Annotated in this window: 57 protein-coding genes and 1 pseudogene (2 of these 58 running past the window's edge); 32 read left to right on the top strand and 26 right to left on the bottom strand. The window is 39.3% G+C overall.

Annotation, left to right across the window (positions count from 1 at the left end):
* Nucleotides 1–813, bottom strand: the 5' end (the start) of a protein-coding gene (gene putA, locus C9E88_RS09605) for a trifunctional transcriptional regulator/proline dehydrogenase/L-glutamate gamma-semialdehyde dehydrogenase (RefSeq protein ID WP_106984782.1). Its footprint begins 2,934 nt before the window's first position; 813 of the gene's 3,747 nt are visible here — the first part of the coding sequence; the start codon lies at nt 811–813; its stop codon lies beyond the left edge, outside the window.
* A gap of 122 nt (nt 814–935) precedes the next feature.
* On the opposite strand from putA, the gene C9E88_RS09600 reads away from it, so the two are divergent.
* Nucleotides 936–1,430, top strand: coding sequence for a winged helix-turn-helix transcriptional regulator (locus C9E88_RS09600; RefSeq protein WP_106984781.1), 495 nt, complete (start codon nt 936–938; stop codon nt 1,428–1,430).
* Nucleotides 1,431–1,487: 57 nt separating this feature from the next.
* Here C9E88_RS09600 and putP read toward each other — a convergent pair whose 3' ends face one another.
* Nucleotides 1,488–3,002 carry a sodium/proline symporter PutP gene (gene putP, locus C9E88_RS09595; protein ID WP_106984780.1) on the bottom strand — a complete coding sequence of 505 codons (1,515 nt, stop codon included), beginning with the start codon at nt 3,000–3,002 and terminating at the stop codon, nt 1,488–1,490.
* A 459-nt stretch (nt 3,003–3,461) separates the two neighbouring features.
* Between putP and aspA the strand changes: the two genes are divergently transcribed.
* The 5 genes from aspA to C9E88_RS09570 all read left to right on the top strand — a co-directional run bounded on the left by aspA (nt 3,462) and on the right by C9E88_RS09570 (nt 11,380).
* Nucleotides 3,462–4,904, top strand: coding sequence for an aspartate ammonia-lyase (gene aspA / locus C9E88_RS09590; RefSeq protein ID WP_106984779.1), 1,443 nt, complete (start codon nt 3,462–3,464; stop codon nt 4,902–4,904).
* A 327-nt stretch (nt 4,905–5,231) separates the two neighbouring features.
* A complete protein-coding gene (locus C9E88_RS09585; protein ID WP_106984778.1) occupies nt 5,232–5,603 on the top strand; it encodes a hypothetical protein in 372 nt (123 codons plus the stop codon).
* Between the two features lie 119 nt (nt 5,604–5,722).
* Nucleotides 5,723–9,184: a transcription-repair coupling factor gene (mfd, locus tag C9E88_RS09580; protein ID WP_106984777.1), complete on the top strand. Its 3,462-nt coding sequence runs from the start codon at nt 5,723–5,725 to the stop codon at nt 9,182–9,184.
* Nucleotides 9,185–9,417: 233 nt separating this feature from the next.
* Nucleotides 9,418–9,852: an HIT domain-containing protein gene (locus tag C9E88_RS09575; RefSeq protein WP_106984776.1), complete on the top strand. Its 435-nt coding sequence runs from the start codon at nt 9,418–9,420 to the stop codon at nt 9,850–9,852.
* 121 nt (nt 9,853–9,973) lie between these two features.
* A complete protein-coding gene (locus tag C9E88_RS09570; protein ID WP_106984840.1) occupies nt 9,974–11,380 on the top strand; it encodes an adenylate/guanylate cyclase domain-containing protein in 1,407 nt (468 codons plus the stop codon).
* 126 nt (nt 11,381–11,506) lie between these two features.
* On the opposite strand, the gene fdx is transcribed toward C9E88_RS09570, so the two are convergent.
* The 8 genes from fdx to C9E88_RS09530 all read right to left on the bottom strand — a co-directional run bounded on the left by fdx (nt 11,507) and on the right by C9E88_RS09530 (nt 17,681).
* Complete coding sequence (gene fdx, locus C9E88_RS09565; RefSeq protein WP_106984775.1) at nt 11,507–11,845, bottom strand: ISC system 2Fe-2S type ferredoxin; 339 nt, start codon at nt 11,843–11,845, stop codon at nt 11,507–11,509.
* Between the two features lie 16 nt (nt 11,846–11,861).
* Complete coding sequence (gene hscA / locus C9E88_RS09560; protein WP_106984774.1) at nt 11,862–13,721, bottom strand: Fe-S protein assembly chaperone HscA; 1,860 nt, start codon at nt 13,719–13,721, stop codon at nt 11,862–11,864.
* A 34-nt stretch (nt 13,722–13,755) separates the two neighbouring features.
* Nucleotides 13,756–14,271, bottom strand: a complete 516-nt coding sequence (gene hscB, locus C9E88_RS09555; protein ID WP_106984773.1) for a Fe-S protein assembly co-chaperone HscB — start codon at nt 14,269–14,271, stop codon at nt 13,756–13,758.
* Nucleotides 14,272–14,376: 105 nt separating this feature from the next.
* Nucleotides 14,377–14,697, bottom strand: a complete 321-nt coding sequence (gene iscA / locus C9E88_RS09550) for an iron-sulfur cluster assembly protein IscA (protein ID WP_106984772.1) — start codon at nt 14,695–14,697, stop codon at nt 14,377–14,379.
* A 37-nt stretch (nt 14,698–14,734) separates the two neighbouring features.
* Nucleotides 14,735–15,121 carry a Fe-S cluster assembly scaffold IscU gene (gene iscU, locus C9E88_RS09545; protein WP_005010233.1) on the bottom strand — a complete coding sequence of 129 codons (387 nt, stop codon included), beginning with the start codon at nt 15,119–15,121 and terminating at the stop codon, nt 14,735–14,737.
* Between the two features lie 106 nt (nt 15,122–15,227).
* Nucleotides 15,228–16,445, bottom strand: coding sequence for an IscS subfamily cysteine desulfurase (locus C9E88_RS09540; protein WP_106984771.1), 1,218 nt, complete (start codon nt 16,443–16,445; stop codon nt 15,228–15,230).
* 1 nt (nt 16,446) lies between these two features.
* Nucleotides 16,447–16,920: an Rrf2 family transcriptional regulator gene (locus C9E88_RS09535; RefSeq protein WP_106984839.1), complete on the bottom strand. Its 474-nt coding sequence runs from the start codon at nt 16,918–16,920 to the stop codon at nt 16,447–16,449.
* 113 nt (nt 16,921–17,033) lie between these two features.
* Nucleotides 17,034–17,681, bottom strand: a complete 648-nt coding sequence (locus C9E88_RS09530) for a hypothetical protein (protein WP_106984770.1) — start codon at nt 17,679–17,681, stop codon at nt 17,034–17,036.
* 190 nt (nt 17,682–17,871) lie between these two features.
* On the opposite strand from C9E88_RS09530, the gene C9E88_RS09525 reads away from it, so the two are divergent.
* The 5 genes from C9E88_RS09525 to C9E88_RS09505 all read left to right on the top strand — a co-directional run bounded on the left by C9E88_RS09525 (nt 17,872) and on the right by C9E88_RS09505 (nt 23,091).
* On the top strand, nt 17,872–18,342 hold the full coding sequence (locus C9E88_RS09525; protein ID WP_106984769.1) for a phasin family protein: 471 nt from the start codon (nt 17,872–17,874) through the stop codon (nt 18,340–18,342).
* 169 nt (nt 18,343–18,511) lie between these two features.
* Nucleotides 18,512–18,784, top strand: a complete 273-nt coding sequence (locus C9E88_RS09520) for an HU family DNA-binding protein (protein WP_106984768.1) — start codon at nt 18,512–18,514, stop codon at nt 18,782–18,784.
* A gap of 129 nt (nt 18,785–18,913) precedes the next feature.
* Nucleotides 18,914–20,776: a SurA N-terminal domain-containing protein gene (locus C9E88_RS09515; RefSeq protein WP_106984767.1), complete on the top strand. Its 1,863-nt coding sequence runs from the start codon at nt 18,914–18,916 to the stop codon at nt 20,774–20,776.
* 142 nt (nt 20,777–20,918) lie between these two features.
* A complete protein-coding gene (locus tag C9E88_RS09510; protein ID WP_106984766.1) occupies nt 20,919–22,004 on the top strand; it encodes a hypothetical protein in 1,086 nt (361 codons plus the stop codon).
* Nucleotides 22,005–22,155: 151 nt separating this feature from the next.
* Nucleotides 22,156–23,091, top strand: a complete 936-nt coding sequence (locus C9E88_RS09505) for an alpha/beta fold hydrolase (RefSeq protein WP_227865942.1) — start codon at nt 22,156–22,158, stop codon at nt 23,089–23,091.
* Nucleotides 23,092–23,199: 108 nt separating this feature from the next.
* Here the strand turns inward: C9E88_RS09505 and C9E88_RS09500 are convergent, their stop codons facing one another.
* On the bottom strand, nt 23,200–24,072 hold the full coding sequence (locus tag C9E88_RS09500) for a DUF2797 domain-containing protein (RefSeq protein ID WP_106984765.1): 873 nt from the start codon (nt 24,070–24,072) through the stop codon (nt 23,200–23,202).
* 34 nt (nt 24,073–24,106) lie between these two features.
* On the opposite strand from C9E88_RS09500, the gene C9E88_RS09495 reads away from it, so the two are divergent.
* Both C9E88_RS09495 and C9E88_RS09490 read left to right on the top strand, forming a co-directional pair.
* A complete protein-coding gene (locus C9E88_RS09495; protein ID WP_106984764.1) occupies nt 24,107–24,577 on the top strand; it encodes a DUF6231 family protein in 471 nt (156 codons plus the stop codon).
* A 103-nt stretch (nt 24,578–24,680) separates the two neighbouring features.
* Entirely contained in the window at nt 24,681–25,301 is a 621-nt protein-coding gene (locus C9E88_RS09490; protein WP_106984763.1) for a YidB family protein, read from the top strand.
* Between the two features lie 90 nt (nt 25,302–25,391).
* Here C9E88_RS09490 and C9E88_RS09485 read toward each other — a convergent pair whose 3' ends face one another.
* Genes C9E88_RS09485 through C9E88_RS09475 form a run of 3 tightly spaced genes read right to left on the bottom strand, consistent with a single transcriptional unit; the run spans nt 25,392 to nt 27,357 of the window.
* Nucleotides 25,392–26,009: an OB-fold-containig protein gene (locus tag C9E88_RS09485; RefSeq protein WP_106984762.1), complete on the bottom strand. Its 618-nt coding sequence runs from the start codon at nt 26,007–26,009 to the stop codon at nt 25,392–25,394.
* A gap of 17 nt (nt 26,010–26,026) precedes the next feature.
* Complete coding sequence (locus tag C9E88_RS09480) at nt 26,027–26,338, bottom strand: Rieske (2Fe-2S) protein (protein ID WP_171356301.1); 312 nt, start codon at nt 26,336–26,338, stop codon at nt 26,027–26,029.
* A gap of 14 nt (nt 26,339–26,352) precedes the next feature.
* Nucleotides 26,353–27,357, bottom strand: a complete 1,005-nt coding sequence (locus C9E88_RS09475; protein WP_106984760.1) for an adenosine kinase — start codon at nt 27,355–27,357, stop codon at nt 26,353–26,355.
* Between the two features lie 271 nt (nt 27,358–27,628).
* Here C9E88_RS09475 and C9E88_RS09470 point away from each other — a divergent pair, with 271 nt between their 5' ends.
* From C9E88_RS09470 to C9E88_RS09455, 4 genes are all read left to right on the top strand, one after another.
* Entirely contained in the window at nt 27,629–28,081 is a 453-nt protein-coding gene (locus C9E88_RS09470) for a GNAT family N-acetyltransferase (RefSeq protein WP_106984759.1), read from the top strand.
* A gap of 197 nt (nt 28,082–28,278) precedes the next feature.
* Nucleotides 28,279–29,058 (top strand): COG4705 family protein, encoded by a 780-nt coding sequence (locus C9E88_RS09465; RefSeq protein WP_106984758.1) that lies wholly within the window; start codon nt 28,279–28,281, stop codon nt 29,056–29,058.
* A gap of 196 nt (nt 29,059–29,254) precedes the next feature.
* A complete protein-coding gene (locus C9E88_RS09460) occupies nt 29,255–32,194 on the top strand; it encodes an insulinase family protein (protein WP_106984757.1) in 2,940 nt (979 codons plus the stop codon).
* Nucleotides 32,195–32,336: 142 nt separating this feature from the next.
* Complete coding sequence (locus C9E88_RS09455; RefSeq protein WP_410160828.1) at nt 32,337–33,398, top strand: phospholipase A; 1,062 nt, start codon at nt 32,337–32,339, stop codon at nt 33,396–33,398.
* 98 nt (nt 33,399–33,496) lie between these two features.
* Here C9E88_RS09455 and C9E88_RS09450 read toward each other — a convergent pair whose 3' ends face one another.
* Nucleotides 33,497–34,834, bottom strand: a complete 1,338-nt coding sequence (locus C9E88_RS09450; RefSeq protein ID WP_106984755.1) for a TrkH family potassium uptake protein — start codon at nt 34,832–34,834, stop codon at nt 33,497–33,499.
* Nucleotides 34,831–35,484 (bottom strand): potassium channel family protein, encoded by a 654-nt coding sequence (locus tag C9E88_RS09445; protein WP_106984754.1) that lies wholly within the window; start codon nt 35,482–35,484, stop codon nt 34,831–34,833. Before C9E88_RS09445 ends, C9E88_RS09450 begins: the two co-directional genes overlap by 4 nt.
* 176 nt (nt 35,485–35,660) lie before the next feature.
* Here C9E88_RS09445 and C9E88_RS09440 point away from each other — a divergent pair, with 176 nt between their 5' ends.
* Nucleotides 35,661–36,167, top strand: a complete 507-nt coding sequence (locus C9E88_RS09440) for a hypothetical protein (RefSeq protein ID WP_106984753.1) — start codon at nt 35,661–35,663, stop codon at nt 36,165–36,167.
* A gap of 199 nt (nt 36,168–36,366) precedes the next feature.
* Complete coding sequence (locus C9E88_RS09435) at nt 36,367–36,912, top strand: hypothetical protein (protein ID WP_106984752.1); 546 nt, start codon at nt 36,367–36,369, stop codon at nt 36,910–36,912.
* Nucleotides 36,913–37,019: 107 nt separating this feature from the next.
* Here C9E88_RS09435 and ilvA read toward each other — a convergent pair whose 3' ends face one another.
* Complete coding sequence (gene ilvA / locus C9E88_RS09430) at nt 37,020–38,558, bottom strand: threonine ammonia-lyase, biosynthetic (RefSeq protein ID WP_106984751.1); 1,539 nt, start codon at nt 38,556–38,558, stop codon at nt 37,020–37,022.
* Between the two features lie 107 nt (nt 38,559–38,665).
* Here ilvA and rpiA point away from each other — a divergent pair, with 107 nt between their 5' ends.
* The gene (rpiA, locus tag C9E88_RS09425) at nt 38,666–39,337 is read left to right on the top strand and encodes a ribose-5-phosphate isomerase RpiA (protein WP_106984750.1); all 672 of its coding nucleotides are present in this window, start codon (nt 38,666–38,668) and stop codon (nt 39,335–39,337) included.
* Between the two features lie 168 nt (nt 39,338–39,505).
* Nucleotides 39,506–40,183, top strand: a complete 678-nt coding sequence (locus C9E88_RS09420) for a YgjP family zinc-dependent metalloprotease (RefSeq protein WP_106984749.1) — start codon at nt 39,506–39,508, stop codon at nt 40,181–40,183.
* A 175-nt stretch (nt 40,184–40,358) separates the two neighbouring features.
* Here the strand turns inward: C9E88_RS09420 and C9E88_RS09415 are convergent, their stop codons facing one another.
* Both C9E88_RS09415 and C9E88_RS18000 read right to left on the bottom strand, forming a co-directional pair.
* Nucleotides 40,359–40,829, bottom strand: a complete 471-nt coding sequence (locus tag C9E88_RS09415; protein ID WP_106986778.1) for a transposase family protein — start codon at nt 40,827–40,829, stop codon at nt 40,359–40,361.
* A 75-nt stretch (nt 40,830–40,904) separates the two neighbouring features.
* Nucleotides 40,905–41,090: a helix-turn-helix domain-containing protein gene (locus C9E88_RS18000; protein ID WP_227865905.1), complete on the bottom strand. Its 186-nt coding sequence runs from the start codon at nt 41,088–41,090 to the stop codon at nt 40,905–40,907.
* A gap of 448 nt (nt 41,091–41,538) precedes the next feature.
* On the opposite strand from C9E88_RS18000, the gene C9E88_RS09405 reads away from it, so the two are divergent.
* The 7 genes from C9E88_RS09405 to C9E88_RS09375 all read left to right on the top strand — a co-directional run bounded on the left by C9E88_RS09405 (nt 41,539) and on the right by C9E88_RS09375 (nt 49,016).
* Entirely contained in the window at nt 41,539–42,876 is a 1,338-nt protein-coding gene (locus C9E88_RS09405; protein ID WP_227865777.1) for a glycosyltransferase family 2 protein, read from the top strand.
* Complete coding sequence (locus tag C9E88_RS09400) at nt 42,873–43,826, top strand: hypothetical protein (RefSeq protein ID WP_106984934.1); 954 nt, start codon at nt 42,873–42,875, stop codon at nt 43,824–43,826. The genes C9E88_RS09405 and C9E88_RS09400 overlap by 4 nt, the downstream gene beginning before the upstream one ends.
* Before the next feature lie 153 nt (nt 43,827–43,979).
* Entirely contained in the window at nt 43,980–45,032 is a 1,053-nt protein-coding gene (gene argC, locus C9E88_RS09395) for an N-acetyl-gamma-glutamyl-phosphate reductase (RefSeq protein ID WP_171406349.1), read from the top strand.
* Nucleotides 45,033–45,109: 77 nt separating this feature from the next.
* Nucleotides 45,110–45,862 carry a DUF6776 family protein gene (locus C9E88_RS09390; RefSeq protein ID WP_106984935.1) on the top strand — a complete coding sequence of 251 codons (753 nt, stop codon included), beginning with the start codon at nt 45,110–45,112 and terminating at the stop codon, nt 45,860–45,862.
* Between the two features lie 19 nt (nt 45,863–45,881).
* On the top strand, nt 45,882–46,298 hold the full coding sequence (clpS, locus tag C9E88_RS09385) for an ATP-dependent Clp protease adapter ClpS (protein WP_106984936.1): 417 nt from the start codon (nt 45,882–45,884) through the stop codon (nt 46,296–46,298).
* Between the two features lie 9 nt (nt 46,299–46,307).
* The gene (clpA, locus tag C9E88_RS09380) at nt 46,308–48,584 is read left to right on the top strand and encodes an ATP-dependent Clp protease ATP-binding subunit ClpA (RefSeq protein ID WP_106984937.1); all 2,277 of its coding nucleotides are present in this window, start codon (nt 46,308–46,310) and stop codon (nt 48,582–48,584) included.
* A 138-nt stretch (nt 48,585–48,722) separates the two neighbouring features.
* Entirely contained in the window at nt 48,723–49,016 is a 294-nt protein-coding gene (locus tag C9E88_RS09375) for a YnfA family protein (protein WP_425267157.1), read from the top strand.
* A 282-nt stretch (nt 49,017–49,298) separates the two neighbouring features.
* Here C9E88_RS09375 and C9E88_RS09370 read toward each other — a convergent pair whose 3' ends face one another.
* From C9E88_RS09370 to C9E88_RS09360, 3 genes and pseudogenes are all read right to left on the bottom strand, one after another.
* Nucleotides 49,299–49,766 (bottom strand): hypothetical protein, encoded by a 468-nt coding sequence (locus C9E88_RS09370; RefSeq protein ID WP_106984939.1) that lies wholly within the window; start codon nt 49,764–49,766, stop codon nt 49,299–49,301.
* 100 nt (nt 49,767–49,866) lie between these two features.
* On the bottom strand, nt 49,867–50,787 hold the full coding sequence (gene argF / locus C9E88_RS09365; protein ID WP_106984940.1) for an ornithine carbamoyltransferase: 921 nt from the start codon (nt 50,785–50,787) through the stop codon (nt 49,867–49,869).
* 117 nt (nt 50,788–50,904) lie between these two features.
* A pseudogene (locus C9E88_RS09360) lies at nt 50,905–51,549 on the bottom strand (TetR/AcrR family transcriptional regulator); the annotation flags it as partial.
* Between the two features lie 241 nt (nt 51,550–51,790).
* Between C9E88_RS09360 and prpB the strand changes: the two are divergent.
* Both prpB and prpC read left to right on the top strand, forming a co-directional pair.
* Nucleotides 51,791–52,675 carry a methylisocitrate lyase gene (prpB, locus tag C9E88_RS09355; RefSeq protein WP_106984941.1) on the top strand — a complete coding sequence of 295 codons (885 nt, stop codon included), beginning with the start codon at nt 51,791–51,793 and terminating at the stop codon, nt 52,673–52,675.
* A 2-nt stretch (nt 52,676–52,677) separates the two neighbouring features.
* Nucleotides 52,678–53,814 (top strand): bifunctional 2-methylcitrate synthase/citrate synthase, encoded by a 1,137-nt coding sequence (prpC, locus tag C9E88_RS09350; protein WP_106984942.1) that lies wholly within the window; start codon nt 52,678–52,680, stop codon nt 53,812–53,814.
* Nucleotides 53,815–53,895: 81 nt separating this feature from the next.
* Here prpC and C9E88_RS09345 read toward each other — a convergent pair whose 3' ends face one another.
* Nucleotides 53,896–54,387 carry a CinA family protein gene (locus C9E88_RS09345; RefSeq protein WP_106984943.1) on the bottom strand — a complete coding sequence of 164 codons (492 nt, stop codon included), beginning with the start codon at nt 54,385–54,387 and terminating at the stop codon, nt 53,896–53,898.
* A 205-nt stretch (nt 54,388–54,592) separates the two neighbouring features.
* Between C9E88_RS09345 and C9E88_RS09340 the strand changes: the two genes are divergently transcribed.
* Complete coding sequence (locus C9E88_RS09340) at nt 54,593–54,829, top strand: hypothetical protein (protein WP_106984944.1); 237 nt, start codon at nt 54,593–54,595, stop codon at nt 54,827–54,829.
* 281 nt (nt 54,830–55,110) lie between these two features.
* Nucleotides 55,111–55,224, top strand: coding sequence for a hypothetical protein (locus tag C9E88_RS17825; protein ID WP_227865776.1), 114 nt, complete (start codon nt 55,111–55,113; stop codon nt 55,222–55,224).
* A 139-nt stretch (nt 55,225–55,363) separates the two neighbouring features.
* Here C9E88_RS17825 and C9E88_RS09335 read toward each other — a convergent pair whose 3' ends face one another.
* The 3 genes from C9E88_RS09335 to C9E88_RS09325 form a co-directional block, all read right to left on the bottom strand.
* Entirely contained in the window at nt 55,364–55,885 is a 522-nt protein-coding gene (locus tag C9E88_RS09335) for a lytic transglycosylase domain-containing protein (RefSeq protein ID WP_106985029.1), read from the bottom strand.
* A gap of 293 nt (nt 55,886–56,178) precedes the next feature.
* Nucleotides 56,179–56,667 carry a GNAT family N-acetyltransferase gene (locus tag C9E88_RS09330; protein ID WP_106984946.1) on the bottom strand — a complete coding sequence of 163 codons (489 nt, stop codon included), beginning with the start codon at nt 56,665–56,667 and terminating at the stop codon, nt 56,179–56,181.
* An 88-nt stretch (nt 56,668–56,755) separates the two neighbouring features.
* Nucleotides 56,756–57,509: the 3' portion of an acyl-CoA dehydrogenase family protein gene (locus C9E88_RS09325; protein WP_106984947.1), read on the bottom strand. It continues 446 nt past the right edge of the window; 754 of the gene's 1,200 nt are visible here — the last part of the coding sequence; its start codon lies beyond the right edge, outside the window — the gene reads right to left on this strand; the stop codon is at nt 56,756–56,758.

The following is a 57,509-nucleotide window of genomic DNA, read 5'->3' as shown; positions in this document are numbered from 1 at the left end:
TGGGTGTAATGCTGAAAGCTTAATGGAGATACCTGGGCCGTCATACACATTTTTATCTGCTGATGCTTTGCCAATGGCGTGAATGGCATTGGTGTAATCATCATAGTAGCGTTCTGCATCATGATCGGTTAGGGCTGCTTCACCGAGCATGTCGTATGAATATCGGAAACCCTTATCTTCAAGTGTTTCTGCATTTTTTAAGGCTTCATTAATGGTTTCACCTGTAACAAATTGCTCACCCATCATGCGCATTGCAACGTCTACAGCTTTACGAATGACGCCACGGCCACTACGTGCCAAAAGGCTGGTCAGCATACCTGAGAGGCTATTGGCTTTTGGTGTTTCCATTAGCTTACCAGTAAGCATGAGCCCCCAAGCAGCAGCGTTCACAAACATCAAGTTACTTTGCCCAAGGTGATCTTTCCAGTTACCTTGGTTAATTTTATCTTTAATTAACAAGTCACGTGTTGCTTTGTCTGGAATACGCAAAAGTGCTTCTGCAAGGCACATGAGTGCAATACCTTCTTGCGAAGATAAGGAAAACTCTTGTAATAAGCCTTGTACAATGCCGGCTTTACCAGACTCGCCTTTGTGCTCACGTAAACTATGGGCCAAATCAAAAGCCAGTTGATAAATTCGATCTGAAAGTTCTTGATCAATTTGGCTATGTGCCAATAAATTTTCAACACATTCACTTTCTGAGCGACGCCAAGCGTCGTTGATTTCAAGCTCAAATTCCGATTTTGAAGTGAAGTGAGTAATATAACCAGTTTGAGAATGATCAGTACTGATAGGAGAAGTTGCGTCTAACATTTTAGTCAACATCCTGTGACATAGAAAATTAAATTGAGTATTGGACTGGATTTAATTTATGATCACAGAAAATATGCAGCACAACTCACTATATTTGGTGTCATTTTTAGGGAATTATTCAGATGACAAACCCAATTATGCTATTAGACCGTACAGACATCAGAATATTGGATATTCTGCAAAAAGATGGTCGAATATCAAATATTAAATTGGCTGAAGCAGTCAACCTTTCACCTACAGCCGCTTTGGCTCGTGTGCAAAAGCTCACCAAAGATGGTTATATCTTGGGCTATGAGGCAAAGCTTAATTCGGACATGCTTAACAAAAGTTTTGTGGTGTTTGTAGAAATTTTACTCGATAAAACCACGCCTAATGCTTTGGAAGAGTTTTCCGATGCCGTGATTCATTATTCAGAAATTGTCGAATGCCACATGATTAGCGGTGGTTTTGATTTCGTAGTGAAAATACGCTGTGCCAATATGGAAGAGTTTCGAAAAATATCAGGGCAGGTGCTTTGGCAACTTCCAGGAGTTAAAGAAACTCGAAGCTATCCTGTGATGGAAGTGATTAAAGAAACCAGCCAAATTAGTATCAAACAACCTGTTAAAAAATCTTAATTTCATAATTTACAGTGAACAAAAAAGGGGCCGAAGCCCCTAAATTTGTATCGGTTTTTATTTTCCAGCTTTTAACTCTTGCATTTCTTTTTCATACAAATCATTGGCTTGATCGAAACGAGCGGTAATGTCTTTCGATGGTGCTTTGCTGAGTAAACTAAATACAATGATACTGATAGTTGCCAAGATAAATCCTGGAATAATTTCGTAAATGCCTGTCGCGGCCATCGTGTTTTTCCACACAATTACCGTTACCGCACCTACAACCATACCTGCAATTGCACCGTTTATAGTCATACGTCGCCAGAACAAAGACAAAATAATAAGTGGACCAAAAGCTGCACCAAACCCAGCCCAAGCATAAGCGACTAAGCCTAAAACCTTACTATTTGGGTTAAGCGCAAGTAAAATTGCAAGAATTGCAATGGCAATGACCATTAGACGGCCGACCCAAACCAATTCATTTTGAGAGGCATTTTTGCGGATGAAGGCTTTATAAATATCTTCTGTTAGGGTGCTTGAGCACACTAAAAGTTGGCAACTTAATGTACTCATTACGGCAGCTAAAATGGCAGCCAAAATCACGCCTGCAACCCACGGGTTAAACAAGATTTTAGTTAATTCCATGAAAATAGTTTCAGGGTTTGCAGTGACCATTGCGGACAGCGCAGGATTTGCATGGAAGTAAGCAATCCCGATATAGCCTACTGCGACTGCACCACCTAAGCAAAGAATCATCCATGTCATACCAATGCGACGTGCCGCAGGAATAGATTTTACTGAGTCAGCCGCCATAAAGCGTACTAAAATATGCGGTTGGCCAAAGTAACCTAAGCCCCATGCCATAGAAGATAAAATAGCAACAGTACTTAAATCTGAAATTAAATTATTCGCATGTGGACGCACAGATTCTACAATTGCACCAACATGTGCTGCATTATCACCAATGGCTATGTAAGTCATAATTGGTGCAAGAAGTAATGCAAAAATCATTAGGCCTGCTTGGAAGGTATCGGTCCAACTAATGGCAAGAAATCCACCAATACAGACATAACTAATCGTTGCGATAGCACCAATCCAAAGAGCAGTGGTGTAGTTCCAGCCAAATAAGCTTTCAAATAGACGGGCGCCAGCAACCATGCCTGAAGCACAGTAAATTGCAAAAAAGATTAAAATAACAACGGCTGAAATAATCCGCAGTACTTTTTTTGAATCGCCAAAACGACTAGTGAAATAATCAGGTAGGGTGAGTGCATTATGCTGAACTTCGGTGTGTACGCGTAGACGACCTGCCACCAAAAGCCAGTTTAGCCAAGCCCCAATAATAAGACCAATCGCAATCCATGCCTCGGATAAACCAGATAAGTAAATTGCACCAGGTAAACCCATTAAGAGCCAGCCACTCATATCTGAAGCACCAGCTGAAAGTGCGGTAACGACACTACCTAGGCTTCGTCCACCTAAAATATAATCGTCAAAGTTGGTTGTAGCCTTATATGCATACAATCCAATGCCAATCATTGCCATGATATAAAACATAAACGTGATTAGCGTAGGGTTTAGTTGGCTCATAGCTATGCCATCCTTTGTCTGTTCAATTAACCATCTTTCCTAAGATGAATTTTTGCTCGATATCACCGAGGTGCTGATTCAAACACAATTTAAAATTTACGCTCTGTTACATTTCGGTGAGTTTTATTATAACTTTGTGAAACTTATTGTAATTTTGGTTACAAAGTGAATAAAGGTGAATTTTTTTATTTTGATGCGTCACTCGTGTTATTTTGGGTTTAAATCTGCCGATTTTTGTGAGCTGATTTTTTATCAATTGGCTATATTTTTGAAAATAAAGGCAAAGGTTTTAGAGGGATGAGAATTAATTTACATAACTTTACATAGATTACCTAAAACAAACAATTGTAATAATATGTTTCATAATGAAGTAAAACGTCTGTGGTTTAACTAAGCCATCCTTATAGTATGGAAATTGCACACTTTTAGTGCATTTCATAAAGAGTATTTATTGTGGCAATGGTTCAGGTAGTTAAAACAAGAATAGAGCACGATTTGTTGGGACAAAAAGAAGTTTCAGCAGAAAGCTACTATGGTATTCATACATTAAGAGCGCTGGAAAACTTCCAGATCTCTTCTAGCAAAGTCGGTGAAAATCTCCCTTTCATTCGTGCTTTGGCGCAAGTGAAAAAAGCATCCGCACAAACCAACTTTAAATTTTCCAAAATCAGTCATGAGCTGAGTGAAGCAATTCAATTCGCATGTGATCAATTGATTGAACAACCTGCGCAGTGGAGCGCGTCATTTCCACTAGATGTCTATCAAGGTGGCGCAGGCACTTCAATTAATATGAATTGCAACGAAGTCATTGCAAACATTGCCTTGGAAAAATGTGGTTTTAACAAAGGTGAATATGCACATATCCACCCGAATGATCATGTGAATAAATCGCAATCTACCAATGATGTCTATCCGACAGCTTTGCGTTTGGCTGTTTTTTATCAGTTAGAACAATTATTGGCAGTGTTACAGCAAATTGTTGCGAGTATTCAAGCCAAGGCAAAAGAGTTCCAATATGTGGTGAAAATGGGGCGTACACAATTGCAAGATGCTGTTCCAATGACTTTGGGGCAAGAATTTCGTGCTTTTGCGACTTTATTAAAAGAGGATATGAAGTTAATTAATAATACCCGTCAGTTATTGTTAGAAATTAACTTGGGTGCTACTGCCATTGGTACAGGGGTAAATACGCCTAAAGGTTATGCGCATGAAACAGTGCAAGCGCTTAAAAAGATTACTGGTTTGCCTCTGGTTGGGGCAGAAGATTATGTTGAAGCAACCAGTGACTGCGGTGTATTTATTATATTGTCGAGTACATTAAAGCGTTTGGCAGTTAAGCTTTCAAAAATTTGTAATGATTTACGCCTACTCAGTTCTGGACCACGTACAGGTCTTGCAGAAATTCGGTTGCCTGAGCTACAAGCCGGCTCGTCTATTATGCCTGCAAAAATTAATCCTGTGATTCCAGAAGTTGTGAATCAAATTGCTTTTAAAGTCATTGGCAATGATTTGGCTGTCACTATGGCTGCTGAAGCGGGTCAGTTGCAGTTAAATGTTATGGAGCCTGTGATTGCTGTATCTATGAATGAATCGATTGATTTGCTATGCCGTGCAATTGAAACCTTAGATACGAAGTGTATTCAAGGCATTCAAGCGAATGAGCAGGCTTGTTATGATGCGGTCATGCGCAGTGTGGGTATCGTTACTTTATTAGACCCTATTTTAGGGCATGCTAAATGTGATGAAATTGGTAAGCAATGTATTGCAGAAAATAAAACCATTCAGCAAGTGGTACTGGAGCGTAATTTACTTAGCCAAGCACAATTGGATGAAATTTTTGCATTTAGCAATTTAGTGTCCGAAGTGGAATCTGGCCTCATTGATTTAGCTGCAGTTTCTTAATACTGCTATATGCTAATATTCTGTAATAGAAACTGTATGGCATCGCTTTAGCTATTGAATAGCGTTCTTTCAAAAATCAAAAAATGATTTATGAAAGAGGTTTAAAATTTATCAGGCCATCACTTTAAATATGCATGAAGTGGTGGCTTTTGCATCCTTATTTTATACGCGTCTGCATCATTGGGTAAGTATAATTGTACTCGGCCATGTGTTTAATGAAAATTTGGTTATTTTCTCGGCTTTTACTGAAGAGATTGTCAGGATAAGGTCACGCGAATAGCTAAAACATTTTAGAATATCCAAAATGTCATTCTTGGACAAACCAATATGTTGAATAAACTCACTGCCTTGTTTAAAAGCTCTGAGCCTACGGCAGAGCAACTTTTTAAAGAACAGCATCAAATACAATACGATGAAACACAGGGATATATAGTTGCGGGCGTGGTGTTGAATGAAGTGCTATCAGCAAGATTAAATTACTTTTCTAATCGTCGCGTGAGTTCATTTAATGATTTGGCGGCCGTCTACAATGCAGGCATGATTATTAATGAAAAAATTGACTTAGAAATTGCCCGTCAGAATTTTAATACTGAGCTCGGGAACACTGCCAAAAACTTGCAGGAATTTAAACAATTAATACGAGTACTTAGTGAATACTATCGTAACTTTTTACGCGAGCATAATAAAAAGGGTCGCTAAGATAAAGCGGACTTATATTCAGTTGTAAAGGCATGTAAAGCAATGCGATAAAACACATCATGTTGAAATGCATCGTGTTAAAATAACAGCCATGTTGTTTAGACGCTAAAGCTATATACATGTTCCAACAAGAAATTACTCAACTTAATTTAAAACAGCTTAAAGCAGGCGAAAAGCGCTGGATTGGCAATTTGCAGGGCTCTGCGACGGGTCTGCTTTTTAAAGAAATCGCACAACAGAATAATAAGCAACTGTTTGTTATTGTTGCGCGTAATAATCAGCATTTGGGGCAGTTGGAAAGCGAGCTTGAATTCTATGGCATAAAACCAACGATTTTCCCAGATTGGGAAATTCTCCCTTATGATCGCTTGTCGCCACATCAAGATATTGTTTCAGAGCGTTTAGCAATATTGTCCAATATGCCAAATTCTGGGGTGCTATTAATTTCAGCATCCACCTTGGCGCAGCGAGTTGCACCAAGCTCTTGGGTTTTAGGCGAACATTTTGATATTCAAGTCGGTCAAAAATTTGACTTAGAAAAACAAAAAACACGCTTAGTTCAAGCAGGCTATCACTTGGTCGATACGGTTTATGATCATGGTGAGTTTGCTGTGCGTGGCAGTATTATGGATATTTATGCGTCTGGGCAAAACTCCCCAATTCGTATTGATTTATTTGATGATGAGGTCGATACACTCAAATTCTTTGATCCAGAAACTCAGCGCACCACAGAAACTTTAAAAAACTTTACTGTACTTCCTGCAAAAGAATTTCCATTAAAAGAAGGTCGTGCTGTATTTCGTGATCGTTATGCAGAACAATTTCCAACGGCTAATCCTAAGAAGAATGCAATCTATCAAGATGTGTTGGACGGGATCGCATCACCAGGGCTTGAGTTTTATTTTCCTTTATTTTTTAGTGCAGAAGCGATTCAGACACAATCTAGTCTAACATCGTACTTACCAAAGAATGGCATTGTCATTACAGATTCGCATTTGGATGATGGCTTAATCCAATTTTGGACTGAAGTACAACGTCGTTATGAAGATCGTCGACATAATGTAGATCAACCCATTTTAGCGCCAGAGCATCTCTTTTTATCGCCTAACCAAGTGTTTGAGCAACTCAACCATTTTGGTCGTGTCATTGCTTCGCAAGATGTGTTTGATGACAAAGCTGGTGTGGTCAATATTATTGCAGAAGCTCCCCCGCGTTTAGCTGTAGATCCAAAACGTGAAAAGCCTTTTATGGAAGTTAAAAATTATATTGACCATGCCAATCATCCTGTTTTATTGGTGGCAGAAAGTGCAGGCCGACGTGAAACTTTAAAGGATGCGCTACGTCCAAGTCTTGGCAATATTCCAACTGTAGAAGGCTTTGAAGATTTTGTGACATCGATGCATGCTGTCGCAATAACCAATGCACCTTTGGAACGCGGTTTATTACTGACAGATAAGCTCAGTGTGATTTCGGAAAATCAGCTTTATGAGCATCGCGTTGTACAACGCCGACGTAAACGCCAGCAAGAAGTTTCTGAAGAGTTTTTAATTCGTAGCTTAACTGAGCTGAATATTGGTGCGCCTGTTGTACATATTGATCATGGTGTTGGACGTTATGCAGGGCTGGTTACACTGAGTATTGATAATCAAGACCATGAATTTTTGCAGCTTGATTATGCCGATGCGGCCAAAGTGTATGTGCCCGTAATTAACTTGCATTTGATCAGCCGTTATAGTGGTGGTGACCCAGATTTGGCGCCATTACATAAGCTGGGAACGGATACGTGGAGCAAAGCAAAACGTAAAGCATTAGAGCAAATACATGATGTAGCTGCAGAGTTGCTCCATATTCAAGCACGTCGCCAAGCTAAGCCTGGTTTTGGATTTGAGTTGGATCACAGTATGTATATGCAGTTTGCCAGTGGTTTTGCTTATGAAGAAACACTCGATCAGGCCAATGCAATTGAGGCAACCTTACACGACATGCAACTGGCAAAACCTATGGATCGATTGGTCTGTGGTGACGTTGGTTTTGGTAAAACTGAAGTGGCGATGCGGGCAGCTTTTGTTGCGGTCCAAAATAATAAACAAGTTGCGGTACTAGTTCCGACTACATTGCTCGCTCAACAGCATTATGAGTCATTCAAAGACCGTTTTGCAGATTGGCCTGTGCGAATAGAAGTATTGTCGCGTTTTGGTTCATCCAAAACACATACTAAAACTATAGAAGACTTAGCCGAAGGCAAAGTTGATATTGTGATTGGTACGCATAAAATTTTGCAAGAAAATGTGCAATTCCAGCAATTGGGTCTCATGATTGTGGATGAAGAGCACCGTTTTGGGGTGCGCGATAAAGAGCGCATCAAAGCAATGCGGGCAGATGTAGACATGCTGACTCTGACTGCTACGCCAATTCCTAGAACGCTGAATATGGCATTTAGTGGTATGCGTGATTTATCCATTATTGCGACGCCGCCTGCTCGACGTTTAGCGGTAAAAACTTTTGTGCAAGACCATACAGATGATGCAATTAAAGAAGCGATTTTGCGTGAATTGCTACGCGGTGGTCAGGTGTATTTTCTGCATAATGAAGTGGATACGATTGAACGCTGTGCAGAGGCGATTCGTAATTTGGTTCCTGAAGCGCGTGTTGCAGTTGCACATGGTCAAATGCGTGAGCGTGAATTGGAGCAGGTCATGCAACAGTTCTATCATAAAGAATATAACGTATTAGTGTGCTCAACCATTATTGAGACAGGTATTGATGTTCCAAATGCCAATACGATTTTAATTGAACGTGCAGACAAGCTGGGTTTAGCCCAATTACACCAATTACGTGGCCGTGTAGGTCGTTCGCATCATCAAGCTTATGCTTATTTAATGGTGCCTTCGATTAAAGGCCTTAAGGGAGATGCTGAAAAGCGTTTAGATGCCATTAGTCGTGCCGCTAATTTAGGTGCGGGCTTTATGCTGGCCACTGAGGATTTGGAAATCCGTGGTGCAGGTGAATTATTGGGCGAACAGCAGAGTGGTTCAATGCAAGCCATAGGTTATAGCTTGTATATGGAAATGCTAGAAAAAGCGACCAAAGCCATTCAAAAAGGTAAGACCCCCAACTTTGATGCACCGTTATCACTTACTGCTGAAATTTCCCTACACATGCCAGCACTTATACCGGATGAATATTTAGGTGATGTCCATCAGCGCTTATTGTTTTATAAGCGTATTAGTAACACCGACTCTCGTGAAAAACTGGATAATATTCGTATGGAGTTGATTGATCGTTTTGGTCTTCCACCTCAGCCAGTCAAGCAACTATTTGCAGTACATCAAGTTCGTTTGAAAGCAGAGCAGTTAGGTATTACCAAAATTGATATTGGTGGACATGGCGGGCATATTGAGTTTGCGCCTGATACGCCTGTACAAGCGATGAGCATTATTCAAATGATGCAAAAGCATCCGACTTTCTTCCGTATGGAAGGTGGGCAACGCTTAAAAGTGATGGTGATGTTAGAGGAATTTGAAAAGCGCATCCAGTTTATAAACGATTTACTGGACAGTTTGTTGAAAGAGCTAAATTGATCACAGATACATTAAAATATTTATATGAATATTCTTCAAAAAATGCGAGTATGATATTTGTATGTACAAAGAAATACTTGATTTTTTGGAGAAATTTATTAAAGTTAAAAATGTGACTTGCTTCAAAGCAAATCAAAGTTATTTGTACTGAAACACATAGCCTGTAATTTTCACACCCAATAGGATGTGATAGTATTAGCCATCATTCTAATTTTTGCATCATTTATAAAGATATGTTTAGTTTACATCCACAACTTGCTCAAGATACGTTTTATGTAGGCGACTTTCCACTGTCAACATGTCGTTTGATGAATGATATGCAATTTCCGTGGTTAATTCTTATACCGCGTGTTCCAGGCATCACAGAATTATATGAGCTGAGCCAAGCAGACCAGGAACAATTCCTACGAGAATCAAGCTGGTTGTCTAGCCAGTTATCTCGCGTATTTCGCGCAGATAAAATGAACGTGGCCGCATTAGGTAATATGGTTCCACAACTACATTTCCATCATGTTGTACGTTACCAAAATGATGTGGCATGGCCTAAACCAGTTTGGGGCACACCAGCTGTACCTTACAGCAATGAAGTACTTGCTCACATGCGTCAAACCCTAATGTTGGCATTGCGTGGTCAAGGTGATATGCCATTTGATTGGCGTATGGATTGAACACCACATTTCTAAATTAAGGAAAATGTGGCTATCTATGTCCGCAAGGAGTAACTGAGTGGCATTGTTAGACGAATGGATTAATAAAGAACCAAGACAGTTCGAGTATCTACATCGCTTGATGGGATACTTGATGCTGTCATTGGTGACCATTGTCTATCATTACACTCAACCCGATACGCATTATCAAATTTACATTCCGTTTTTCTTACTTGTTGTACTTTTAATTACGCCAAAATTTTCGCATTGGTTGATTTATCGTTTTAACAATAAAGTTAACCGGAATGTGCTTTTTATCATCGATATTATTATTATTTCGGTGATGTTATCGGCAGTACATCTTAATTTGGTGCTGTCATTTTTAGCGCTTTTTGCACTACTATATACAGCAATAAATAACAAAATTTCCTTTTTGATGGTGTCTTTGGCCAGTCTGATTGGGATTTCAGTTTTTTATTTATGCACCATCTTTATATTTGATTTTCACGAGTACTTTGATAACACCAGTAGTGAACTGACGGTCGTTGGTTTCTTATGTTTGATTACCTATTTTGGCGTGGGCAGTTATTACCAAATGTCCCAAGTTCAATATATGGCCAATAAAAAGAATCATTATTATGATCAGATGAATCGCTATATGGAGTTTGCGAATCAGCTCAGTCGTTATGCGCCAGTACAACTGTGGCAATCGATTATGAAAGGCGAGTCTGAAGCTAAAATTGAATATAAGCGTAAGAAAATGACCATTTTCTTTTCGGATATTCAAGGCTTTACTGAACTATCAGAAACACTGATTCCAGACGATTTAGCCTTCTTGCTCAACGATTATTTAAGTCACATGACTGAAATTGCGAAGCAATATGAAGCAACTGTCGATAAGTTCATGGGTGATGCAATTCTTATCTTTTTTGGTGATCCACACAGTCAAGGTGTGGAGCAAGATGCCAAAGTATGTTTGGAAATGGCGATGGTTATGCGTCAGCAAATGAAATTGCTTCGTGAGCGCTGGATCAAAATGGGTTATCCGCCGTTGCATATCCGTATGGGTATTTCCACAGGATATTGCCACGTAGGAAACTATGGTGCGGCACATCGCATGGCATATACGATTGTCGGGCGTGATGCAAACTTAGCGGCGCGTTTGCAAAGTGCAGCAGAAGTTGATGAAATTTTAATTTCTGACGATACGCATAAGCTGATTAAAAATGATTATCTCTGTGCACCTAAAGCGCCAATTTACTTGAAAGGGATTCAAGGTCCAGTACGGACATGGCAGGTGATGGAGCGTTATACTTCGCAGAAAGTGGATTATCAACGCTGGTTTGATTATGAATATAAAGGCTTCCATTTACTGTTAAATTTAGATGAAGTACAAAATTTTGAGTATCCTGAGCTCATCCATGTACTTGAAAAAATGATCAAGCGAATTCAAACACAACAAAAAATGACAAACTCAGAAGGGATTGTGAAACTCAATCTTGAAGACGAAGTGATTGAAGAAATTGAAAAAATAGAAACCCATAGTTGAAAGGTGTGAGTTCACTGAGCTCATTTCGTCTGAAATCACACAATAAATAAGTAGATTCTTAAACTAAAAAAGACCGCTTTTGCGGTCTTTTTTATGCGATTCTGAAGTGACTAAGTTATCGATAACTTAGTGATTTTCAGATGCGTGGTTAATGGTGTATTTCGGAATTTCAACTTCCAAATCATCATTTTCAATTTTAACTTGGCAAGATAGGCGTGAATCTGGCTCTAAGCCCCAAGCGCGGTCGAGCAAGTCGGCTTCAATGTCATCCATTTCTTCAAGCCCATCAAAGCCTTTACGAACAACAACATGGCAAGTTGTACATGCTTTAGACATATCGCAAGCATGTTCAATTTTAATGCCATTGTCTAAAAGGCTTTGGCATAGGTTTGCATTTGACTCAACTTCAAACTCAGCGCCATTTGGGCAAATTGTTGCATGAGGCAATACTTTAATACGTGGCATAGTCTTAACCTGTAAATTAATTTGAGTTTGACCAGTCGTCGAGCTTTGTACCTTTAAGCGCAGTATCAATATGTTGATTCATACGTGCAGCCGCAAAGGCATCACTATGTATTTTAAGCTGTTCTACGGCGTGTTCAATAGCTTGAATCTCATTTGATTCAAGTTGTGTTTCTAGTGCTTGTTTTGCGAGTAGGAGCGCATCTAAGTCAGGAGTAGCTAACAGCTGTTGATCTACTTTAAGCGCTTGAGTAAGTGCTTCTAATTCGCGTTGTGCTTCAATCTTAGTTTCATGCAAATGGCGCAGATGCTTATCTTCTTCAGCAAACTTGAAACCATCAAGAAGTAGACGCTCTGTATCTGTATCGGATAAACCATAAGATGGCTTGATATCAATTTGAGCGTGTACACCGGATGTAGTTTCTTTGGCAGAAACCGTGAGTAGGCCATCTGCATCCACTTGGAAAGTCACTTCAATGCGTGCTTGACCTGCAGTCATTGGTGGAATACCACGAAGCACAAAGCGCCCTAAGCTACGGCAATGCTCGACCAAATCACGTTCACCTTGTAATACATGAATCAACATGGCGGTTTGGCCATCTTGATAGGTCGTAAATTCTTGGCGACGTGCAACAGGAATGGCAGTATTACGAGAAATTAAACGTTCTACCAAACCACCCATGGTTTCTAGACCAAGTGAAAGAGGGGTTACATCTAATAGTAAAGAGCCATCTTTGGTGTTACCAATCAACTGATTGGCAGTAATCGATGCACCAATTGCTACAACTTCATCTGGGTTGATGGTACATAGCGGTTCTTTTTGGAACAGATTACGTACGGCATCTTGTACAGCGTATGAACGAGTTGAACCACCCACCAATACCACACTGTGAATATCGTCAAGTTCTAGTTTGGCATCGCGTAATACGCGTTTACAAACACTCATCGTTTTATCGAGCGCAACTTGAATGATGCTTTCAAAGTTAGCACGGTCAAGTAGAAGTTTTTGTTCGAGTAATTGCAGTTCTGCCGATGGTGCGTCAGTGAGTGCTTCTTTTGCTTTGCGTGCTGCAACAACAAAATGTGCGTATTCTGCATCATCAAGTGTATCAATATTTAGCTGTTTTTTTGCCCATTTAACAATCAAGCGGTCTAAGTCATCACCACCCAGGGCTGTGTGACCACCTGTTGCAAGTACTTCAAATACACCTTGAGAAAAACGTAAAATTGAAACGTCGAACGTACCACCACCTAAGTCATAAATGACATAGTTTTGGTCTTGCGCAAGGTTTGATTCTTGATCTAGGCCATAAGCGACAGCGGCTGCTGTGGGTTCGTTAAGTAAGCGTAATACATTGAGGCCTGCAAGTTGTGCTGCATCACGTGTTGCTTGACGTTGTGCTTCATCAAAATAAGCCGGAACAGTAATTACTGCGCCATTAATTGGATTTTGTAAACTTGCTTCAGCACGGTCTTTAAGTTGTTTTAAAATTTCTGCCGAAATTTCAACAGGGGTTTTACGACCTTGTGCTGTTTCAAATGCAGGCATTTGATTGTCTTCACCCACTAATGCATAAGGGTGTTGAAATTTAATATCCGCTTTTGAACGCCCCATAAAGCGTTTTACAGAGACAATCGTATTTTTAGGATCTGTCGTTAAGTATGCTTTGGCGTCATCACCATACACAGTTGAATCTGTAGCATAGTGAACAATAGACGGAAGTAACACGCGACTGTGTTCGTCTTGTAGCACTTTTGCTTTACCTGAAAGTACAGAGGCAACGAGAGAATGCGTTGTGCCTAAATCAATACCAATTGCAATACGGTGTTCATGCGGTGCACTTGATTGACCAGGTTCTGCAATTTGCAAGAGAGCCATGTGTTACATCCTTTGAACGTTAAATATAAAAAAATTAAAAATCATCATCTAAATCAAAACTGTCATCATCTAAGAAGCGATCATCAGCTCTTTCGATATCAGCCATGACTTTTTGGAAAAAGCGCAACTTACGAACAGTATCGCGAGCTTCGCCCCAATCTTCATCGGCGTAGTCAATTTTGAATTCGCGAACTAAACCATCCATCCATTGTTGCACTTCAACACGTAAAGATTTTAGATCTTCTGAGCCTTGCGCATCGTCCAGTTGCTCACGAATTTCCATTGCATCTTGTAAAAACTCAAAATCACTGATGGATTGATCAAGATGATAGTCTTGTTTTTTTAGGCTGAGTAAATACGCTGCGCGACTATCTACTTGAGATAAGACTTTATAAGCTTGGTTGATTTCACTAGATTGAATCAATGCTTGGTCTTTATCTTCGGCTTTGTCTGGATGGAATTGTTGCTGCAAACTCAGGAATTGCGCTTTTAAAGCTGCTAAATCGATATCGAGTGCTGCGGGCAGATTGAACAGCTCAAAATGATTCATGGGAGATGTATTCCGCGATTGATGTGCAAAAAAATGTTGCATTAAATGCAATTAAAACAGTGATTTTACACTGTTTTAATGCATAAAGAAGGCATAAAGCTAAGATTAAACAGTGAAAGATTCACCGCAACCACATTCACCTTTTTTATTTGGGTTGTTAAATTCGAAGCCTTCATTCAGGCCATTTTTAACATAATCCATCTCTAAACCTTCGAGATAAACTAGGCTTTTTGGGTCTGTAAAAACTTTAACGCCAAACTGTTCAAAGACTTGGTCATGTTCATTTGTTTCATCAACAAACTCAAGAACATAAGCCAAACCTGAACAGCCTGAAGTTTTCACGCCAACGCGAATGCCTTCACCTTTACCACGATTTTTTAGGTAATTGCTAATATGAGCAGCCGCATTTTCAGTTAAGTGGATCATGAAAACTCCGTGATATCTATTTCAAAAACTTAGAAAATTAAGCTTTTGTTTTTTTGCTACGGTAGTCTTCTACAGCAGCTTTAATGGCATCTTCAGCAAGTACAGAACAGTGTACTTTTACTGGTGGTAGTGCAAGTTCAGTTGCGATGTCGATGTTTTTGATCGCTTGAGCTTCATCTAAGGTTTTGCCTTTTAGCCATTCAGTTACTAAAGAGCTAGATGCAATTGCAGAACCACAACCATAAGTTTTGAAACGTGCTTCTTCAATCACGCCGTTATCATCAACTTGAATTTGTAGACGCATAACGTCGCCACATGCTGGAGCACCAACCATGCCAGTACCAACATTTTCAGCGTTTTTGTCTAAAACACCAACATTACGAGGGTTTTCGTAATGATCAATTACTTTTTCGCTATAAGCCATGATGCTTCTCCAAACCTCGGGGTCAGCCTTTAAGATTTAATATGGGGGTGAAATAACATTAATCAATGAGATAGCCTTTAATTAAAAGCTATCTCACGAGGGTGAATCAGTGTTCAGCCCATTCAACAGTAGAAAGGTCGATACCTTCTTTGTACATATCCCAAAGTGGAGAAAGCTCACGCAATTTCTCAACAGCAGCGATAGTTACTTGTAACACGTGATCAATATCTTCTTCAGTTGTGTATTTACCAAAGCTGAAGCGGATAGAGCTGTGTGCTAATTCGTCTGAAAGACCTAAAGCACGTAGAACGTATGAAGGTTCTAATGTTGCTGAAGTACATGCTGAACCAGAAGATACAGCTGCGTCTTTCAATGACATCATTAACGATTCACCTTCAACAAAGTTGAAGCTTACGTTTAGATAGTTTGCTACGTTGTGTTCTGGATGACCGTTTAAGAACACTTGTTCTAAACCTTGTAAGCCATTCCAAAGCTTGTCACGAAGTACGCGTAGGCGAGTTTGTTCTGCTTGCAAGTTTTTGCCAGCAAGTTCAAATGCTTCACCCATACCCACGATTTGGTGAGTCGCTAGAGTACCAGAACGCATACCACGTTCATGACCGCCACCATGCATTTGTGCTTTTACGCGTACACGCGGTGAACGACGTACAAATAAAGCACCAATACCTTTAGGGCCATAAATTTTGTGCGCAGAAAAACTCATCAAGTCCACTTTTAAAGTTGAAAGATCAATTTCGACTTTACCTGCTGCTTGAGCAGCATCAACGTGGAAGTAAGTTTTATTTGCGCGAGTTAATTCACCAATTGCAGCAACGTCAGTCACAGTACCAATTTCGTTGTTTACCATCATAAGTGAAACAAGAATTGTATCTGGGCGAAGTGCGGCTTGAACCATTTCAGGTGTAATTAGACCTGTTTTTGCTTCTGGTTCAAGGTAAGTGATTTCAAAGCCTTCTTCTTCAAGCTCACGGCATGTATCTAAAATTGCTTTATGTTCAATTTTAGAGGTAATGATATGTTTGCCTTTAGATGCATAGAATTGAGCAACACCTTTAAGTGCAAGGTTGTCAGACTCAGTTGCACCAGAAGTCCATACGATTTCACGTGGATCAGCTTTAACAAGATTTGCAACTTGTTCACGTGCGTATTCAACTTTTTCTTCTGCTTGCCAGCCGTAAGCGTGCGAGCGAGAAGCAGCATTACCGAAAGTGCCATCAAATGTTAGGCACTCCATCATACGTTCAGCAACTTGAGGGTCTACAGGAGTTGTTGCTGCATAATCAAGATAAATAGGACGTTTCATGTCAAATACCTGTAACCGATAGAAGAGCTGAATCAAAGTTTGAAGAATTTTGGCGAATGGCAACGGTTTGTACGTTGTCACGAGCTACAAGGTCTGCAAGTGTGATTTTTGCGAGATAATCGGCAATGTGGTGGGAGAGTTCTTGCCATAAGTCGTGAGTTAAGCACATTGCACCATTTTGACAGTTGCCTTTATGGTCACAACGTGTTGCATCAACAGTTTCGTTTACAGCTTCAATGATTTCTAAAACTGTGATTTCTTCAGCACTACGAGCTAGGTGATAACCGCCGTTTGCACCGCGAATACTAGAAACTAAGCCGTGGCGTTTTAATTTCGCAAATAGCTGCTCTAAATATGCAACTGAAATTGTCTGGCGAGCCGCAATTTCTGCAAGAGTGATCGTTTGTTCAGTTGGCTGCAAAGCTAGATCAAGTAGAGCAGTCACTGCGTAACGACCGCGAGTTGTTAAGCGCATGATTCGATACACATGTTTAGACTAGATGTGTAGATTTTAAGAATCCTGACTAAAATAGTCAAGTTTTTTTAAGTACAGTTGAATGGTTTTATTTTTACTGCAAAATTATGCAGTTAAGCAGGCCAAACATTATACACTAGTAACACGATTAATAGAACAGTAATCATTGTAAAGATTAAATTAATCCGCTTTTGACGACGCTCAATACGTTTAATTCGATTTTTATATTGTTTTACTTCAACTTGTAATGTGTTGATTTTAGATCGTTGTTGATCAATTTTTTCTAAAAGCGGTGCGATACGCTTTTTAGACGCAGTAATATCTTGGTCATTTGGTGCTTCAGAAAGCCAGTGTTTCCAATCTGAAAGTAGTTTTGGTAGGCTAAATAATGAAAGCAAATCACGAAATTCGTCTTTTAATACGATATCGCCATCAATGCGCATCCCTTTAATGCTACGACGATTACCAAAAATAAAAATTTTGATTAAATCCATGAGGGTGGTGCGGACATCAAGATCAACAGCTTTTTCAGGTGCTTTTTCATCAAACAAAATACCATGGTCTGAAAATTGCACATAAAAATCAAAGTAAGGAATGTAACTATTGATTTTAATCGCAATTTTTTGGTCTACAAACTTTTTAGCTTGAAGTGCCACAACGCGGTCATGTTTTAAAATAAAAGAGAAAACTGTTTCTAAAACAATTAGAGTCATTGTGAGGAGCAGATGAGTTTGATCTTTTCTCTGTTGCGCATCACTCATAAATAATCAATCCTTACCTGAAGAAAGCATCCTGCTTGTTAAATCTTTCAGGTGTAACAAAAACACGTGAATTAAGTTGCTTTGTAGAACAGTTTAGCAAATCTATCAAGTACTAAGTTTGTTAATATGGTATGAAATTGCAATTTGCTGTATACAATTGCATATAAAATAGCTAGGAGCGTCCTGATAGATGGATCAAATAAATATAGAAGAAGAAAAGCACGACGAGCAAGCTGAGCAAAATAGTGTTGAGACTAAGCGAACGAGGCATTCTAGCCGTAAATCAGTACTCGATTTTCGTAAGTATACCAAGCAAATTTGGCTCGCTGGTTTAGGTGCTTTTTCACGTGCTGAGGAAGAGGGAAATAAGTTATTTGACTCTTTAGTCAAGGTGGGGGAAGAGCTAGAATCTAAAACCACTGAAATTGCTGACCAAACCGTAGAGAAAGTTTCAGAGAAAGCCAAAGAGTCCGTAACAGATACAAAAGATAAAGTTGAAAAACTGCTCGACAATAGCGTTAATCACTCTTTAAACCGACTCGGCTTAATTACTCCAAAGGATTTACAGCATTTAGAAAAGCTTCTTTTACAATTACATGCAAAAGTTGATGCTTTGGCAGAAGAGCAGGCTCAAATAAAAGATCAATTAAAGAAAAAATAAGAGTACGATCCACATTATTTATTTATCAAGGATTTTTTCTCTCTTATTTTGCAAAAAAAGAGGATCAGAAGTATTGCCTTTACCCCCAAAGCATTGCTATAAAGGCGCTATGGCGAAATAAACTATTTTCTGGACCTTAAATAAACGATATTAAGAGGACGTAATTTTCATGAATAAATCAGAATTAATTGATGCAATTGCAGAAAAAGGGGGATTATCTAAGGCTGACGCAGGTAAAGCTTTGGATGCGACAATTGCTTCGATCACTGAAGCGCTAAAAGCTGGCGATACAGTAACTTTAGTTGGTTTCGGTACTTTCAATGTGAAAGAGCGTGCAGCACGTACTGGCCGTAACCCACAAACTGGTGCAACTTTAGAAATTAAAGCAAGCAAAGTACCAAGCTTTAAAGCTGGTAAAGGCTTGAAAGATTCAGTAGCGTAAGTTACTAATCTACTAAACGCGCCTCTTTGGCGCGTTTTTTTATGGATAAATGTGATTTATTCGCTCAACACATTCATTCAACTTTGGTTTTCAGTTAGAATCAGTCGCAAATAAAATATTGGATTACTTATGGAATCTTTTCGCAAAGTCATCAAGGGCTGGCTAGGCAAAGTTTTGCTCGTTTTGTTTTTAACCCCTTTAGCATTGGTTGGTATTGAGGGTTATTTTAGTGGCGGGTCAAAAGATGCTGTGAAATCCGTAAATGGAACAGACATTTCGCAAAAAGAATTAGAAAATGTCACGAAATCATTTAAAGATCAGTATTTAGCGTACGTAAATGGTGATGAAACTCTTTTAAATTTAGATTTCATCAACAATAAAGCGATGGATACACTGATTTCACGTCAGTTACTATTACAACAAGCTGAAAAATTGGGTATTAGCTTAAGTGATCAGCAATTAATCCAAATGATTCATCAACAGCCAAGTTTCCAAGAAAATGGTGTGTTTTCGGATGAGATGTTTGCTAAATATTTGGCTTCTATTGGTATGACGAATCGTCAATTTTTAGACAATTTACGTCAAGATCATGCACTTAAAATGCTATCGACGACTTTTACTGATAATCCATTGGTCAGTAAGGTTGATATCCAACAAATTGCAAATTTACAAACTGAACAGCGCAGCATTCAGTTGGCGAGCATTCATTTAGATGAATACAAAAAAGCAGTTAAAGTGACTGATGCTGAAATTGCAGCTTATTTTGAAAAACATAAAGCTCAGTTTAAACAGCCAACTTCTGCTGATGTTGATTTTGTTGTTTTGAGCCCTGCTAATTTACCAGCAGTAAATACAGCGCCAAGTGAAGCTGAATTACAGCAAGCGTATAATGATTATGCTGAAAAACTGAAAAAAGATGCTCAGCCAATTGTGAAGCATATTTTGATTACAGCAGGTGATCGTACAGATGCTGAAGCAAAAGCTTTGGCTGTATCTGTAGCTGACAAAATTAAAGCAGGTTTAAGCTTTGATAAAGCGGCAGCACAGTTCTCGGAAGATCCTGCGTCTAAAGCACAAGGCGGTAAGCTTGCTGTATATAGTAAGGGCGCTTATGGTGATACCTTTGATCAAACTGTTGCAACTGCAAAAGTAGGTCAAGTTTCTGCACCTGTAAAAACGAAATTTGGTTATCACTTAATTGAAGTTGAAGGTGCGGTTGCAAGTGTACCTGCATTTGAAACACAAAAAGCACGTTTAGCAGAAGAATTACTTGTTGCTAAAAAAGCCAATGCTTTTGCTGATACGGTCAATACGTTAAATGACCAAGTGGTAAGTAGTGATGCACTTGATGTGATTTCGCAAGACGTTAAAGGCGTATCAGTTCAAACTGTTAAAGGTTTAACTTTAGCTTCGCGTCATCCGGTTTTAAGCGAAAATGCGACAAAATCTAAAATCTTTAATGATGATGTGAAAAACGGTGATCGTAACGTTTCGAGTAGCATTCAGTTAAGTAATGGCGATGTTGTTTGGTTGAAAGTACGTGATTATCATCAAGCTGGTGAGCAGTCTTTAAATGCTGTTAAGCCTTTGGTTAAAGCTAAACTGATTGAACAAAAAGCGTATGATGCTGTAAAAGCTAAAATTCAAACTGTATTAAATGAATTCAAAACAAAACCAGTAGCAGATGTTGTTAAAACAGGTTTGAGCTTTGAAAATGCAGGCACATTTACACGTGCAGATGGTCTACTAAAACGTGACTTGCAGCGCGCCGCATTTAGTGTGGCTGCGCCAAAAGCAGGTTTTTGGTCTGTAACGACAGCTAGTATGCCAAATGAATTGGTGGTGGTTGCGGTAACAAATGTGAATAAAAATGTGAGTGCAATTCCAGCTGAACAAGTGACAGAGCTACAGAAGTTGTATCAACAACTTCGCGGTCAGCAAGAGTTTGATGATTACACTCGTTATTTGAAGGCACATGCCAAAATTAAATAAAATGTGATCAGCTTCATGTAAAAAACTAGCCTAAGGGCTGGTTTTTTTATTTATATTTCAAAGTTTTATAAAATGCATGTTAGTCTGCTGATGCGTAAAAAATTGCATTTATAAATACTGAATATATTTGGGGGAATAGAAAATGAAAATAAATAAGTTCAATCTGATTGAGCCAGCACAATTCAATTTGATTGATTTATTTGCATTGTATAAAAACTTCCTGAGCGCATTGCAAATACAATTAACTCCAACAACGCCAGAAATAATTGAAAGCCAAGCCTATTTGGTTGGGACTGCAGATCCTTATGCAACCGTCGTGCTTGTGGCAACTGATGTAGAATATCGTGTTCGGGCAGATGCGCATGGCAACTGGAATATCGAAAACCCAATGATCAATGGGGGCAGTTTAACGCTTTATGCTGTAAATTCATTTGGCTTGCGCTCAGAAGAGATTAGCATTGCTGTGATTCCAGCACCTGAAATTGTAACGGCACCTGCTGTGCCTGTAATTTTGGAGCAAGGCGCGTATTTAAGTGGGACTGCAGATGCAAATGTAACGATTGTGATTCATGCTGAGGGTGTGGAGTATCGTATACCAACTGATGCGGATGGCCATTGGAGCATTGAAAATCCAATTATCAATGGTGGCAGTTTAATGCTCTATGCTGAAAGTGACAGCGGGCTTCAATCTGAGCAGATTGGTCTGGCAATTTTAATGCCTGAAATACCGCAAATGCCAGAAATTCCTCAGGTAATGGTAAATGGCGATATTTTATCGGGTACAGCATCTGCCCAGCATAAAGTGATTGTAATTGTAAATGCGCAAGAGTACGTAACATATAGTGATGCATCTGGCCAGTGGGCTATGGATAATCCCATCAAACACGGTGGTTTTGCTTCAATTGTGACTGAAAATGAGCAGGGTGTACGTTCAGCTGAAATTCAAGTTGCAAAATTGGCTTTTTTTGAAAATGAAACCGAAGTGCAAATCACCGACATTTTACTTTTAGCAGAAAACGCTAACAGTAGTGAAGCACCCACATATTCAGATGATGTTGCGACAAGCGTAGATTTATCGGCACTTTTAACAGCCCATCAAGAGGATGTGCTTTATGCGGATCATGCAGTAGCGACGAGCTCCGTACACTCTCAAAGTATTCCGTTGCATACTGCAACGACGTCAAATTTACTTGATGACGGACTCCAACAAAACAATTGGATTGGCTAGTAAAATGTGACTAAACCAGCTTTTGAGCTGGTTTTTTTTGTGGCTGATTTTGGTCGGATAGCGACTTTTGGGCAAATGCTTTTTTATGGAGGATACGAATAAATCAAATATAGAAGAAAACGTGGAAAATATTGAAATGGAGATCAAGGCTATGAAGGCTTATTTGAGTGCTTTGCTGCTGTTTTTCATCAGTGGTTTATTAAATGCAGCTGAAATTAATTTTCAAAATATTTTACAGCAAGAACGCACTTGGGCAGGACTAGAAAGTAAAACTCTAAAAGTGGGTGAGGTTGAATGGCGCTATAGTGAAGGCGGGAGTCGTTCTAAGCCAACCTTATTATTGTTACATGGACTGTCTGGTACACGAGATAATTGGAATCGTATCGCACGTTATTTTACACCTTATTATCATGTGATTATTCCAGACCTACCTGCGCATGGTGAAACCAAAACGCCAGAAAATTTTGATTTATCCATTCCAAACTTAACTGAAAAGTTGCGTCGTTTTGCAGATGCAGCAAAATTTGACCCAAACTTGCATCTTGCTGGCCATTCAATGGGAGGTGCTATTGCAATGTTATATGCGGCTCAATACCCAACAGAAGTTAAATCATTACTTTTGGTAGATGCTGCAGGCGTGTATAAGTCAGCCAATACGGCCTATCTTAAAAACCCAGAACAATTAAGGAATATTGTGGTAGAAAAGCCTGGTGATTTTGATCGATTGATGAACATTGCCATGCAAGCGCCTCCGTTTATTCCACAAGAGTTAAAGGTGGCGCAAGAAAAGCTTATGATTGCGCAGTCTAAAAATACCCATAAAATGGTTTCGACTTTGGTGGAAATGTCAAAACTCTATACGCCAGAATCTTTTGCCATGGCGACACGAATGATTGATGCACCTGTGATGATTATTTGGGGGCGAAATGATCAAGTAATTAATGTTGAGGTTGCACAGGAGTTACATGGCTTATTTAAAAAGAGTGAAGCACCTTTAATTTTAAATGGAGTGGGTCACATGCCGATCTTAGAGGCAGAGCAATTGGTGGCACAGCCGTATTTGAAATTTTTAAACACAGTTAAATAGCCTAAGCTAATTTAGATCTGTTGAAGTTCAGTATTTAAATAGGGTGCACATAGCAAATAAAAAAAAGCAGGATACGATCCTGCTTTTTTCTAACGAATTACACTTTTATTATTCGGCACGCACTTTAAGTTCATAACCTGTATATTTACGAATATTAATCACACCTGTATCCATAATCAGGTATTGGCCTTTAATGCCGTGCAATTTGCCACGGACAATAGGTGTTTTATCTAGATTATGAGACTTCACTTTTTCAGGATATTGCTCAACAGGGTAGATAAACTGGCGTGGTTTTTCATTTTCTAAAACTTCAATTCCTTCATTGAATTCAAGTTTTTGACTAAACTCATCGCGAATGATTTGAATTTTAGGCGCAAATTCTTCGAGTAATTGTTCACGAATACCAATTAAATCAATTGGATCAGCTTCGCCCTTAAGGAGTTTACGCCAATCTGTTTTGTCAGCGACTTGCGTACCAAACATGATTTCCAGTTGGCCAGATAAGCGACGTGACCCGACTTTCATAATTGGGAGTGCTTGGGTTGCACCTTGATCTAGCCAACGCGTTGGCATTTGGCCCAAACGTGTAATACCTACTTTAAGCGCGCTTGAATTGGCCAAATAGACGATATGGGGTTGAAAGCAGACGTCGTGCGCAAAGCTGTCTTCACGGCAAGTTCCTAGATGGTAATGGCATGTTTCTGGTTTCATAATACACATGTCACAAGACGCTTTGGTTTTAAAGCATTTAAAGCAATGACCCTGTGAATAGGACTTTGGTGTTTTTGAACCGCAAGAAACACAATAGATTTTACCTGTCCATTCAAGTTCAATTTCTTGACCAATACTGAATGGAAGCTCAATATCTGAACGATCTAATATGAATTTGTATTCAACATTTGCCTTGTGTATATGTTGATCAGTTACACTAAGGTCTTTAAGGCCTGCATGCATTTTATGGCAAATGCCTTGTAGTTCCATACAAAATACTCACTTTAAACTAAGGATGCAGTAAATGGCTGAACAGAATGTCATCACTTCAATGCTAGACGATTTATCCACCGAACAGCCCATTTCAACTGCATTATGTATTGGTCAGAATATTGAGCAATACGGTCATGATCATTTAATTTCTTGGCAATATTTTAACGTAACTGACTTTTTAAGTCTGCCTTTTACCCAACGTTTTGACTTGGGATTTGTCTTACTCGATACAGAGGAATGGCTGGGTGTAAGTGAAACGCAAAAAAGCCAAATTTTAGTCAAACTACGCGATTTAATGGCAAAGCGGATTGTGGTGGTCAGTCGTTTACAAGATGAAAAAATGCTTCGCGCTTTGGGTTTTACGCAATTAATTGACAAGACTACTCATGAAAGTGATTTTGCGTTATGGCAGTTTAATATTTTGACCTATAAGCATGTACCAGATTGGTTTAATTCAAAATTTTGGGCAAACCCAGAAAACTGGAATAAGTTCCGTTGGTAAAATTATGACTCTGTTAGTAGGCTAAATAAAATTAACAAAGATCAACAATGTATGAAATAAAAGCGTCGTATGCTGTAGTGATAATTTTATTTGGATTATAAACATGACAAATTTAAGTAATATCGTGGAAATTCTAGCAAAGCAGGCATTAGGCGGGGCAAACAACCAGCAAAATACTAACTCAGGTGCAGGTGGCTTGGGCGGTATTTTAGGCTCTGTGCTTGGTCAATTGGGTGGTGCGACTAATCAGCAAAGCAATACACAAGGTGGGCTGGGAGGCATTCTTGGGTCTGTCTTAGGTCAGCTAGGTGCAGGTCAACAGTCAACTGCTGGTGTGGGCGGTTCTAAAGCATCATCTTTATTAATTGCGGTATTGCCATTGGTGCTTGCATGGATTCAAAAGCAAGGCGGTCTGCAAGGTGCTTTGGATAAACTCAGAGGGCAAGGCTTTAGCAGTCAAGTTGATGATTGGGTATCTACGGGCGAAGGTGATAACTTGGCTGTTAATCCACAGCAAGTTCAAAGTCTTTTTGATGACCAAGAAGTTGAGCAAGTTGCACAAGAAACTCAAATGCCAAAGCAAGATGTTTATAGTGCAATTTCTTCGGTATTACCGCAAATTATAGATGCTTTAACACCACAAGGTGAACAAACCAGTAAAACTGAAGCAAATGCCGACATTCAGCAAGTATTGGGCTTGGTCTCAGGCTTTCTTAAAAAATAAATAATTGTTTTTATCGTATTTTAGCTGCCCTTACGGATGGATGCTGTAGGGGCTTTTGATGTCAAATGATTGAAGACGAAGTATTCAGCCTTATGCATCAAGATCGAGTTTAAAAAGCTGATTCGCTTCGCAGATTTTTTTGGCTACGTAATGCGATCTTTTTAAACGGATCAGAATAATTTGCGATTGAAATTCGAGTTCGCCAAATTCAGGTTCTACTTGTACATAGTGGAGCTGGCCAAACTCGTCACGTACGCGAGCTTGTGCGGAAAAGCCTGGGCGGGCACTGCCACTGGAGATTGTTGCAAGGCGACCAAGTAGGTTTACGTTTGGACGTTGATATTTACTTGGAATGACTTGATCCAAGCAATGAATCATAAAAACAGTAAAAAAGATGGCAATAATCAGCGCTGGTAGGGCCAAATAATACCAAGGGAAAAATTCTAGCTCTTGTGCATATATACACAATTGTAAAAAATATCCAGCAAGACTGAAGTTCATGAGTAAAAAGAACATAATCAGCATTTTAGAGAACTTAACATTCAAAATAGGTAAGTCATCGAGCTGTTTAGGGGATATTTTTTTGAGCAACATGCTCGGTCGAAGATTGAGATAGAAACCAATGGTTTCGGCCACACCAAGCAAAACCACAGCAATAAGACTTAAATGGAAGGGAATTAAGTCAATTTCTGTGAAAAAGTTTGGCATGGCAAGACCTTTAGGTTTTATTCTTCGTTAAGATAGATTCCGCCATCAGAATGCACGTTAATATCTACTTTTTCAAGTGCTTGACCTTGGCACGGGCCAGATACACATTCACCAGTTTCAACTAAAAATAGAGCACCGTGTGTTGAGCATTCAATCATTTCTTGATCACGATCTAAGAATTGATTTTCCAAAAACTCAAGCTCTACTTGTAAATGTGGACAGAGATTTTGGTAGGCAAAAAAACCACCATCACGTTGTGTAATAAAAATAGTATCGCCATTTGGAAGCTCAAAAGAACGCGCTTCGCGCTCAGGCACATCCTCAGTCATGCAAATTTTATACATTAAGCACATTCCTTTTGAAAGCTATTTAATAGTGTTGCATAAGCATCATTGGCAAGACGTGGGCCAAATTGAGCAACAACTTCACTTGAGATTAAGATCGCAAGTTCGGCAGCAGTTTGAATATTAAAGTCAGCATTTAAAGCATATAAGAATGCGCCTGCAAAAGCATCACCAGCGCCATTGGTATCAATCGCATTAACTTTGCGACCTGCAACACTAAACGTTTCGCCAGCGTGGTGAATACGTGCACCTTGTGCGCCCATTGTAATGACAACGTCCTTACTTAATGCTTTAAGTGCCTCTAATGCTGCATCAATGCTCTCAGTGCGTGTGTACATTAAAGCTTCTTGCTCATTGCAGAGTAATAAGTCTACGCCGTTGCCTACAAGCTCATCGAGACCTTCACGTGCGTATTGAACCATTGCTGGATCAGACAAAGTAAGGGCAATTTTCACATGATTGGCTTGTGCAATTTCACGTGCTTGTTTTACTGCTTTACGTGCAGTTTCGCTAGTTGATAAATAGCCTTCTAGGTACAACCATTTCGCAGTGGTTAAAGGGTCGAAGTCAATTTGAGCTTCAGAAAGTTCAGCTGTGATACCGAGGTAAGTGTGCATTGTACGTTCGCTATCTTCACTGACGAGTACCATGCATGTACCTGTTGTGCCTTCACTGATTGATTTTTCAGTAGTAGCAATGCCTGCTTCATTGAGGCCTTTAAGATAAATTGAGCCTAAATCGTCATTGCCTACGCGGCAACCATAAAATGCAGAACCACCTAATGCGCTAAATGCAACTGTTGTGTTGGCTGCAGAACCACCAGAAGCTTGACCTTTATAGTCTTGGCTTGCTTGTAGGTTTTGGAAAAGCGTTGCTTGAGTTTGACCATCTGTAAGTTGCATGGTGCCTTTTTGCAAGTTTTGTTCAAGAAGGAAGTGATCAGAAACTTTAAATTCCTGGTCAATTAACGCATTACCAATTGCAAAAAGATCAACAGTTGCCATGTCTTTCGGTCACATCAAAAAAATGAAAACCTAAGTTTACACGAATGCTCAGGATTGCTGTAGTTTGTTGAATAAAATTCATTTTATGGGTTTTGGCTGAAAATTAGACAAAAACAGCGCATTTATAGGTTTTTTTAACGATTTATATTTTATTTGTAGTGCTTTGCTATTGATCAATTGTGATTTTTTTATTTTGATAGGTGCATTGGGTCATGCCATTCGTTTCGGGCGGTATGAATGATAAAAAACGATGAATTATAAGTGTGAGTATATGGAAATTAGTATTCGACAAGCCGATGGTTTGCCAGCGCAAATCGAGCAATTAGCAGCATTGGCACGACAAGAAGGCTATCAATTTATTTACAAACTTATAGAGGAATTCCAAAGCGGAAAAAATCGTTTTGATCAATCAGGTGAATTTTTACTCCTTGCGTATGATCAAGACCAGCTGATTGGTTGTGGTGGTTTAAACCAACAATGGGGAGACGCTGGTGTAGAAGACCGTATAGGTCGTGTACGACGTTTTTATGTGCATCCAAAGTATCGTCAATATGGCGTAGGTAAGGCGCTGTTGCAACATTTGGAAAAGCAAGCTAAGCCATTTTATTCAGCACTTTGCCTGAATACTGAGCAAAAAGGTGCTGCTGGCTTTTATCAAAAGCACAATTATGTGTTTGTCGAAAGTCATCCAAACTACAATTATTTTAAATATCTGATCGCATAATATCTGTTGGATGAATAAAAACCCTATCTAAATAGGGTTTTTTTATGAGTTATTATTTTATTATTCATCGTATTAGCCTCATGTGATTACCAAATAAGATTTAACTTTGAGTGTCATCTGCTGTCACTTTCTTTTAATCTGTTTTTAAGTTCTGCACCTAACAATAAACTTATGTTCTGTAGATGAAGCATCTAAACATGATTGCGACAAATGACACAGCGTATTCAAAAGAATTGCTTTCGAAAGTTCCACAAATTACAGCGTTGTTTTGGCTCACAAAAATCTTTGCGACAACCTTTGGCGAAACTGCGGGTGATGCGGTTTCAATGTCAATGAATTTAGGATATTTGGTCAGTACCTTTATTTTTGCTGCTATTTTTATTGCATTGGTGATTGCACAAATTCGGGCCAAAACCTATCAACCATTTTTGTATTGGGCGACCATTATTGCCAGTACTACTGTCGGTACGACTTTGGCTGATTTTGTCGATCGATCTTTAGGCATTGGTTATGTCGGTGGGAGTACTTTGCTATTGAGTTTGGTGCTCATTTCACTGTTTGTGTGGCATAAAGCTGAAGGCAGTATTTCTCCACATGCGGTTAATCATCCGCGTGCAGAATTGTTTTACTGGTTAACGATTACATTTTCACAAACACTGGGTACAGCCTTAGGAGACTGGTCTGCAGATAGTGCAGGCTTGGGCTATACCGGGGGAATTGTGCTCTTTAGTGGTCTGATTATTTTTATATTAGCCTTGTATCGTTTTATATCGGTGTCGCGTACGCTACTGTTTTGGACGGCGTTTGTATTAACGCGCCCCTTAGGTGCTGTGGTTGGCGACTTCTTAGATAAACCTATTAGTTCTGGTGGATTGGATTTAAGCCGATTTGGTGCCTCAGCGGTGTTGCTCATTGCAATTATCATTTGTGTGATATGGGCCAAAGCACGGGATAAAAAAACGGTATCAACTTTATAGCAATTGCATTTCGACTGAAGTCAGTCATTTAAATTGTTTCAGTAGATGTCCGCGTAAAGGCTTTAAATTCTCCTCAATAGGAAGCATTTGGAAAGTAGACTAATTTGCTTGGAAAATTATCAATCAATGAGTCGTATTGATGTTTTTCAGGTTATACTCAGAACACTTAAAAAATGCTTTGAATTGAGGAGACCACATGACTGTAGATGTCACTGAAACCATTTCACAAACTGTACATCCTGCGTTTCAGTTGGTACGTCAACACCATGTTGAAGCCCTAGACATTTTAGTGTCTGAATATAAACATAAAGTGACTGGCGCAGTGCATTATCATTTGGCTGCCAATCATGACGAAAACGTATTTTTGGTGGCATTTCGCACCCAGCCTATGGATTCAAAAGGCGAAGCGCATATTTTAGAGCACACAGCTTTGTGTGGTTCAGAAAAATTCCCCGTACGCGATCCGTTCTTTTTAATGATCCGCCGTTCACTCAACACATTTATGAACGCATTTACGGCAGCGGATTGGACAGCATATCCATTTGCGACACAAAACAAAAAAGATTTCCAAAACTTACTTGAAGTGTATATGGATGCTGCCTTTGCAGCGAACTTAAATCCATTAGATTTCGCTCAAGAAGGTATTCGTATTGAGTTGGAAAATGGTGAGCCTGTATATAAAGGTGTGGTATTTAATGAAATGAAAGGGGCAATGAGCTCACCTTCAGATCAGCTTTATCATCAGCTCGCACGTCATTTATTCCCAGAAACAACTTACCATTACAACTCTGGTGGCGATCCGAAAGACATTCCAGATTTGAGCTATGAAGAACTGGTAAATTTCTATAAATCGCATTATCACCCAAGTAATGCCGTATTTATGACCTTTGGTAATGAGTCCGCATATAACTTACAAGAACAGTTTGAAACTCTAGCTCTGTCTAAGTTTCAGCAAGGTGAGACTTTATACTCTAAAGCAGAACGCCGTTTAACTGCACCTGTAACAGTGACTGAAAGCTATGCAGTAGATGCAGAAGATTTAAAAGACAAAACGTATCACATCATTTCATGGTTATTACCAGAAGCCAGTGATATTAAATTGCGCTTGGGTATGCGTTTGGTTGAAGGAATTTTACTTGAAGATTCAGCTTCACCTTTACGTCATTATTTAGAAACTTGTGGTTATGCACAGTCTACTGGCCCAATTATGGGTGTAGATGATTCAAACTTTGAGATGACTTTCTACTGTGGTGTACAAGGTTCAAACCCTGAGCATGCAGAAGAATTTAAAGCTGGTGTATTTAAGGTCCTTGAGCAAGTTGCTTCTGCACCTGTAGATGCGCAAATGGTTGAAGCAATTTTGCATCAAATCGAATTGCACCAACGTGAAATTAATGGTGATGGTACACCATACGGCTTAAGCTTAATTTTGAATGGTTTAGGGAGTGCTATTCATCACTCTGACCCCGTACATGTATGGGATGTAGACACGGCCATTGAACAAGTGAAAGAAGAGTTGAAAGACCCAATGTGGCTTTCAAACTTGATCAAAACGCATCTGATTGATAATCAACACCGTGTGCAAATGACTTTGGTGCCTGATGCAGAAAAATCAGCTAAAGAAGCTGAAGCAGAAAAAGCACGCTTGGCAGCGATTGGTGCGCAATTAACAGATGAACAAAAAGCGGAAATTGTAGCGCAAACTGAAGCACTTAAAGTACGCCAAGATACACCTGATGATCTGAATCTTTTACCTAAAGTAGGTTTAGAAGATGTGCCAGCAGAATTGCAAATTGTGCAAGGTCAACTGCGTGAAATTATCAGCAATGGTTTAGATACGCCGTTGAATTTGTACCATGCTGGAACCAACGGTATTTATTACCAACAAGTGTTAGTGCAAATTCCACAAGACATCGTGCAGTCACCATATTTCAACTTACTGTCAATTTTGGTAGGTGAAGTTGGTGCGGGTGAATATGACTATCTTGAGTTGCAACAGCTACAAACAGCTGTCAGCGGCGGTCTTGGCATGGGTGCATCTTTACGCTCAAAACTAGACGATAAAAACCAAATTACAGCATGGTTAACGTTGACCACAAAGTCTTTGGTTAATAATTTAGACGCGATTCGTTTATTGAAAGTAGCCTTTGAACAACTACGTTTTGATGAAAAAGACCGTATTATTGAGTTATTACAACAACGTAAAACTCGTTGGCAGTCGCGTGTTTCGGGCGCTGGTCATAGCTATGCGATGCAAGTTGCGGGCCGTAACCACAGTGCTTTAGCACTACGTGATTATAATAATACGGGTTTAGGCGCACTCAATTGGTTAACAGAGCTTACAGCGAAAATCGAACAAGATGAAACTGCGTATGATGCACTCATTGCAGAATTGCAGTTGATTCATCATCGTATCTTAAAAGCACCTAAACAGTTCTTGTTGGTTTGTGAAGAGCATCAATCTGAACGCTTGGTTGAAGAAGTTCAAACCATTTGGGATAAGTTATCTATTGAACCAAATGATCGTGAACTGACTCAAGTTAAAGCAACTGTTACAGAAAACGATGAAGCTTGGTTAATTCAAGCCAATGTTCAATTCTGTTCAGCTGCTTATCCTGCTGTAGAAGTATCACACCCAGATGCGGCACCGTTAATGGTGTTAGCTGCTTATTTACGTAATGGTTTCTTACATAGTGCGATTCGTGAAAAAGGCGGTGCTTATGGTGGTGGTGCAAGCTATGACTGCAATGCTTGTTCATTCCGTTTCTATAGCTACCGTGACCCGCGCTTAGCAGAAACATTCCAAGACTTTGATGCCAGCATTGAGTGGTTGTTAAATGCACCGCAACAAGAACATCAGCTGGAAGAAGCAATTTTAGGTTTAATTGCGAGTATGGATAAACCAGGTTCGCCAGCAGGTGAAGCGATTACAGCGTGTTATTCATTGCTTCATAAGCGCACGCCTGCATATCGTAAGTTGCTTCGTACGCGCTTACTTGCAGTAAACTTAGATGATTTGAAGCGTGTCGCTACAACATATATTCAATCGCAAAAACCAACAAAGGCCGTGGTTGCACCTGTTGCGAAACGTGACATTTTGATGGAACTTGGTTTTGATATTAAACAAGTGAACTAAATAAATAAAATAAGAAGGGAACTTTATGACGCTTCGTAACTCTATGCGTAAGTCTTTACAGTATGGTGTTGCTTTTACTGCATGCGTGGTTGTAACCGCGCATGCTGATGTACAAACAACATCTGCGCCTCTGGCAAAAGATATGCCTAACCCAGCATCTGCACAGGCCTGTGTAGCATTAGATTCAAATGTTGAGCGTTTGACTTGCTACGATACTTTGTTTAGACCATTACCCACGGTAAATGCGCCTTCTTTGGTTTCGGAACGTCAAGCGGCTCAGGAAATTAAACCTGAGGCGACGGCTAAGCTTAGCTTGAAAGAAAAAGTAAATAATGCATTGTCTGAGCATTTATTTGCAGTTGAAGCGCCGAAGTTATCTCCTGATTTGTCTTTATTAGATCGACGCTGGGAGCTTTCGCCTGAGAGTAAGTTAGGCACATGGAATATTCGTGCGTATCAACCTGTGTATTTATTGCCAGGCTTTTGGAGTTCAGATAAAAATGAACAACCGAACAGCCCAAATCCACTCAATAAAGTGACAGCAGCTGAAGAAACACGCTTAACCTCGATGGAAGCTAAATTCCAATTGTCATTAAAAACCAAAGCTGTTGAAAACTTGTTTGGTGACAATGGCGATGTTTGGTTGGGTTATACGCAGTCATCTCGTTGGCAAGTTTATAACGAAGACGAATCTCGTCCATTTCGTGAAACCAATTATGAACCTGAAGCCAGTATTGTATTTCGTACTAACTATGAATTACTGGGTTTAAATTGGCGCATGTTGGGCCTGACCTTTAACCATCAATCGAATGGTCGTTCTGACCCGTGGTCACGCAGCTGGAATCGTGTGATTTTAAATCTAGGTTTTGAGCGTGATAACTTTGCGCTAATGCTTCGTCCTTGGTATAGACTTGAAGAAGATATGCCTGATGACAATAACCCAGATATTAAAAATTATGTGGGCCGTGGTGATATGACTGCGTTTTATCGCTGGAATGATCATGAGTTTAGCTTAATGCTACGTCATTCATTAAAAGGTGGTGATGACTCACATGGTGCAATGCAGTTTGATTGGTCATTTCCAATCAGTGGTAAGTTACGTGGTACCGTACAATTATTTGATGGTTATGGCGAAAGCTTAATTGATTATAACCACCGTGCGACTTATGTCGGGGTGGGTGTATCTTTGATGAATTGGTATTAAATGATTTGATAATAGCGACTTAGCTATCACTTAAAAACCACGCCGAGGCGTGGTTTTTTATATGCGTGATTGAGGTTTTGGGTGTTGGATTATGTGAATTATCCAATCTGAATTTCGGCTTGTGGATGTTTTAAGCGACTCTTTTTAGGGGTGGCAATTAAATAGGCCAAGGTTAATGGCCCTAAACGACCAGCAAACATCAGTAGCATCAGCACCCACAGACTCGCAGGTTGCAAATCATCAGTAATCCCACGTGATAAGCCTACCGTACAGGCTGCTGAGACAGTTTCAAATAATAAATCCAAAAAGTTTTTATTTGGCTCAAGGAGCAATAAACTAAAAAAGCCAAGAAAAATCAGCATAACTGTAATAGAAACCACGGCAAATGCTTTAAATGATGTTACTTTAGATACCGAGTGATTGAACACGCGAAGTTCATCTTGGCGCCTTAAAAAAGTAATAACGCTGAGTATCATAATAATAAAAGTGCCAACTTTAATGCCACCCGCCGTACTGAGTGAACCCCCACCAATGAACATAAGAAGCATAGTTACCAATGCAGATGCATTGCTCATGTGCTCTAACGGTAAGCTATTGAAACCAGAAGAGCGGGGCACGGTCGCGTGGAACCAGGCATTAACCGCTTGATCGCCCAAACTCATGTGTGCCAAAGTTAGCGGATTATTGGCTTCTAAACCCCACATAATCAGAAAAGCCGTGATATTTAAACCTAAAATACTGCTTAAAATAAGTTTGCTGTTGGTGCTTAAGCTACGCCATTTTTTATTGCGTTTGATGTCCATCAGGACTAAAAAACCAACCCCGCCAATGATATACAGCATACTGATCGTAAAGGTAATAATGTATTGGTCGGCAAAGCTCATTAAGCTATTAGGGAAGAGGGAAAATCCCCCATTGTTAAAGGCGGAAATACTGTAAAAGGCGGCATAGAAAAATGCTTGGGCAAAGTTGTAATCATCTAGCCATGCAATCGTTAAGACAATGGTGCCAATAGCTTCAAAAAATAAGGAGTAGAGTAAGACACCTTTAATGGTGTAACTCACCTTACGTAAACTGGTTTCTCCAATGGTGTCTTGCGCTAAAATTTGCTGTTTTAAGCCAATTTTTGGAGAAAGGCTCATAACTGCTAATATGGCAAAAGTCATAAAGCCTAATCCACCACATTGAAGTAAAAGCATAATGATGACTTTACCAAACACAGTATAAGCTTCACCGACATTCACAACCGATAATCCAGTAATCGTAACTGCCGAAGTTGCTGTAAATAAAGCATGTAACCAGCTCAGCTCTTGATGATGCGCAAAGGGAAGCTTCAGCAATAAGGTGCCAATACAAATTAGACTGAGAAAGCCCAATGCTAATATGCTGGGCGGACTAAGATTGAGCGTCTTGCGCTTTTTATTATGTAGTTTCATTCGGTTTTAAAGTGCTTTGCGAGTCGACGTAATGGTTCGAGTAAACCTTCAACAACTAAAATATCATTGGTTTGCAAAATCATATTTGGGTCAATGCTAAATAAAATTTCTGGACCGCGCTTATGCAGTAGCGTTCGGACTTCATTTTGATCCATTAACTGATGAAAGCGCATGCCATTTTGAGCTTCCTTAAGTTGTACTTTAACGATGTAATGATCGTCATCTAAGACCATATAGCGACTAACCATTGGATAGCTTAGAGATTGCGCTACACGTACACCCATGTCTTCTTCAGGGTGAATAATTTTAGTCACACCCAAATGGGTTAAAATCATGTGATGTGCTTTAGATTTGGCTTTCACCCAGATCTTTTTTAGCCCCATATTTTTAAGATGGAGCACGCATAAAATACTGGCTTCAATGTCTTCACCAATTGCCACCACAGCAGCATCACAGTTTTGTATATTTAATTCCTGTAGTACATGCTCATCTGTTGCATCGGCAATAACAGCATGGGTCAGTTGTTCGGAAATACTTTCGACGTATTTTTTGTTGCTGTCTATACCAATGACATCATGATGAAGTCCAATTAATTCCGTGGCAACAGTTGCGCCAAAACTACCCAAACCAATGACTGCAAATTGCGCCATATTCAGTCCTTTTTATTACGATCATATTTATTAACGATTCACTGCTGTTTGCATGAAGCAGATTCGTCTAAGCTTGTTCTCGATATAGTATCTTTTTCTGATCTGTCCAGCTATTCAGCTTACATGCTGTAAAGAAATAAAAGCAAAATACTGGACCACTCTGTAAGGAGCGGGAGATGAGTGCAACCTTGTATGAGTTAATACGTATGGCATTTCCAGAATTAAAGGAGCTGCCTTTACCTGATGAACCAGAACTGTTTTCAAATTTTGAAGCATGGATAAATCAGCTTTACCCGAATTTAATGCGCTTAGATGGTTTAGATGTTCAGCAAAACGGAATTGCCGAATGTCATCGGCTTCAGCAATTGCAAATCGATTTAGATGAGTTAAAAAGTCATATACAAGATGAGATGTCGACTTTTTATAATATGTACGAAAGTTCAGATTTAGAAGAAGAGTACGAGGAAGATCAATTACATGCTTATGATTTTGAGTTTACTTATAAAGTCATTTTGAGCAATATCCAAATGTTTGTTGAGCCTTATGATTTGGCTGTGCTGGCTATTGAACAAGATCAACCGTATTGGATGTTGGTTCCAGAAAATGATGAATTAATTCAAAATATTATTCATCATTTTGGATTGGTATTTAGTGCATCTGAGCCAATGCTTCGCATCGATTAAATCAAGTTCTCTTGTATTATTTCACCATGGTTGTCTTTTGATGCGATTTAAAACAATTCTGTTCAGCTATTGTCATGAATCTTTCAAATTGCATAGTTATGCTCTGAATGTGTTAATTAAATGGCGCATTGCTGGCGCAAAGGCCTGTTAATCATTTGAAATGGTCAATTGTTCGACCACGTATTTAAGTGCCTTCACGATGAATGATAAAAAAATATATAAGATTCTGCAGGAATGGTTTCCAGAATTAGACTTTAAGAAAGTGCCAAAGGAAAGCCAACGACGCGATTTTGAACATTTTAAAGCATGGATGATGACTGAGAAAAATAAGGGTTACACCCGAACTTATTTAATGGCTTTACATCCCGAACATGCTTTAGAAAGTCATATTCATCAGGCAGCTGTTTTACAAGACTTGGCACTAGACTTGGAAAAAGCCCAATTTGAAATGATGCAGGCAGTTCAACCTACGCTTTATCATTATGAAAAAAACAAAGCAAATATTGGAAAGAATTACCAAGTTCAAGAGCAAGTGATCGAGATGATATTGTCTAAAATTTATGAGCGCTTAGACGCATATAATTTTCGGATGCTACTCATTTATGCGGATCAATATTATTGGATTGCAGTTCCAGCACATGCAGAAAAACTGAATAAATTTTGTAAAAAGTTTGAAAAGCAATTTAAAGCAGAACAATTGAAAATTGAGCTATTTTCAATGTCGGATTGTTTGCAATCTACTTAGGTTTGGCACAACTTAAGATTAGATATTTATAAAATGGCTTATGCAAAATTAGATGCCAACAAAATAAAAAAGCCTGCAATCATGCAGGCTTTTTTATACAAATCGGCTTATTTTAAGAAACGTTGGTAACCCAAGTTATTGGTGATTTCAGCATACGGATAAGTAATGCTTTCTAGTGTTTCAATTAAACCGTCTGGATTTTGTTTAGCATCAGTTGCTTCCATACCCACCAGTACGCGACCTTCAGCAGCACCGTGGTTACGGTAATGGAAAAGCGTGATGTTGTGGGTAGGGCCAAGACGTTCCAAGAAAGTCAGTAGCGCACCTGGACGTTCAGGGAATTCAACACGGAATAGGCGTTCATTTTCGATATCTGCATGACCGCCAATTAAATAACGGATATGAAGCTTAGCGACTTCATCATCAGAAAGATCATCTACATCGTATTCAAACTTTAATGTTTCATAGATGTCATGACGTTCTTTTTCTCCACCTTTTAGGCTGATACCCACAAAGACTTGCGCCGCAGAAGAATCACTTGCACGGTAGTTGAATTCTGTGATGTTACGGCCTTGCAGAGCACGACAGAATTTAAGGAAAGAACCTTTTTCTTCTGGAATGGTTACGGCAAAGATTGCTTCTTTACGTTCACCGAGTTCTGTACGTTCTGCAATATAGCGTAAGCGGTCAAAGTTCATGTTTGCACCGCAAACAATTGACACCATATTTTTATCTTCTAGGCCATGCTCAGCAACATACTTTTTAATCCCTGCAAGCGCCATTGCACCAGATGGTTCAACAATGCTACGGCATTCATCAAAGGTATCCTTAATGGCTGCACAGATTTCATCTGTATTTACCAGTACAACTTCACGCTCAACAATTGGGCCTGAGTTATCTGATTTTTGCAGTTGAATCACTTCAAATGGCTTTTCACCAATTTGCGCAACGGCAGTACCGTCGGCAAATAAACCTACAGATGGAAGAATGACACGTTCATTGGCTTCGAACGCTGCTTTTAAACATGCAGATTCATCATATTCAACAGGAATGACTTTAACATGCGGTGCTACATCACCTAAGTAGGCTGCTACACCAGCAATTAGACCGCCACCGCCTACTGCAACGAATACGTAGTCGACATCACGCCATTGACGTAAAATTTCGTTGGCAATTGTACCTTGACCCGCCATAACGAGTTCATCGTCATAAGGGGGAATAAACGACATGCCTTCATCTTTTGCGCGCTGGATTGCATATTTGTTTGCGACGTCAAAAGAGTCACCATGCAGTACTACTTCACCGCCTAAGCGTTTAACGGCTTGAACTTTAATATCAGGTGTTGTCTTTGGCATGACAATAATGGCGCGAATACCCAACTTTTTACCAGATAATGCCACGCCTTGAGCATGGTTACCTGCAGAAGCAGTAATAACGCCACGTTCTAACTGAGATTTCGGTAATTGACTGATACGGTTGTAGGCACCGCGCAATTTGAAAGAAAAGACAGGCTGCAAGTCTTCACGTTTAAAACGGATATTATTCTTGAGCTTTTCACTAATTCGTGGCGCTGCTTCGAGTGGGGTTTCGATTGCAACGTCATAGACCGTTGCCTGTAATATTTGTCGAACCAAACGAGACAGCATGTTAATTTTCCATCTAACAGTTTAAAATAGGCGTTCATTGTAACAAACACCCGTACATTTGGGCTGTAAAATCAGCAACAAATGTCAAAAAATAGTTGAGCCAAGTTATGAGTCTGTATGCTACCCAAGATGAAAAGAAACAAGCTGTCGCAAAAGCTGCGTTAAAGCATTTGCCAAAAGGCGGTATTTTGGGTGTTGGTACAGGAAGTACTGTGAACTTCCTCATTGAATTATTGCCAGAACTTCAATTGGAAGCGGCTGTTGCGAGTTCTGAAGCAACTGCACAACGCCTTAAAAAATTAGGCATTGAAGTTGTAGATATGAACAGCGTAGGCGGTTTGGATGCCTACGTAGATGGTGCTGATGAAATTGACCGTCACATGCACATGATTAAAGGCGGTGGCGCTGCACTTACACGTGAAAAAATTGTTGCGTCTATTGCGAAAAAATTCGTTTGTATCGTAGATGATTCAAAATGGGTAGATCAATTGGGCCGTGATTTTCCGCTTCCTGTAGAAGTGATTCCAATGGCACGCTCTGCTGTTGCGCGTAAAATCGTCTCTTTAGGCGGTGACCCAGTTTACCGCGAAGGTGTAGTGACAGATAACGGTAACGTGATTTTAGACGTACACAACTTAAATATCTTAAATGCGTTAGAGCTTGAAAAGACTTTGAATGACATTCCTGGTGTTGTGTGTAACGGTATCTTTGCGTTAAACAAAGCGGATATTGCTGTTGTAGCAACCGATAACGGTATTGAAGAGCGTACTGCTGTTTAATAGGCTAATATTTCCCTCTCCTTTTAGGAGAGGGTTAGGGAGAGGTTTCTTTTTAACAGCACCCTCATCCTAACCTTCTCCCAGAGGGAGAAGGGACTCCTAATATGTTTTTGAAAACTATTTAAAATTCAATTTTATGCATTATTAATAAGCTTTTAAAAAGAATAAATGACACCAAACCTTCCTGAAATTCAAATCACTCGAAAATTACGTGCCACACGCTTGAGACTACGTGTAGAACCAACTCAAATTAAATTAACTGTTCCCCAGTTTTGCACGCAGCGCCAAGTTCAAGAGTTTTTAAAACAATCAGAACAATGGATGATTGAAACATGGCAAAAGCAGCAGGAAAAAGCAGGCCAAATTGATAAGACACTTCCAATTGAATTAAAACTCTTTAATTTAGAACGGCCTTTGCAAGTTATATATCAAACTCAAAAACATTCATTCATTTTAGATGAAGAAAATCATCAACTATTCATCAGTGATCGACAGCCTGAATCTTATTTAAAGTCTTTTGTCATAGCGTATGCAAAGCAATATTTACCGACGTATTTGAATAAGCTAAGTAGTGAAACAGGACTGAGATTTAATCAATGCGCAGTTCGTCAGCCTAAAACCCGCTGGGGCAGCTGTTCTGCCAAGCATGACATTATGCTGAATAGCGGATTGGTACTGTTTCCGCATGAAATCACGCGTTATGTTGCGGTACATGAGTTAGCACATACTAAGCACTTTGATCACAGTTCAAACTTTTGGGCAGAAGTCCAAAAGCATGATGTTTATTTTCAGCAGCATCGGAAAATTTTAAAAACCACGGCCTTGCCATGGTGGTGGAATAAATAAATCGATTTTTTGAAGATAATGAATGATATCTATTAAGTATTTATACATATAAAAAATAGATTATTTATTTTTATAAAGGCAAACAGCCTTATTTTTAATTTTTTTATATATTTTCTTTTTTATTATTTAGATAAATAGAATTAGAGTATTTACTTTAATAGACTTCTTTCATAAGTCATTTTTCACTCAGTTCCATATTATAGATTCCCGCAATTAAATTGAATCTTAAGCCCAATCTTTTGCCACGGTTACGATATCGCTCAGCAAGGATTTTGAAGGTTTTCAAACAGCCAAATACATGCTCAATCCCTATTCTTCTTTTATTAATTTCCTGATTGTAAATTTTGAGTTCAGGATCAAGTTTACAGCGCTTCTTTGCTTTTAATGGCAACAAGCTGTTTGGATACACTGTATAAATTCCTTGATAACCCTTATCAGCAAGGATAAAGGCACCTGTAGGAATCTGATTCAAGTTGCGTTTGAAGAGTTCGAAGTCATGTACGGCACCACGACTCGTGCATAAACTTAGGATTTTTCGAGTTTGATAATGAATGATGGCCTGCACTTTGAAAGTATGTGCCTTCTTTTTGCCACTATAGCTTTTCTTCTGTTTTTTTAGGCCTTTGTATTGGAATTTCTGTGGCATCTACAATCACCGCATTCCAGTCAATGCCTTCACCTTCGGGCAAATGCTTCGGTAGATTGAATAGATTGGACTTGATCAGGCAATCTCTACATGGCGGACAATTCTTGAAGCAGTGGGCTCTGACACGCCATAACTAGTTGCCACATGAAATAATGTTCGGTATTCACGCCAATAACTTAAGCATAGAAGAATCTGATCCTCTATGCTCAATTTAGAGGGTCTGCCTTTCGCAGGAATATGCTTCTGTAATTGCTCAACCATTAAATAAAATGTTGACCATGAGATGCCTGTGTATCGCTTAAACTGTGTTTCAGAAAGCTTCTTTGAATCGATATATTTCATACGCAGATTATGCTCGATTATTTAAGATTCTTTGGTACAAATAATCGGCAAAAGAAAGATCTTTTTTTGATTTATGAAAGAGATCTAATATTTTGATTAATTTGAAATCTATTTTTGCTTTAAATACAAGCAAATTATTTTGTAAAATGATAAACAAATCACGTTTTATGTATTGTTTTGTGAATTATTAATATTATTATGTGTAGCTATTGAGGTTGGGTGTATTTTAATCACGTTTTTTTAAAAAAGTGATTTTTAGGATTAATTTGAGTACGGGTGTATTTAAATTTATTCAATTTATATATTTTCAATCACGTATTTTTTTCTCTCCCTCAGCGTTAATAATAGACGCTTAAAGTAATTATATATGGTTAGCCAAGATCGTAGCAGTCCCGCTACACGGTTGTATATTTCTGTTCGCGTTAAATTTGTGATCGCTTTCATTGGAGCCTGTCTGTGGACATGGTTTTCTTTATGGATGGCTGAAAATTGGATCCGTGATTTGAGCCAATTGATTGGGTCAGTTGCAGCGATATTCTTTATTTATGGTATTGCGATTATTCCTGGATTTATGAATTCCTTTGCTGCTTTAAGTTTGTTGATGGATAAAAGGCCTAAACGAAAAATCTTAGATGTTTATCCAAATATTACAATTTTGATTGCTGCATATAATGAAGAATCTTCTATTCTAGACACGCTTAAGAGTGTGGATCGACAGAATTATCTAGGTGGACTGCAAGTCATTGTGATTAATGACGGTTCTAAAAATCGTACTGCGCAACTGGTCAAACGGGCTGAAGCTCAGTATTCATGGCTGACTTTATTGGATTTAACCCAAAATGCAGGTAAGGCTCATGCCTTAAATGAGGGTTTGAAATTAGCCAAACATGATTTGGTGCTTACTGTTGATGCAGATTCCTACTTACACCGTATTGCTTTGCAATGCATTGTGGAGCGCTATGTTGCAGATCCGCCGAATACACGCGCTGTTGCAGGTAAAATTTTGGTACGAAATTCACGTCATAATTTACTGACAAAAACGCAAGAGTGGGATTATTTTTTGGGAATTGCTGCGACAAAACGCTTACAGTCTTTATATCAAGGTACGCTGGTGGCTCAAGGCGCATTTTCAATTTATGATCGTAATGCACTGGTTGAAGTGGGTGGCTGGCCTGAGTGTGTAGGTGAGGACATTGTACTTACTTGGGCATTGCTCAGAGCAGGTTACCGTATTGGACATTCGGAGGATGCCTGTGTATTTACCAATGCGCCGACGGAACTCAACGTGTTTGTTAAACAACGTCAGCGTTGGGCACGTGGCATGATGGAGGCTTTTATTAAGCATCCAGGTATTTTAATTAAGCCACGATTATCCACCTTCTTTATTCATTGGAATGTGCTTTTCCCGTGGTTGGATATTGCGTTTACCTTTGGTTTTATTCCTGGAATTATTCTGGCGTGTTTTGGTCATTTTTGGATAGTTGGTCCAATGACTTTGGCACTCTTACCTATGGCTTTTTTGTTGGGTTTTCTCAATTACAGTATTGAAAAACGTATGTTTAAAGCTATGGATCTTAAAATACGTAAAAACCTGACCGGTTTCTTTGTATATGTTTTGGGTTATAGTTTTTTGTTGCAACCAGCAAGCATTTTAGGCTACTTGGACGAAATTTTGAAAACACGTAAAAAATGGGGTACTAAATGAAATCTAATAATATAAATTTTGGTTTCTCATTATGCTTTTTGTGCTTACTTTCAACCGATGTGCAGGCAGGTGAGTCTTCAGCAACCCAACCCTCAGATTGGGCTGCGGGTACTGAGTTTTTCATTAGCCATGATAGTGAAGGTTTTGAAACGAAAAAATTATCAGCTGAAGTTTTTCCTCAATACACCAATGCAAATGATTATTTGGGGGTACGTTTTAGTGCCTATAATTATAAAATTGATGATTGGCAAAGTGATGCTTATAAAGTTTCAATTCTTGCTAAGAATGTAGAAGCAGCGACTGCAAATGGATGGACGCTCGAAGCTGGGGTGTTTGAACAAAATGACCATACCTTAGCCACCTTTGATGGTAGCTATCGTCAACCATTAACTAAAAGTACCGCAGTAGAAGTATTTGCCAATCGAGATTGGGTCGAAACACGACCAGCTTTAGAGCAAGGTATTCATTTTACTTATTTGGGTGGAGCGGTTGATCAACAAATAGGGCCACATGTTACCGTGGTTGGTTTGGCTGCAACACAGCTTTTCTCTGATGATAATCGCCGTGACCATGGTCGCTTAAAATTAATCTATCAGCCATCCTTAGAACATGGCTTAACTTTGCAGGCGCGATACCGTATGTATCGAAGTGATGCTGATGATGTTGCAGGCTTGTATTTTAATCCTAAAGATTATGAAGAAAGTATGCTGGCACTGGGGTGGCGTAAACGATTCAGTGGTTGGACGACGGGTATGACCGTTGGTTATGGCCGAGAAAAAGTGGCTGATGCACCGAGCCAATCAACAAAACTGCTTGAACTGAACATACAGAGCCCAATCCATCAAAACCAATTTGTGCGCTTAAATGCGGGTTATAGTAACAGTGCTTCATATTATGGCGTCGACTATAGCTATCGTTATTTAATGGGCGAATGGGTACTTAAGTTTTAACAATGCTGTCAAAAATTGAATTCACCTTTAGCTTGGCTTTTTAAGTTCAGGTAAAATGATAAAATTCAGCCAACAGCTCGGCAAAACTGTTCAGAAAATATTAACTTCCTGTCATACTACGACCTTATAAATGGATAGTTTAGATTTGAGGTAATGAGCGTGATTTCAGTTGGTATTGTCGGCGGTACAGGTTATACAGGCGTTGAATTACTCCGTATTTTACTGCGTCATCCAAACGCGGAAGTAAAAGTTTTAACTTCACGTACTGAAAATGGTCGCCGTGTCGATGACATGTTTCCAAGCTTACGTGGCCATACTGAACTCAAATATTCAGACCTTGATATCAATGCATTAAAAGCATGTGATGTTGTATTTTTTGCAACACCACATGGTGTAGCGATGAAACATGCTGCTGAATTAGTTGCAGCAAATACCAAAGTGATTGATTTGGCTGCTGACTTCCGTTTGCAAGATCTTGAACAGTTTGAAAAATGGTATGGTTTAGAGCACGCTTGCCCAGAAATTCTAAAAGATTCTGTTTACGGCCTGTCTGAGCTGAATCGTGAAAAAATTCAACAAGCTTCAGTGATTGGTAACCCAGGTTGCTATCCAACTACAGTGCAATTGGGTTTAGCACCTGTGCTCAAGGCTGAAGGATTAGTGAAACCTGAAAGTATTATTATTGATGCAAAATCTGGGGTTTCAGGTGCAGGTCGTAAAGCAAGTCTTGGCATGATCTATTCTGAAAATGCAGATAACTTTAAAGCATACGGTGTAGCGGGTCATCGTCATCACCCTGAAATTGTAGAAGCACTCGAAAATATTTCAGGTCAAAAAGGTGTATTTAACGAAATTTTATTTGTACCTCATTTGGTGCCAATGATTCGTGGCATGCTCAGCACAATTTATATCGATTTAACGGATGCTGGCGCAACTGCAGATTTGCAAAACTTATATGAACAGTTCTATGCAAATGAACAGTTTGTAGATGTGATGCCAGTGGGCAGTTCACCAGAAACACGTACAGTACGTGGCGCTAACCAATTACGTATTGCATTGTATAAACCACAGCCTAAGAAACTAGTAATTCTTGCAGTACAAGATAACTTAGTAAAAGGTGCTGCTGGTCAAGCAGTACAAAACATGAACTTAATGTTTAATTTTGCAGAAAATGCAGGGTTACAAGGCATTGGTTTATTACCATAAGAAACGCATTAAAACTTCACACACATTTAGATTTCGATTTAAATGTGTGTTTTGAATAAATCAAATAAGAGACGACGATGCCGAATACAGACTCTAATATCACGTCAGAACCGACTTCAAGTAACAACAAACCATTTTTGCAAAGTAATATGCCTTTGGTTGCAGGTGCTGCAATCATTGCGCTGAGCAGTGGTTTATTGGGTTATTCCGTTGGCCATCGTCAAGGCCTGACGGTGGTGGGCTATGATGCGGATGCGGAGCAATTGGTTGAAGTTGTGCAAAAGCAAAAAGCTGAATTGGCTGTGCTCCACAAATCACTCAATACTGCTGTGCAAGAGCGCGATATAGCAGTAAGCAATTCAAATGATTTAGGATTATCTGTAATTAAATCACGTGATGCACAAGAGCAAGCAGAAAATCTTGGTGTGTTATATCGTGAGGTATTACGCCAACGCGGTGGTATTGCCTTGGCAGTCCAACACTTGGCTATCAAACCTTTACCTGAAAATGCTTTTGAATATCAACTGGATTTAATGCAGGTGAGTCCAAATAAAGCCAATGTTTCAGGTAGTGTGGAAATGCGCTTAATTCAAGGTACAGAAGTTCTGACTGTACCTATGGAAGACAAAAACTTCAATTTTGAAAACAATGAACGTTTAACGGGTCGATGGACTATGCCTAAAGGCTTTACCCCAAGTTTTATTGAGGTACGTTTAAATGGTTCAGGTAAACAAGTCACCCGTCGTTTTAGTTGGACAAAAGGCCCTGCAGTAGATAATCAAGCTGCATTCCTTTCCGAGATCCCACAAACTGAAGCAAACGTAAACTAAAGTGTGTAATAAAAAAATTATGCGAACAAATAAGCGTCAAATTAGCCTGTCGAGTATCAAAGCCTCTTTTCATCAATCTGGATTGGTCGATTGGCATCTCAGCCCACGCTTGAGCAACGACGATTCGCATGAAGAAGGTGATTCAAATACTGCGGTAATGACTGCGCCGCCTCAATTTAAACGTCCACCGATGTATGCTGTCGTTTTAATGAACGATGATTACACCCCAATGGACTTTGTTATTGAAATTTTACAACAATACTTTGCAATGAATCTTGACCAAGCTACTCAAGTAATGCTAACTGTACATTATGAAGGAAAAGGTGTTGCAGGTGTTTATCCGCGAGACATCGCGGAGACTAAAGCGAACCAAGTCAATAATTACGCTCGGTCTCAAGGTCATCCATTACTTTGTCAGATTGAGTCCAAAGATTAAGGGGGTTGCATGCTCAGTCGTCAATTAGAAGTATCATTACGTTTGGCTGTCAGCATGGCTCGTCAAAAGAGACATGAGTTTTTGACGGTAGAACATTTATTATTGGCTTTACTTGATAATGACTCTGCTGTAAATGCATTAAAAGCATGCGGCGCAGACATTATTGTGCTTCGCAAAGAGTTAGAAGAATACGTCGAACAACACACCCCAAAATTGGGTGAAAATCAGGATCAAGCACCGCATCCTACGGAAAGCTTTGACCGTATTTTGCAACGTGCCATTTTTCATGTGCAATCTAGCGGTGGTGACCGTACTGTAGAAGGTGCGGATATTTTGGTGGCGATGTATTCTGAGCGTGATTCTTTTGCGGTGTATTTACTTAAACGCCATCAAATTAATCGTTTGACTCTGACTCAATACCTTTCTCATGGAACACGTAAAGAAGAAGTACAAGCTGAAGAAGAAGTAGAAGAGCTGGATGGCGAATCTGCAGCTTCTGCCAATGCTGGCCCATTAGAGCTTTACACCACCAATTTAAATCTAGAAGCGCAAAAGGGCAAAACTGACCCTTTAATTGGCCGTGAAAAAGAAATTGAACGCGCAGCTCAAATTCTATGTCGTCGCCGTAAAAACAACCCGCTGTTGGTGGGTGATCCCGGCGTAGGTAAAACGTCTATTGCAGAAGGTTTAGCTTGGCTCATTGTAAATGGTAAAGCGCCTAAGCCACTTGAGCATGCTGAAGTATTTAGTTTGGACATTGGTGCATTGGTTGCAGGAACCAAGTATCGTGGTGATTTTGAGAAGCGCTTAAAACAATTGTTAAATGCGCTAAAGAAAAAACCAGAAGCAGTGTTATTTATTGATGAAATTCACATGATCATTGGTGCGGGCTCAAGCATGGGTAGCACGATGGACGCATCTAATTTGATTAAGCCAGCACTTGCAAATGGTACTTTACGTTGCATCGGTTCAACAACTTTCCAAGAATACCGTCAGGTATTTGAAAAGGATCATGCTCTATCTCGTCGTTTCCAAAAAATTGATGTGAATGAGCCTTCAATTTCAGAAACGATTGATATTTTACGCGGTTTGAAATCTAAATTTGAAGAATTTCACCATGTGAAGTATGAAGATCAAGCTTTGGTTTCGGCGGTTGAATTATCTGCTAAATTTATTAATGACCGTTTCTTGCCAGATAAAGCCATCGATGTAATTGATGAAGCTGGTGCACAGCGCCGATTGAAGGCAGAGCAAGACGATACCGCAATTACGGTTGAAAATATCGAAGATATTGTGTCTAAAATTGCCCGTATTCCGCCAAAAACGGTATCTAAGGATGATAAATCAGTTCTTGAACATTTAGAGCGTGATTTGAAACGTGTGGTCTTTGGTCAAGATGAAGCGATTGAAGCCTTGTCTTCAGCAATTAAACTGTCACGTGCAGGCTTGAAGTCACCAGACAAACCCGTTGGTAGTTTTGTTTTTGCTGGCCCAACAGGCGTGGGTAAAACGGAAGTTACCAAGCAATTGGCTAAACTGCTAGGTGTAGAACTCGTACGTTTTGATATGTCTGAATACATGGAGCGTCACGCCGTATCTCGCTTAATTGGTGCGCCTCCAGGTTATGTTGGTTTTGACCAAGGCGGTTTACTGACGGATGCGATTCATAAAAATCCACACTGTGTATTGTTGCTGGATGAAATTGAAAAAGCACATCCAGATGTATTTAACTTATTGCTTCAAATTATGGATCATGGTGCGTTAACGGATAATAATGGACGTAAGTCTGATTTCCGTAATGTAGTGCTGGTGCTGACAACGAATATTGGTGCAGAAAGTATTTCTCGCGTCAGCATTGGCTTTATGGATCAAGACAACAGTAATGACAACCAAGATGCAATGAAAAAAGCATTCTCACCAGAGTTCCGTAACCGTTTGGATGGTGTGATTCAGTTCCGTGCATTACCTACAACAGTCATTGAAAATGTGGTTGATAAGTTCTTAACTGAACTACAAGCACAGTTAGATGATAAGAAAGTGATGCTAGAAGTGGATCAAGATGCCCGTGAATGGATGGCTGAAAATGGTTATGATCGCCTGATGGGCGCTCGACCGATGCAACGTTTGATTCAAGAGCATTTGAAAAAACCACTTGCTGAAATGATTTTATTTGGTGAGTTAGCAGAGCATGGCGGTAACGTTGCCGTTTCTGTGAAGAAAGAAAATGGAAAAGCGATTGGCTTGAAACTTGAAGTATTTGAAGATCAAACCGCTGAACCAGCATAATTTCACAACTGATTTAAAATAACCCGTGTTCTCACGGGTTATTTTTTGACTATCCACATAATTGAAGGGCTTAACGTTTTGGATTTGCCATTTGCTAAAATATTAACGACATTCTTTTTGTTTTTAGTCACTGCTGTGATGGAAATATTAGGTTGTTATTTTCCTTATTTAATTTTGAATCAAAACAAAAGCCAATGGCTTTGGATCCCAACTGCTTTAGCTTTGGGTGCATTCGTATGGCTATTGACTTTACATCCAGCAGCTTCTGGGCGTATTTATGCTGCTTATGGTGGAATTTATATTTTTACAGCGTTGCTGTGGCTACGTTATGTCGATCAGGTTAGTTTAAGCCGTTGGGATTTGGCTGGCGGTGCGATTGTGCTTATTGGCGCAGCTTTAATTATTTTGCAACCACAAGGCATGATTCGATAGCATTTTTAAGTTCATTGTGAATGAATGTTTAGCGGAGCTTTATCTAAGACAAAGCCATTTCATTATGTAATAGATATATGCTTCTATAATTGGAGTATTTCAAGCAGTCAGTGTCTATAAAATAGATTGCTAAATGTATTAAATGACTGTTGTAAGTGCTGTGATTTGACCAGCTAGGAGAGTATTTGTATTGGATTTTGGCAATGGAGAAGTCGGCTTCTGAAAGATTCAGGAATTGTTGCAGAAGCCTATCCATATAGCAAATAAGATATTTGGCGATGCTTAAATACCACAATCTTTTTGCTTTAATTCAAGTTTGTAGTGGTTTTTTTCTGAGCTTAAATCGAACTCGACCAAATAAGGATTTTTTTTCTGATATTCATGCTCAAAGAAAATTGAGCAGTTCTGCACTAAATTTTTCATAATCAGTTTTTGCACTTCTTTACGGCCTAAGTCTGCTTCAAATTGTGCAAAGTCGGGTGTAATAATCATGCCTTTTAACTCGGTCTTTTCAGCACTGAGTTGAAGTTGCTCAATAATTGTATTGTGGTCAATCTCAAGAGGAAGTGTTTTAGAGTCTTCGGCACTTAATACAGCAAGAAGTTCATCCAACACTTTAGGTTGTTGAATCTTAAAATTTTGGTCAATAATTTTCTTCGATTGTAGGTATTCGTCAAATTCGGAAGCATGAACCTGACAGAAAGTTGCTGTTAAAACAGTAGTAAGGCAAAGAGCAAGTTTTGATACCATGGAGCAGGTCACTTTTAAAATTTATAAAAAGTTATTATTTGATTATAGCCATGCATGCATAAAAAAAGCACCCGAAGGTGCTTTTTATTCTACAAAAGCCTTAGTCTTTTTTAAGGTTTTCGTTAATTAAGAATTCAACCAATGCTTTTTGAGCATGTAAGCGGTTTTCAGCTTCATCCCAAACTACAGCATTTTTGTGGTCAAGCATATTTTCTGAGATTTCCTCGCCACGGTGAGCTGGCAAGCAATGCATGAATAGGCAATCTGGATGAGCTAAATCCATTAAGCGCTCGTTCACTTGATAGTCAGCGAATGCTTTTTCACGTACTTTTTGCTCTTCCTCTTGGCCCATACTTGCCCAAACATCAGTCACAATAAGATCTGCATTTACAGCAGCATCTTCAGCTGAGTTTACAAGCTCTACGCAGTGCGCAAATTCAGACAAAAATTGCTCTTGAGGTTCATAGCCTTTTGGTGAAGCAATTTTTAATTTAAAGCCCCACATGTGTGCAGCTTCAATATATGAATTACACATGTTGTTGCCGTCACCAATCCAAGCAACTATTTTACCTTCGATTGAACCACGGTGTTCAACAAAGGTTTGTACATCGGCAAGAAGTTGGCAAGGGTGGTGGTCATCTGTTAAAGCATTAATGACTGGAACTTTTGAGTAAGAAGCAAAACGTTCAACAATGTCATGGCCGAAAGTACGAATCATGACAATATCGAGCATGCTTGAAATAACACGTGCTGAATCTTCTACAGGTTCACCGCGACCCAATTGTGAATCACGTGATGAAAGGAAAATTGCACTACCACCAAACTGGCTCATACCAGCTTCAAACGATACACGCGTACGAGTGCTTGATTTTTCAAAAATCATGCCCATTACTTTGCCAACAAACGGTTGGAACACTTCATTGTTGTGCTGTTTGCGTTTCAGCTCAATACCACGTTGCACAATTTGGTTAAGTTCTAAAGTCGATAAATCGCGTAAAGTCAGAAAATGACGCAGAGCCATGATTACTCCACAATAATTGCTGAATCAAAAAATAAACAACAATTAGTTGTTGGTTGGTTAAAGAAAAAAAGGAGAATCAAGTACTCTATACCAAAAACCTGCAAAAATGCAAAAAAACTAGGACTTTTGATGCCCATCTAAGAAGCGATCTACACAGTAATTTATGTAATTGATGTTTTCTTGATCAGTTTCTTCATTTGGTAGACCCATTAAAATTTTCCATTCTAAATTACGTAAGATACCAAAATAAAATTGTGCTGAAAAAAGCGGGTGCTCACAGACCAGTAAACCTTTCTGATGAGCAGTTTCCAGTGCTGTTGCAATCGCCAATTGAATTTGTTTTGGGCCGTGCTCATGGATATGTTGTGCAATATCAGGGTTGCGCTGACTTTGCTCAAGGACTAAACGCATAAATGCGGCTTTATCGGGTTGGTTCAAATGATGCTGAAAATTTAAAAGGGTTTGAACTAAATAATTGCGAAAGCTAGACAGCTCAGGATTAAATGGGACGCAAATATCTTTAAAAAATTGATCGCGCCGATAATCACAAATTGACTTAAACAAGCCTTCTTTATTGCCAAAATATTTATAAATGGATGCTTTTGAGCCACCTGCATGATTGACAATATCATCAAGTGAAACGGCATCATATCCATGTCGTAGAAATAGTTCAGCACCACTTTCTAAAAGTGCGACACATCGTTCATGACCACGTTTAGTTTGTGGTAAGTCGCGTGCGAGCGGTTCTAACTGAGCTAAATCTTACATATTGGAAATAAATAGATCCACTAAAAATAACACTTGTAATTATAGCAAATCTTTGTACAAAGAGGGTGTAATCATCGGTGTTGACTAAGCAATATACAGTCACGAAATAATATTATATCTTTCAAAAATATTTGACTAAAGTTATAGAGTAAAAATTCTAATTGGTCATAGCACACCAAATAATTATGGTTATACTCAAGCCTCAACAAATATAGAGACCTCTGTGGAAGGGAATATGACAGAACAAACGTCTGCAGGTTTAAGATTTAGACAAGCATTAGAAGTGGAAAAACCATTACAAATTATCGGCACAGTCAACGCTTATGCAGCAATGATGGCGAAACAGGTGGGTTATAAAGCCATCTATCTTTCGGGTGCTGGGGTTGCGAACTATTCTTATGGTTTACCTGACTTAGGTATGACCAGTCTGGATAACGTTTTAGAAGATGTCCGTCGTATTACAGAACGTGTAGACACACCGCTTTTGGTGGATATCGACACAGGTTGGGGTGGTGCATTTAATATTGCACGCAGTGTAAAGCAAATGATTGCTGCCGGTGCAGCCGCGGTTCATATTGAAGACCAAGTGGCTCAAAAGCGCTGTGGCCACCGTCCAAACAAAGAAATTGTGACGCAACAGGAAATGGTCGACCGTATTAAAGCGGCAGTCGATGCAAAAACCGATTCTAACTTTGTGGTGATGGCACGTACAGATGCTTTGCAAAAAGAAGGTTTGCAAGCGGTAATCGACCGTGCATGTGCATGTGTAGAAGCCGGTGCTGATGCGATCTTTGCTGAAGCGATGACCGACATTACCATGTACAAAACTGTCTGCGATGCAGTAGGTGTGCCTGTATTAGCCAATATTACAGAGTTTGGTGATACCCCTTACTACACCAAAGAAGAATTAGGCGAGCAAGGGATTAGCATGGTGCTTTATCCATTGTCTCCGACACGTGCAATGCAAAAAGCAGCATTAGAAGTGATGCATGCCATCCGTAATGAGGGTACGCAAGTCAACGTGCTGGATAAAATGCAACAGCGTAAAGAACTTTATGAGTTCCTCGACTATCACACATTTGAAAATACATTAGATAAATTATTCACCGAAGGAAAATAAAAATGGCTGAAGGAAAAGTACTCACGGGCGCAGGATTGCGCGGACAAGTAGCTGGTAAAACTGCATTGTCAACTGTAGGCAAAAGTGGTGCGGGCTTAACCTATCGTGGTTATGACGTTCAAGATTTGGCAGAAAACTGTCAGTTTGAAGAAGTTGCGTACCTGATTTTCTTTGGTGAATTACCAACAACAGAACAGCTTGCAGCGTATAAAGCTAAACTGAAGTCACTACGACAATTGCCACAGGCATTAAAAGAAGTATTAGAGCGTATTCCTGCAGACTCACACCCAATGGATGTGATGCGTACAGGCGTTTCAATGCTAGGTAACCTTGAAACAGAACAGTCATTTGCTGAACAGCAAGATGTTGCAGACCGTATTCTTGCAACCTTGCCTGCAATCATTTGCTACTGGTACCGTTTCAGCCATGACGGCGTACGTGTAGAAGAAAATACCGATGATGATTCAATCGGCGCACAATTCCTGCATTTACTGCGTGGCGAAAAACCAAATGAATTGCATGAACAAGTGATGAACGTATCACTGATTCTGTATGCAGAGCATGAGTTTAATGCTTCTACATTTACTGCGCGTGTATGTGCATCAACATTGTCAGATATGCATTCATGTATTACTGGTGCGATTGGTTCACTACGTGGCCCATTACATGGCGGTGCAAATGAAGCAGCGATGGAAATGATTGAAAACTGGACGTCTCCAGAAGAAGCTGAGCGTGAAATGCTTGGCAAATTAGAACGTAAAGAAAAGATCATGGGCTTCGGTCATGCAATCTACAAAGACAATGACCCGCGTAACGGCATCATCAAAATTTGGTCTGAACGCCTAGCTAAGGACGTGGGTGACACCGTACTTTACCCTGTATCAGTACGCTGTGAAGAAGTGATGTGGCGTGAGAAGAAATTGTTCTGTAATGCAGACTTCTTCCATGCATCTGCATATCACTTCATGGATATTGCAACCAAACTATTCACGCCAATCTTTGTAATGAGTCGTGTAACAGGCTGGGCAGCGCATGTGATGGAACAGCGTGCAGACAACCGTATTATTCGCCCAAGTGCGGACTATACAGGCCCTGAACTGCGTAAAGTAGTGCCGATTACAGAGCGTTCCGCTGCATAAGTTTTAAATTTTAGTTTTCAAAAAGCCTCTTCGGAGGCTTTTTTGTATATTGAATTTTTTTAATTTAGATGAATAAGCTTATTAGAAGGGCTGTGTAATGAGCGTATCAACTTCTTGTGCGACCAGTTCCGTCAATTGTTCAAGGCGACTAAGTGGTTGTCCTGTTAAATAATATTGAAAGTTATAACACTGCTTTTGATATAAAATACTAATGAAAAATGTACCTTCGGGTTTGTCTACTGTGGCGCTTCCACCTGGCTTGAGCAAACCTGTACATGCCACAATTACATCTGCTTGCGTAAAGAGCAATTTTCCTTGCTGTGCCATTGCTTGAGTTACTTCAGCCGATTCAGCGGTATAACGTTCTATAAGCTGAGGGGATATGTCTAAAATAGACACTTTGATACTTGGGTCATAACTGACTAAACCACCTAATAAAATATCTGCGCCAGAATTTTTATAGATAGAAAATTGACTGCTGAGATAACCTGAACTCGCACTTTCAATAAAGGCAATCGTTTTATGATTGTGCTCAAGGGTTTGGCAACATTGTATTAATTGAGTTTTAGGCATTTTTGAACTTTAAGTTTTTAATGTATTTTAGCAATAATGTTTAAATATTTGAAAGTATAGTAACTTTTTACTGAAACTTATTTCAATTTGGTGTTTATGGTTTAAATGATTAAAGTATGGGCAAATTTTGAAATTAAAGGTTTTACTTCACTTAAAACAGTGGTAAAAATAAAAATAAAGTGTGTTAAGAAAGTAGGATACATTGATGAAAACAACAGTAAAGTATGTCGTTTTAAAAAGCTTAGATTACCAATTAGGCACGCCACTTTTTCAAGAGGAATTAGAGGCAGATAGTCAGTATTTTGACCAAATTCCTGCAGAAATTTCATATCAAAATCACAAGTTCAAAGTCAAAAGCAAAGAGCTGAAGCGATTACAAATTGTGGAAGAGTTTGAAGATTCACAAACGATTATTGTAAAAGTTCTCGCTTTAAGCGAATAATGAAAAGCGATAAAAAAACTCCGAATATCGGAGTTTTTTTTATCGCTATACTTTGGTCAGATAGAGGGTGAATACTTAAAAATAGAATTAATTTTAAAATGTGAAATTGTTTATAGATTATAAAAAGCATGTGATAAATAACTTATTGGTGAGAGAGTTCAAGGCTTGGTGCACTATTTGAATTGTAATTAAATGTAACAAGCGGTTAAAAAAAAGATACAATTCACTGAATGTGTTGCGTAAAACCGTATAATTAATTCGATGTATTAGCGGTTTGAGTCATGAATATTCTAAAATTCATTAAAAGCTTTAATACTTCAGGTACTTACCTCACATTGTCAATTGTGATTTTAGCATTTTTGGTTGTTTATTTTTATGTGATAAATCCAGTATAGGATTCTTCGTTAAATATTTACTCCAGCTAAATGTGTTACCTGATGCTAGCCAGAGAAAAAAGAGCAATGTGATCATCACATTGCTCTTTTTTTATGTGAGTTACTAGGTACAGCGAGATGAGGTGACTTTTAAGCCTATTTAAAGCGCATTTTTTAACGATTTACGATGAGCTTTAACTTGTTTGGCATAGCATTTACCTTGTTTTTTCATAGCACGATTATTGTTATAACCTGTAGGCCCAACATTGTAATAAGCCAAGGCCTTTTTGCTGTCGCCAGCTTGTAGAGTGTATTTGGATAGTATGTAAGTCCCACAGTTAATGTTGGTATTTTCATCAAATAAATCACCCATACAGGTGTTTTGCCAATAACGTGGAATAATTTGCGTCAGACCAACAGCACCTGCAGGTGAGCTTACATTCGTTCTATAAGATGATTCTTGGCGAATTAAGGCAGCCATTAATAATGGATCCATTTGATAGCGTTCGGCACTTTGAATAATCATTGGTGATACGCGATCAGCCGTAGGTGGTGCGACAGAATAAGCCCGTTGTATGCCTACAGATAATTTTTTTGCCCGTTTTTCTACAGATCCACCGCCAAGAGAAGAGCAACCAGCAAGTGTGCTTAAGCTTAGAAAAAGTACCGCGGACTTCAGCATGTTTTGCTGAGCAGAAAAAGTTTGGCAAAAATTGAAAAATCTATTGGCGTACATAAAAGTCCTATTTTAGGGGATTACAAATTAAGCTAGTAATCATTATCAATTACATCCATGTTAGGTCAAGCACATAACAGCATGATTCTGATTGCAAAATGTTACTCAGTAAAAGCCGTCAGTTCATCTGCTCTTTTTACAAAACCAACGAACGTAGTGCATTCATTACAGATTTTTATCAGCATAGCTGATGATGAAATAACGGCTATAGCACGTGTATATAAGGCGACGATAGCGCATTAAAATATGTCTTTTGCCATCCAAATTTCACATGCATGGCTGTGTCCTGTAGCGCCCATTGGAGCCTTTAGATGTGAAAATCCCAATTTTTCATATAGTTTGACTGCTTGCCATAAGCTTGAAGTCGTTTCCAAATAACAGATTTGAAAATGATGTAATTTTGCGAATTCAAATGCGGTTGCCAAAATCTTTTTGGCAAAGCCTAGACCACGTAAAGAAACATCGAAATACATTTTTTGTATTTCAAGTACATTGGGGTCACCCTGAAGCGGTGAGATACCACCACCACCTAAAACCTGATCATCTTCATTAACCACCACCCAATATTGTGCATTCTTTTGGCTATAGACCTGATATAAATCATCTAAAATAGGGTCGGCAACAGCAAATCCAGATTCAGGTGCTAATCCAAATTCTTGTGAAACTTTGCGAATCAGGGTTGCAATTTGTAGATTATCTTTTTGTTGAATGGGGCGAATGTGATACATAAATATAAGATAAAAAAAGAGATGATTTTTTATAGCAAAAAAATCATCTCTTGTGTCTTTTTGAAGAAAAAATAGCAAGAATATTCTACTACTTCAGTTCACTTGACGTTTTTCCTAGCTCACTGCGAGCAATAATGAGTTGTTGGATTTGTTGTGTACCTTCAAAAATATCAAGGATTTTTGAATCACGTGCCCATTTTTCGAGGAGTTCATCTTCGTTATAGCCCACACACGTTGCCAGTTCGACGCATTTTAAAGTGATTTCATTGGCTATACGGCCTGCTTTGGCTTTAGAAATAGATGCTTCACGTGAGTTTGGAATTTTGTTATCTGCCATCCACGCGGCCTTAATCATTAGGAGTCGAGCAGCTTCCCATTCAGCTTCCATGCGGTAAATTTGCGCAGCGATGTTTGAGCTTTGTAGGTAGGGCGTTGCATAAGTAGGATCAATTGAATCTTTAAATATTTCTTTAATACGCTCCAAAGATGCTTTTGCACAACCAATAGCCATAGCTGCAACTAAAGGGCGAGTGTTATCAAAAGTTTCCATCACACCAGCAAAACCTTTGGCTACATCTATTTCGGCATTGCCTAATAGGTTGGCGGCAGGGACACGACAGTCAATAAAGCTAATTGCTGCGGTATCTGAAGCTTTTATGCCGAGCTTATGCTCTAGTCGGTCAATATTCATGCCCGGAGTGCCTTTTTCAACCACAAAGGATTTAATTGCAGCACGTCCTAATTTTTTATCTAAGGTCGCCCACACGACAACTGCATCTGCACGTTCTCCACTGGTCACAAAGATTTTTTCGCCATTTAGGATGTAATGATCGCCATCTAAG

The organism is Acinetobacter cumulans (assembly GCF_003024525.3).
Taxonomy (GTDB): Bacteria; Pseudomonadota; Gammaproteobacteria; order Pseudomonadales; family Moraxellaceae; genus Acinetobacter; species Acinetobacter cumulans.
This window is presented reverse-complemented; position numbering and strand designations above follow the sequence as displayed.

What these genes read in the sequence shown, in the direction of transcription:
- C9E88_RS09600 (WP_106984781.1), top strand. Translation starts at nt 936, where the DNA reads ATGACAAACCCAATTATGCTATTAGACCGTACAGACATCAGAATATTG.
- putP (WP_106984780.1), bottom strand. Translation starts at nt 3,002, where the DNA reads ATGAGCCAACTAAACCCTACGCTAATCACGTTTATGTTTTATATCATG.
- aspA (WP_106984779.1), top strand. Translation starts at nt 3,462, where the DNA reads ATGGTTCAGGTAGTTAAAACAAGAATAGAGCACGATTTGTTGGGACAA.
- C9E88_RS09585 (WP_106984778.1), top strand. Translation starts at nt 5,232, where the DNA reads ATGTTGAATAAACTCACTGCCTTGTTTAAAAGCTCTGAGCCTACGGCA.
- mfd (WP_106984777.1), top strand. Translation starts at nt 5,723, where the DNA reads ATGTTCCAACAAGAAATTACTCAACTTAATTTAAAACAGCTTAAAGCA.
- C9E88_RS09575 (WP_106984776.1), top strand. Translation starts at nt 9,418, where the DNA reads ATGTTTAGTTTACATCCACAACTTGCTCAAGATACGTTTTATGTAGGC.
- C9E88_RS09570 (WP_106984840.1), top strand. Translation starts at nt 9,974, where the DNA reads ATGGGATACTTGATGCTGTCATTGGTGACCATTGTCTATCATTACACT.
- fdx (WP_106984775.1), bottom strand. Translation starts at nt 11,845, where the DNA reads ATGCCACGTATTAAAGTATTGCCTCATGCAACAATTTGCCCAAATGGC.
- hscA (WP_106984774.1), bottom strand. Translation starts at nt 13,721, where the DNA reads ATGGCTCTCTTGCAAATTGCAGAACCTGGTCAATCAAGTGCACCGCAT.
- hscB (WP_106984773.1), bottom strand. Translation starts at nt 14,271, where the DNA reads ATGAATCATTTTGAGCTGTTCAATCTGCCCGCAGCACTCGATATCGAT.
- iscA (WP_106984772.1), bottom strand. Translation starts at nt 14,697, where the DNA reads ATGATCCACTTAACTGAAAATGCGGCTGCTCATATTAGCAATTACCTA.
- iscU (WP_005010233.1), bottom strand. Translation starts at nt 15,121, where the DNA reads ATGGCTTATAGCGAAAAAGTAATTGATCATTACGAAAACCCTCGTAAT.
- C9E88_RS09540 (WP_106984771.1), bottom strand. Translation starts at nt 16,445, where the DNA reads ATGAAACGTCCTATTTATCTTGATTATGCAGCAACAACTCCTGTAGAC.
- C9E88_RS09535 (WP_106984839.1), bottom strand. Translation starts at nt 16,920, where the DNA reads ATGCGCTTAACAACTCGCGGTCGTTACGCAGTGACTGCTCTACTTGAT.
- C9E88_RS09530 (WP_106984770.1), bottom strand. Translation starts at nt 17,681, where the DNA reads ATGAGTGATGCGCAACAGAGAAAAGATCAAACTCATCTGCTCCTCACA.
- C9E88_RS09525 (WP_106984769.1), top strand. Translation starts at nt 17,872, where the DNA reads ATGGATCAAATAAATATAGAAGAAGAAAAGCACGACGAGCAAGCTGAG.
- C9E88_RS09520 (WP_106984768.1), top strand. Translation starts at nt 18,512, where the DNA reads ATGAATAAATCAGAATTAATTGATGCAATTGCAGAAAAAGGGGGATTA.
- C9E88_RS09515 (WP_106984767.1), top strand. Translation starts at nt 18,914, where the DNA reads ATGGAATCTTTTCGCAAAGTCATCAAGGGCTGGCTAGGCAAAGTTTTG.
- C9E88_RS09510 (WP_106984766.1), top strand. Translation starts at nt 20,919, where the DNA reads ATGAAAATAAATAAGTTCAATCTGATTGAGCCAGCACAATTCAATTTG.
- C9E88_RS09505 (WP_227865942.1), top strand. Translation starts at nt 22,156, where the DNA reads ATGAAGGCTTATTTGAGTGCTTTGCTGCTGTTTTTCATCAGTGGTTTA.
- C9E88_RS09500 (WP_106984765.1), bottom strand. Translation starts at nt 24,072, where the DNA reads ATGGAACTACAAGGCATTTGCCATAAAATGCATGCAGGCCTTAAAGAC.
- C9E88_RS09495 (WP_106984764.1), top strand. Translation starts at nt 24,107, where the DNA reads ATGGCTGAACAGAATGTCATCACTTCAATGCTAGACGATTTATCCACC.
- C9E88_RS09490 (WP_106984763.1), top strand. Translation starts at nt 24,681, where the DNA reads ATGACAAATTTAAGTAATATCGTGGAAATTCTAGCAAAGCAGGCATTA.
- C9E88_RS09485 (WP_106984762.1), bottom strand. Translation starts at nt 26,009, where the DNA reads ATGCCAAACTTTTTCACAGAAATTGACTTAATTCCCTTCCATTTAAGT.
- C9E88_RS09480 (WP_171356301.1), bottom strand. Translation starts at nt 26,338, where the DNA reads ATGACTGAGGATGTGCCTGAGCGCGAAGCGCGTTCTTTTGAGCTTCCA.
- C9E88_RS09475 (WP_106984760.1), bottom strand. Translation starts at nt 27,357, where the DNA reads ATGGCAACTGTTGATCTTTTTGCAATTGGTAATGCGTTAATTGACCAG.
- C9E88_RS09470 (WP_106984759.1), top strand. Translation starts at nt 27,629, where the DNA reads ATGGAAATTAGTATTCGACAAGCCGATGGTTTGCCAGCGCAAATCGAG.
- C9E88_RS09465 (WP_106984758.1), top strand. Translation starts at nt 28,279, where the DNA reads ATGATTGCGACAAATGACACAGCGTATTCAAAAGAATTGCTTTCGAAA.
- C9E88_RS09460 (WP_106984757.1), top strand. Translation starts at nt 29,255, where the DNA reads ATGACTGTAGATGTCACTGAAACCATTTCACAAACTGTACATCCTGCG.
- C9E88_RS09455 (WP_410160828.1), top strand. Translation starts at nt 32,337, where the DNA reads ATGCCTAACCCAGCATCTGCACAGGCCTGTGTAGCATTAGATTCAAAT.
- C9E88_RS09450 (WP_106984755.1), bottom strand. Translation starts at nt 34,834, where the DNA reads ATGAAACTACATAATAAAAAGCGCAAGACGCTCAATCTTAGTCCGCCC.
- C9E88_RS09445 (WP_106984754.1), bottom strand. Translation starts at nt 35,484, where the DNA reads ATGGCGCAATTTGCAGTCATTGGTTTGGGTAGTTTTGGCGCAACTGTT.
- C9E88_RS09440 (WP_106984753.1), top strand. Translation starts at nt 35,661, where the DNA reads ATGAGTGCAACCTTGTATGAGTTAATACGTATGGCATTTCCAGAATTA.
- C9E88_RS09435 (WP_106984752.1), top strand. Translation starts at nt 36,367, where the DNA reads ATGAATGATAAAAAAATATATAAGATTCTGCAGGAATGGTTTCCAGAA.
- ilvA (WP_106984751.1), bottom strand. Translation starts at nt 38,558, where the DNA reads ATGCTGTCTCGTTTGGTTCGACAAATATTACAGGCAACGGTCTATGAC.
- rpiA (WP_106984750.1), top strand. Translation starts at nt 38,666, where the DNA reads ATGAGTCTGTATGCTACCCAAGATGAAAAGAAACAAGCTGTCGCAAAA.
- C9E88_RS09420 (WP_106984749.1), top strand. Translation starts at nt 39,506, where the DNA reads ATGACACCAAACCTTCCTGAAATTCAAATCACTCGAAAATTACGTGCC.
- C9E88_RS09415 (WP_106986778.1), bottom strand. Translation starts at nt 40,829, where the DNA reads ATGCCACAGAAATTCCAATACAAAGGCCTAAAAAAACAGAAGAAAAGC.
- C9E88_RS18000 (WP_227865905.1), bottom strand. Translation starts at nt 41,090, where the DNA reads ATGGTTGAGCAATTACAGAAGCATATTCCTGCGAAAGGCAGACCCTCT.
- C9E88_RS09405 (WP_227865777.1), top strand. Translation starts at nt 41,539, where the DNA reads ATGGTTAGCCAAGATCGTAGCAGTCCCGCTACACGGTTGTATATTTCT.
- C9E88_RS09400 (WP_106984934.1), top strand. Translation starts at nt 42,873, where the DNA reads ATGAAATCTAATAATATAAATTTTGGTTTCTCATTATGCTTTTTGTGC.
- argC (WP_171406349.1), top strand. Translation starts at nt 43,980, where the DNA reads ATGAGCGTGATTTCAGTTGGTATTGTCGGCGGTACAGGTTATACAGGC.
- C9E88_RS09390 (WP_106984935.1), top strand. Translation starts at nt 45,110, where the DNA reads ATGCCGAATACAGACTCTAATATCACGTCAGAACCGACTTCAAGTAAC.
- clpS (WP_106984936.1), top strand. Translation starts at nt 45,882, where the DNA reads ATGCGAACAAATAAGCGTCAAATTAGCCTGTCGAGTATCAAAGCCTCT.
- clpA (WP_106984937.1), top strand. Translation starts at nt 46,308, where the DNA reads ATGCTCAGTCGTCAATTAGAAGTATCATTACGTTTGGCTGTCAGCATG.
- C9E88_RS09375 (WP_425267157.1), top strand. Translation starts at nt 48,723, where the DNA reads ATGGAAATATTAGGTTGTTATTTTCCTTATTTAATTTTGAATCAAAAC.
- C9E88_RS09370 (WP_106984939.1), bottom strand. Translation starts at nt 49,766, where the DNA reads ATGGTATCAAAACTTGCTCTTTGCCTTACTACTGTTTTAACAGCAACT.
- argF (WP_106984940.1), bottom strand. Translation starts at nt 50,787, where the DNA reads ATGGCTCTGCGTCATTTTCTGACTTTACGCGATTTATCGACTTTAGAA.
- prpB (WP_106984941.1), top strand. Translation starts at nt 51,791, where the DNA reads ATGACAGAACAAACGTCTGCAGGTTTAAGATTTAGACAAGCATTAGAA.
- prpC (WP_106984942.1), top strand. Translation starts at nt 52,678, where the DNA reads ATGGCTGAAGGAAAAGTACTCACGGGCGCAGGATTGCGCGGACAAGTA.
- C9E88_RS09345 (WP_106984943.1), bottom strand. Translation starts at nt 54,387, where the DNA reads ATGCCTAAAACTCAATTAATACAATGTTGCCAAACCCTTGAGCACAAT.
- C9E88_RS09340 (WP_106984944.1), top strand. Translation starts at nt 54,593, where the DNA reads ATGAAAACAACAGTAAAGTATGTCGTTTTAAAAAGCTTAGATTACCAA.
- C9E88_RS17825 (WP_227865776.1), top strand. Translation starts at nt 55,111, where the DNA reads ATGAATATTCTAAAATTCATTAAAAGCTTTAATACTTCAGGTACTTAC.
- C9E88_RS09335 (WP_106985029.1), bottom strand. Translation starts at nt 55,885, where the DNA reads ATGCTGAAGTCCGCGGTACTTTTTCTAAGCTTAAGCACACTTGCTGGT.
- C9E88_RS09330 (WP_106984946.1), bottom strand. Translation starts at nt 56,667, where the DNA reads ATGTATCACATTCGCCCCATTCAACAAAAAGATAATCTACAAATTGCA.